This is a genomic window from Streptomyces sp. NPDC021100, from assembly GCF_044333095.1.
Lineage (GTDB): Bacteria > Actinomycetota > Actinomycetes > Streptomycetales > Streptomycetaceae > Streptomyces.
The window spans coordinates 1-56,284 of the sequence record NZ_JBIRQH010000023.1 but is presented as its reverse complement, the minus strand read 5'-3'; the positions used below and the strand labels follow the sequence as shown (position 1 = coordinate 56,284).

The 56,284-nt window shown below is 71.2% G+C and carries 56 protein-coding genes (1 of these 56 cut by a window edge); 39 read left to right on the top strand and 17 right to left on the bottom strand.

What is annotated here, in order from left to right; translation table 11 throughout:
* The 6 genes in view from ACH4PU_RS30495 to ACH4PU_RS30470 are tightly spaced (at most 15 nt apart) and all read left to right on the top strand, a layout consistent with a single transcriptional unit that may run on beyond the window.
* Positions 1-461: the 3' end of a conjugal transfer protein gene (locus ACH4PU_RS30495; RefSeq protein WP_398279148.1), read on the top strand. 628 nt of this gene lie to the left of the window's left edge; 461 of the gene's 1,089 nt are visible here — the last part of the coding sequence; its start codon lies off the left edge, out of view; it ends in the stop codon at positions 459-461.
* Positions 462-476: 15 nt separating this feature from the next.
* Entirely contained in the window at positions 477-764 is a 288-nt protein-coding gene (locus tag ACH4PU_RS30490) for a hypothetical protein (protein WP_398279145.1), read from the top strand.
* Positions 761-1,390 (top strand): hypothetical protein, encoded by a 630-nt coding sequence (locus ACH4PU_RS30485; protein WP_398279142.1) that lies wholly within the window; start codon positions 761-763, stop codon positions 1,388-1,390. The genes ACH4PU_RS30490 and ACH4PU_RS30485 overlap by 4 nt, the downstream gene beginning before the upstream one ends.
* Positions 1,390-3,939 (top strand): ATP-binding protein, encoded by a 2,550-nt coding sequence (locus tag ACH4PU_RS30480; protein ID WP_398279139.1) that lies wholly within the window; start codon positions 1,390-1,392, stop codon positions 3,937-3,939. Before ACH4PU_RS30485 ends, ACH4PU_RS30480 begins: the two co-directional genes overlap by 1 nt.
* On the top strand, positions 3,936-6,182 hold the full coding sequence (locus ACH4PU_RS30475; RefSeq protein WP_398279136.1) for a hypothetical protein: 2,247 nt from the start codon (positions 3,936-3,938) through the stop codon (positions 6,180-6,182). Before ACH4PU_RS30480 ends, ACH4PU_RS30475 begins: the two co-directional genes overlap by 4 nt.
* Entirely contained in the window at positions 6,179-7,318 is a 1,140-nt protein-coding gene (locus ACH4PU_RS30470) for a C40 family peptidase (RefSeq protein WP_398279133.1), read from the top strand. The genes ACH4PU_RS30475 and ACH4PU_RS30470 overlap by 4 nt, the downstream gene beginning before the upstream one ends.
* Before the next feature lie 63 nt (positions 7,319-7,381).
* On the opposite strand, the gene ACH4PU_RS30465 is transcribed toward ACH4PU_RS30470, so the two are convergent.
* Positions 7,382-7,687 carry a hypothetical protein gene (locus ACH4PU_RS30465; protein ID WP_398279130.1) on the bottom strand — a complete coding sequence of 102 codons (306 nt, stop codon included), beginning with the start codon at positions 7,685-7,687 and terminating at the stop codon, positions 7,382-7,384.
* Positions 7,688-7,924: 237 nt separating this feature from the next.
* On the opposite strand from ACH4PU_RS30465, the gene ACH4PU_RS30460 reads away from it, so the two are divergent.
* Positions 7,925-8,707, top strand: coding sequence for a hypothetical protein (locus ACH4PU_RS30460; protein ID WP_398279127.1), 783 nt, complete (start codon positions 7,925-7,927; stop codon positions 8,705-8,707).
* A gap of 60 nt (positions 8,708-8,767) precedes the next feature.
* Entirely contained in the window at positions 8,768-9,499 is a 732-nt protein-coding gene (locus ACH4PU_RS30455; protein ID WP_398279124.1) for a hypothetical protein, read from the top strand.
* A gap of 188 nt (positions 9,500-9,687) precedes the next feature.
* Here the strand turns inward: ACH4PU_RS30455 and ACH4PU_RS30450 are convergent, their stop codons facing one another.
* Complete coding sequence (locus tag ACH4PU_RS30450; RefSeq protein WP_398279121.1) at positions 9,688-10,953, bottom strand: competence protein CoiA family protein; 1,266 nt, start codon at positions 10,951-10,953, stop codon at positions 9,688-9,690.
* A 264-nt stretch (positions 10,954-11,217) separates the two neighbouring features.
* Here ACH4PU_RS30450 and ACH4PU_RS30445 point away from each other — a divergent pair, with 264 nt between their 5' ends.
* The 17 genes from ACH4PU_RS30445 to ACH4PU_RS30365 all read left to right on the top strand — a co-directional run bounded on the left by ACH4PU_RS30445 (position 11,218) and on the right by ACH4PU_RS30365 (position 29,250).
* Positions 11,218-11,676: a hypothetical protein gene (locus ACH4PU_RS30445; RefSeq protein WP_398279118.1), complete on the top strand. Its 459-nt coding sequence runs from the start codon at positions 11,218-11,220 to the stop codon at positions 11,674-11,676.
* On the top strand, positions 11,673-13,868 hold the full coding sequence (locus ACH4PU_RS30440) for an ATP/GTP-binding protein (RefSeq protein WP_398279115.1): 2,196 nt from the start codon (positions 11,673-11,675) through the stop codon (positions 13,866-13,868). The genes ACH4PU_RS30445 and ACH4PU_RS30440 overlap by 4 nt, the downstream gene beginning before the upstream one ends.
* Positions 13,869-13,885: 17 nt before the next feature.
* Positions 13,886-14,830 (top strand): replication-relaxation family protein, encoded by a 945-nt coding sequence (locus ACH4PU_RS30435; protein WP_398279112.1) that lies wholly within the window; start codon positions 13,886-13,888, stop codon positions 14,828-14,830.
* A 27-nt stretch (positions 14,831-14,857) separates the two neighbouring features.
* Positions 14,858-15,229, top strand: coding sequence for a hypothetical protein (locus tag ACH4PU_RS30430; protein ID WP_398279109.1), 372 nt, complete (start codon positions 14,858-14,860; stop codon positions 15,227-15,229).
* Between the two features lie 705 nt (positions 15,230-15,934).
* Positions 15,935-17,425, top strand: a complete 1,491-nt coding sequence (locus ACH4PU_RS30425) for a hypothetical protein (protein WP_398279106.1) — start codon at positions 15,935-15,937, stop codon at positions 17,423-17,425.
* Positions 17,426-17,676: 251 nt separating this feature from the next.
* Positions 17,677-18,273, top strand: coding sequence for a hypothetical protein (locus ACH4PU_RS30420; RefSeq protein WP_398279103.1), 597 nt, complete (start codon positions 17,677-17,679; stop codon positions 18,271-18,273).
* A complete protein-coding gene (locus ACH4PU_RS30415; protein WP_398279100.1) occupies positions 18,267-19,220 on the top strand; it encodes an ATP/GTP-binding protein in 954 nt (317 codons plus the stop codon). The genes ACH4PU_RS30420 and ACH4PU_RS30415 overlap by 7 nt, the downstream gene beginning before the upstream one ends.
* Positions 19,221-19,277: 57 nt before the next feature.
* The gene (locus tag ACH4PU_RS30410) at positions 19,278-19,976 is read left to right on the top strand and encodes an SAF domain-containing protein (protein WP_398279097.1); all 699 of its coding nucleotides are present in this window, start codon (positions 19,278-19,280) and stop codon (positions 19,974-19,976) included.
* 2 nt (positions 19,977-19,978) lie between these two features.
* Complete coding sequence (locus ACH4PU_RS30405) at positions 19,979-20,845, top strand: MinD/ParA family protein (protein ID WP_398279094.1); 867 nt, start codon at positions 19,979-19,981, stop codon at positions 20,843-20,845.
* Positions 20,838-22,394 carry a CpaF family protein gene (locus ACH4PU_RS30400; protein ID WP_398279091.1) on the top strand — a complete coding sequence of 519 codons (1,557 nt, stop codon included), beginning with the start codon at positions 20,838-20,840 and terminating at the stop codon, positions 22,392-22,394. The genes ACH4PU_RS30405 and ACH4PU_RS30400 overlap by 8 nt, the downstream gene beginning before the upstream one ends.
* 52 nt (positions 22,395-22,446) lie before the next feature.
* Positions 22,447-23,358 carry a type II secretion system F family protein gene (locus tag ACH4PU_RS30395; protein ID WP_398279088.1) on the top strand — a complete coding sequence of 304 codons (912 nt, stop codon included), beginning with the start codon at positions 22,447-22,449 and terminating at the stop codon, positions 23,356-23,358.
* On the top strand, positions 23,355-24,248 hold the full coding sequence (locus tag ACH4PU_RS30390; RefSeq protein WP_398279085.1) for a type II secretion system F family protein: 894 nt from the start codon (positions 23,355-23,357) through the stop codon (positions 24,246-24,248). The genes ACH4PU_RS30395 and ACH4PU_RS30390 overlap by 4 nt, the downstream gene beginning before the upstream one ends.
* A 25-nt stretch (positions 24,249-24,273) precedes the next feature.
* Positions 24,274-24,462 (top strand): hypothetical protein, encoded by a 189-nt coding sequence (locus ACH4PU_RS30385; protein ID WP_398279082.1) that lies wholly within the window; start codon positions 24,274-24,276, stop codon positions 24,460-24,462.
* 43 nt (positions 24,463-24,505) lie between these two features.
* Positions 24,506-24,916, top strand: a complete 411-nt coding sequence (locus ACH4PU_RS30380) for a TadE/TadG family type IV pilus assembly protein (RefSeq protein ID WP_398279079.1) — start codon at positions 24,506-24,508, stop codon at positions 24,914-24,916.
* Positions 24,913-25,365 (top strand): TadE/TadG family type IV pilus assembly protein, encoded by a 453-nt coding sequence (locus tag ACH4PU_RS30375; protein WP_398279076.1) that lies wholly within the window; start codon positions 24,913-24,915, stop codon positions 25,363-25,365. Before ACH4PU_RS30380 ends, ACH4PU_RS30375 begins: the two co-directional genes overlap by 4 nt.
* Positions 25,362-25,817: a TadE/TadG family type IV pilus assembly protein gene (locus tag ACH4PU_RS30370; RefSeq protein ID WP_398279073.1), complete on the top strand. Its 456-nt coding sequence runs from the start codon at positions 25,362-25,364 to the stop codon at positions 25,815-25,817. Before ACH4PU_RS30375 ends, ACH4PU_RS30370 begins: the two co-directional genes overlap by 4 nt.
* Positions 25,818-25,824: 7 nt before the next feature.
* Complete coding sequence (locus ACH4PU_RS30365; protein WP_398279070.1) at positions 25,825-29,250, top strand: LysM peptidoglycan-binding domain-containing protein; 3,426 nt, start codon at positions 25,825-25,827, stop codon at positions 29,248-29,250.
* A 170-nt stretch (positions 29,251-29,420) separates the two neighbouring features.
* Here the strand turns inward: ACH4PU_RS30365 and ACH4PU_RS30360 are convergent, their stop codons facing one another.
* The 4 genes from ACH4PU_RS30360 to ACH4PU_RS30345 are packed head-to-tail and all read right to left on the bottom strand — an operon-like array spanning position 29,421 to position 33,395.
* A complete protein-coding gene (locus tag ACH4PU_RS30360; RefSeq protein ID WP_398279068.1) occupies positions 29,421-29,852 on the bottom strand; it encodes a hypothetical protein in 432 nt (143 codons plus the stop codon).
* A complete protein-coding gene (locus ACH4PU_RS30355) occupies positions 29,849-31,750 on the bottom strand; it encodes an ATP-binding protein (RefSeq protein ID WP_398279065.1) in 1,902 nt (633 codons plus the stop codon). Before ACH4PU_RS30355 ends, ACH4PU_RS30360 begins: the two co-directional genes overlap by 4 nt.
* A 9-nt stretch (positions 31,751-31,759) precedes the next feature.
* Positions 31,760-32,209 (bottom strand): GNAT family N-acetyltransferase, encoded by a 450-nt coding sequence (locus ACH4PU_RS30350; RefSeq protein WP_398279062.1) that lies wholly within the window; start codon positions 32,207-32,209, stop codon positions 31,760-31,762.
* Positions 32,181-33,395: a helix-turn-helix domain-containing protein gene (locus tag ACH4PU_RS30345; protein ID WP_398279059.1), complete on the bottom strand. Its 1,215-nt coding sequence runs from the start codon at positions 33,393-33,395 to the stop codon at positions 32,181-32,183. The genes ACH4PU_RS30350 and ACH4PU_RS30345 overlap by 29 nt, the downstream gene beginning before the upstream one ends.
* A 134-nt stretch (positions 33,396-33,529) precedes the next feature.
* On the opposite strand from ACH4PU_RS30345, the gene ACH4PU_RS30340 reads away from it, so the two are divergent.
* The 4 genes from ACH4PU_RS30340 to ACH4PU_RS30325 all read left to right on the top strand — a co-directional run bounded on the left by ACH4PU_RS30340 (position 33,530) and on the right by ACH4PU_RS30325 (position 35,159).
* The gene (locus tag ACH4PU_RS30340; RefSeq protein WP_398279056.1) at positions 33,530-33,970 is read left to right on the top strand and encodes a DUF6415 family natural product biosynthesis protein; all 441 of its coding nucleotides are present in this window, start codon (positions 33,530-33,532) and stop codon (positions 33,968-33,970) included.
* Between the two features lie 14 nt (positions 33,971-33,984).
* Positions 33,985-34,173: a hypothetical protein gene (locus ACH4PU_RS30335; RefSeq protein ID WP_398279053.1), complete on the top strand. Its 189-nt coding sequence runs from the start codon at positions 33,985-33,987 to the stop codon at positions 34,171-34,173.
* 80 nt (positions 34,174-34,253) lie between these two features.
* The gene (locus tag ACH4PU_RS30330; protein WP_398279050.1) at positions 34,254-34,511 is read left to right on the top strand and encodes a hypothetical protein; all 258 of its coding nucleotides are present in this window, start codon (positions 34,254-34,256) and stop codon (positions 34,509-34,511) included.
* Between the two features lie 120 nt (positions 34,512-34,631).
* Positions 34,632-35,159 carry an NUDIX hydrolase gene (locus ACH4PU_RS30325; RefSeq protein WP_398279047.1) on the top strand — a complete coding sequence of 176 codons (528 nt, stop codon included), beginning with the start codon at positions 34,632-34,634 and terminating at the stop codon, positions 35,157-35,159.
* Here ACH4PU_RS30325 and ACH4PU_RS30320 read toward each other — a convergent pair.
* Positions 35,147-35,830: a PIG-L deacetylase family protein gene (locus ACH4PU_RS30320; protein ID WP_398279044.1), complete on the bottom strand. Its 684-nt coding sequence runs from the start codon at positions 35,828-35,830 to the stop codon at positions 35,147-35,149. The two genes, ACH4PU_RS30325 and ACH4PU_RS30320, sit on opposite strands and share 13 nt — an antisense overlap.
* A gap of 124 nt (positions 35,831-35,954) precedes the next feature.
* On the opposite strand from ACH4PU_RS30320, the gene ACH4PU_RS30315 reads away from it, so the two are divergent.
* Together ACH4PU_RS30315 and ACH4PU_RS30310 are read left to right on the top strand one after the other, a co-directional pair.
* On the top strand, positions 35,955-36,803 hold the full coding sequence (locus ACH4PU_RS30315) for a class I SAM-dependent methyltransferase (RefSeq protein WP_398279041.1): 849 nt from the start codon (positions 35,955-35,957) through the stop codon (positions 36,801-36,803).
* Complete coding sequence (locus ACH4PU_RS30310) at positions 36,800-37,873, top strand: acyltransferase (protein WP_398279038.1); 1,074 nt, start codon at positions 36,800-36,802, stop codon at positions 37,871-37,873. The genes ACH4PU_RS30315 and ACH4PU_RS30310 overlap by 4 nt, the downstream gene beginning before the upstream one ends.
* 122 nt (positions 37,874-37,995) lie before the next feature.
* On the opposite strand, the gene ACH4PU_RS30305 is transcribed toward ACH4PU_RS30310, so the two are convergent.
* From ACH4PU_RS30305 to ACH4PU_RS30275, 7 genes are all read right to left on the bottom strand, one after another.
* On the bottom strand, positions 37,996-38,430 hold the full coding sequence (locus tag ACH4PU_RS30305; RefSeq protein WP_398279035.1) for a hypothetical protein: 435 nt from the start codon (positions 38,428-38,430) through the stop codon (positions 37,996-37,998).
* A gap of 164 nt (positions 38,431-38,594) precedes the next feature.
* Positions 38,595-39,551, bottom strand: coding sequence for an aldo/keto reductase (locus ACH4PU_RS30300; RefSeq protein WP_398279033.1), 957 nt, complete (start codon positions 39,549-39,551; stop codon positions 38,595-38,597).
* The gene (locus ACH4PU_RS30295; RefSeq protein ID WP_398279030.1) at positions 39,548-40,471 is read right to left on the bottom strand and encodes an NAD-dependent epimerase/dehydratase family protein; all 924 of its coding nucleotides are present in this window, start codon (positions 40,469-40,471) and stop codon (positions 39,548-39,550) included. The genes ACH4PU_RS30300 and ACH4PU_RS30295 overlap by 4 nt, the downstream gene beginning before the upstream one ends.
* A gap of 19 nt (positions 40,472-40,490) precedes the next feature.
* Positions 40,491-41,099 carry an HAD family hydrolase gene (locus ACH4PU_RS30290; protein WP_398279027.1) on the bottom strand — a complete coding sequence of 203 codons (609 nt, stop codon included), beginning with the start codon at positions 41,097-41,099 and terminating at the stop codon, positions 40,491-40,493.
* On the bottom strand, positions 41,096-42,619 hold the full coding sequence (locus ACH4PU_RS30285; RefSeq protein WP_398279024.1) for an AMP-binding protein: 1,524 nt from the start codon (positions 42,617-42,619) through the stop codon (positions 41,096-41,098). Before ACH4PU_RS30285 ends, ACH4PU_RS30290 begins: the two co-directional genes overlap by 4 nt.
* On the bottom strand, positions 42,619-43,749 hold the full coding sequence (locus ACH4PU_RS30280) for an acyl-CoA dehydrogenase family protein (protein WP_398279021.1): 1,131 nt from the start codon (positions 43,747-43,749) through the stop codon (positions 42,619-42,621). The genes ACH4PU_RS30285 and ACH4PU_RS30280 overlap by 1 nt, the downstream gene beginning before the upstream one ends.
* Positions 43,746-44,579, bottom strand: coding sequence for an NAD(P)H-hydrate dehydratase (locus ACH4PU_RS30275; protein ID WP_398279018.1), 834 nt, complete (start codon positions 44,577-44,579; stop codon positions 43,746-43,748). Before ACH4PU_RS30275 ends, ACH4PU_RS30280 begins: the two co-directional genes overlap by 4 nt.
* A gap of 222 nt (positions 44,580-44,801) precedes the next feature.
* Between ACH4PU_RS30275 and trpD the strand changes: the two genes are divergently transcribed.
* Positions 44,802-45,851: an anthranilate phosphoribosyltransferase gene (gene trpD / locus ACH4PU_RS30270; protein WP_398279015.1), complete on the top strand. Its 1,050-nt coding sequence runs from the start codon at positions 44,802-44,804 to the stop codon at positions 45,849-45,851.
* Between the two features lie 14 nt (positions 45,852-45,865).
* On the opposite strand, the gene ACH4PU_RS30265 is transcribed toward trpD, so the two are convergent.
* A complete protein-coding gene (locus ACH4PU_RS30265; RefSeq protein WP_398279012.1) occupies positions 45,866-46,729 on the bottom strand; it encodes a hypothetical protein in 864 nt (287 codons plus the stop codon).
* A 337-nt stretch (positions 46,730-47,066) separates the two neighbouring features.
* Here ACH4PU_RS30265 and ACH4PU_RS30260 point away from each other — a divergent pair, with 337 nt between their 5' ends.
* Genes ACH4PU_RS30260 through ACH4PU_RS30250 form a run of 3 tightly spaced genes read left to right on the top strand, consistent with a single transcriptional unit; the run spans position 47,067 to position 49,544 of the window.
* Positions 47,067-48,461: a hypothetical protein gene (locus ACH4PU_RS30260; RefSeq protein WP_398279009.1), complete on the top strand. Its 1,395-nt coding sequence runs from the start codon at positions 47,067-47,069 to the stop codon at positions 48,459-48,461.
* Entirely contained in the window at positions 48,458-48,964 is a 507-nt protein-coding gene (locus ACH4PU_RS30255; protein ID WP_398279006.1) for a GNAT family N-acetyltransferase, read from the top strand. Before ACH4PU_RS30260 ends, ACH4PU_RS30255 begins: the two co-directional genes overlap by 4 nt.
* Before the next feature lie 31 nt (positions 48,965-48,995).
* Positions 48,996-49,544 carry an AAA family ATPase gene (locus ACH4PU_RS30250; protein WP_398279003.1) on the top strand — a complete coding sequence of 183 codons (549 nt, stop codon included), beginning with the start codon at positions 48,996-48,998 and terminating at the stop codon, positions 49,542-49,544.
* A gap of 38 nt (positions 49,545-49,582) precedes the next feature.
* On the opposite strand, the gene ACH4PU_RS30245 is transcribed toward ACH4PU_RS30250, so the two are convergent.
* On the bottom strand, positions 49,583-50,575 hold the full coding sequence (locus ACH4PU_RS30245) for a phosphotransferase family protein (protein ID WP_398279000.1): 993 nt from the start codon (positions 50,573-50,575) through the stop codon (positions 49,583-49,585).
* A gap of 264 nt (positions 50,576-50,839) precedes the next feature.
* Here ACH4PU_RS30245 and ACH4PU_RS30240 point away from each other — a divergent pair, with 264 nt between their 5' ends.
* Positions 50,840-51,247 carry a hypothetical protein gene (locus ACH4PU_RS30240; protein ID WP_398278997.1) on the top strand — a complete coding sequence of 136 codons (408 nt, stop codon included), beginning with the start codon at positions 50,840-50,842 and terminating at the stop codon, positions 51,245-51,247.
* A 512-nt stretch (positions 51,248-51,759) separates the two neighbouring features.
* Here ACH4PU_RS30240 and ACH4PU_RS30235 read toward each other — a convergent pair.
* On the bottom strand, positions 51,760-52,206 hold the full coding sequence (locus tag ACH4PU_RS30235; RefSeq protein ID WP_398278994.1) for a hypothetical protein: 447 nt from the start codon (positions 52,204-52,206) through the stop codon (positions 51,760-51,762).
* Between ACH4PU_RS30235 and ACH4PU_RS30230 the strand changes: the two genes are divergently transcribed.
* From ACH4PU_RS30230 to ACH4PU_RS30220, 3 genes are all read left to right on the top strand, one after another.
* Positions 52,193-52,606 (top strand): hypothetical protein, encoded by a 414-nt coding sequence (locus tag ACH4PU_RS30230; RefSeq protein WP_398278991.1) that lies wholly within the window; start codon positions 52,193-52,195, stop codon positions 52,604-52,606. The two genes, ACH4PU_RS30235 and ACH4PU_RS30230, sit on opposite strands and share 14 nt — an antisense overlap.
* Before the next feature lie 82 nt (positions 52,607-52,688).
* Positions 52,689-53,471 carry an HNH endonuclease family protein gene (locus ACH4PU_RS30225; RefSeq protein ID WP_398278988.1) on the top strand — a complete coding sequence of 261 codons (783 nt, stop codon included), beginning with the start codon at positions 52,689-52,691 and terminating at the stop codon, positions 53,469-53,471.
* A gap of 201 nt (positions 53,472-53,672) precedes the next feature.
* Positions 53,673-54,950, top strand: a complete 1,278-nt coding sequence (locus tag ACH4PU_RS30220; protein WP_398278985.1) for a hypothetical protein — start codon at positions 53,673-53,675, stop codon at positions 54,948-54,950.
* Positions 54,951-56,284: the final 1,334 nt, after the last annotated feature.

Genomic DNA, 56,284 nt, shown 5'->3' with positions numbered 1-56,284 from the left:
CGCTGGCCCTGCCCGCCGAAGTCGCCCCGGTCGACCGGATTCAGGCGCCCAAGCTGGTCTATGGACCGATGCGGCCCGCGCTTCCCGCGGACCCCCGCACCAAGGCCGTCGCCGAGTTCCTGAACGCCTACCTGACCGGCTCCGGCGAACTGGACCGCTATCTCGCCCCCGGCACCAGGCTCAGCCCCGTCATGCCCGCGCCCTACAGCGCCATCACGGTGGACCAGCTGGCCGTCGAAGGCGAGATGAGCGTGAGCGCCGAGCAGGCCACCACCGTTCCCGAGGACGGCACCCGGCTCCGGCTGCTCGCCACCGTCCGTGCCGCCGGAGCGGACGGAGTGCGCACTCCTCTCACCTACGCCCTGACCCTCTCGGCCCGCGCCGGCCGCTGGGAGATCGCCTCCCTCGACGGCGCCCCCACCCCGGCCGCAGCCTCCCCCAGCCCCGTCTCCACGCACTGACCCCCGGGAGCACTCATGCACACCGCCTCCGTCACCCTGGCCGCCGGCTGGATCGGCACCCTCAGCGGCTTCGGCACCGACCTGAAGGGCCTGATCTTCAACATCGGCATCCCTGTCCTGTGCGGCTTCTTCGTCCTGGTCGTCGGCGTGCGCACCAAGGCGCCCGGTCCCACGATCATGGCGGTCATCTTCGCCGCTGTGGTGTGGGGCCTGTCCGCCAACATGGCGGCGCTGAAAGACAAGACGTCTGAGGACATCACTCACTACGACGGCGGCACCACCGTCCGGCGCGGTGACCAATGACTGCCGTCCTCGACGACGCCGACGGTGACCTCATCGGCCGCTGCTACACCAAGGCCCGCCGCACCCCCGTCGTCGTCGGCACCGTGCCGGGCGGCATGGGCCGGAGCTTTCGCCTGCCGTTCGGCCCCTACACCCTCACCCAACTCGGCGCCCTGGTCGCCGGAGTTGTCGCCCTCGTCCTGACCAGGCCGCTCTGGGGCGGGCACGGCCTGGTCGACCTCGTGGTCCTGGTGACCGTCCCGTTCGGCCTCGCCTTCGCCCTGCGACGCCTGCACGTCGACGGCCGCAACCCGGCCGCGGCCGCGGCCAGCGTGGTGATGATGCTGGCCGGCCCGCGCTGGGGACGCCTGCACGGCAGGCCCTGGCGCCCGGTCAGCCCCCGCAGCACCGGCGTCGTCGTCACCCTCGGCGAGCCCACCGCGCGAACCCCCGCCCCACAGGCCGCCGTTCCTCCGCCCGCGGACGACGCCGCCCCAGCTGCGCAGCCGCGCCGAGCCCCCGCCCGGCCCGCCCCGGCCGTCCCGCAGCCGACGCGCCCGGAGCCGCGGTCCGGCGTGCCGGTGGCCTCGGGGGTGCAGGCCCTGCTCGCCCGCCGCGCTCCGTCCCGTTCAGCACAGGAGTCCTAATGCGCCTGCCGATCCGCCACGTCTCCAACAACATCGTCTTCACCACCCACGGCACCTGCTGGGCCGTGTGGCGGGTCGCGGCAACCAACTACTCGCACGCACCCAGTGCCGCCAAGCGCCGCCGGCTCAAGGCGCTCGAGGCGCTGGTGAAGTCCCTGACCGGCGAGCCGATGCTGTTGAGCCTGTGCCCGCAGGTCGACCCGGTCGCCGTGGTGCGGGCCATGGTGGCCGACGTCGATCTGCAGCGCTCCCCGCGGTACGAGCAGCTCGGCCACGCCGTGCTCGACCAGCTGGAGGAGATGGAGCTCACCGGGCGCACCGACTGGCTCGCCGTGCCGTTGCCGGCGCTCTCCCACAAGGACGCTCTGCTTGGCGCGTTCCGCTCGGCCAAGGCGGAAGTGGCCCTGCAGCTGGGCCTGATGCCCGCCCCCGTCACCGCGGCCGAAGTCGCGCAGCGCACCGAGCAGGCCGCGCGCATGCAGGCGCAGTGGCCCTCCGGGGTGTCCATGCGGCCCGCCACCGAGGCCGAGATCCTGTGGATCTACGGGCACAGCGCCCGCCGGGGACTGGCCGAGCCGTTCCTGCCGGACGGCACCGAAGCGCCGGTGCGCGGCCGCGGCCGCACCGTCGCGGCCCTGGGCGAGGTGCTTCTCGCCGAAGGCGGAACGGACTTCGGGCAGCGGCGCACCGCGCCCGGCAACCCGTTCGCACGCCGCTACGTGCAGGTCTCCAGCGAGTGGGGCGACTCCTACCAGGCTCTGCTCGCTCTGTCCGAGATGCCGGAAGCCTTCGCGCTGCCGGGGGCCGCGTACCTGCAGCAGCTCGATGACCTCGCCTACCCGGTCGACTGGTCCGCCCGCCTGGTGATCACGCCCGGCGCCAAGGCGGAGGCGAAGTCCCGCAAGCGGGCACGGCACTTGAAGGCCCAGGCCGCTGAGTACGAAGGCGACCCGGCTGGGCCGCCGGCCTCCACCGTCCAGCACCAGGAGGACAACGACGAGTACCGGCAGAGGCTTACGGCCTCCGCGCGCGAGGTGGAAGTCCGCGCCATGGTCACCCTCGCGGTGTGGGGCACCAGCGCCGACGAGGCAGGCGACCGTGCAGCCGCGCTCGTCTCCGACTTCGGCAGCACCGACTACACCTTCGCCCGCCCAGTCGGGGAGCAGACCAACCTGTGGCACGCGATGCTTCCCGGCTCCCGCACCCCCCGCGTGCTGACCGGCTATGCGCAGTACCTGCTCGCCCGCGACTTCGCGATGGCCATGCCCTGGTGCGGCTCGCAGCTGGGCGACGAGCGTGGCGCCCTGTTCGGCTTCCAACTCGCTAGCGGGGGAGTGCGCCCCGTCCTCATCGACCCGACGCGGGGCCCGCGGGAGAACGCCAACGGGTCCATGGCGTTCGTCGGCGAGCTGGGCGCGGGAAAGTCGGTGGCCCTCAAGGCAGCCGTGTACAACGTGCTGGCCCGCGGTCATCTGCTGGGCAAGGTCCGCTCCCGTGGCCGCGCGGTGATCGTCGACCGGACGAAGCAAGAAGAGTGGGTGCGGTTCGCCCGGGCCTGCCCGGGCACGACGCAGGTCATCCGCATCGACCAGGCCGCCGAGGTCTCCCTGGACCCGCTGCGGCTGTACGTGGACCGCAGCCCGAAGGTGGCCGCGCGCTTCTGCGAGTCCTTCCTGACCCTGCTCCTGGGCGTTAGGCCGATGGACCTGGAGGGCGTTGCCCTGTCCGAGGCAGTCCAGGCGGTCCTCGAAGCGCCCGCTCCCTCCATGCGCGCCCTGATCGACGAGCTCACCAGGCGCGGGGGAGGGGACCCGGCGTCGCGGACCTTGGCCCGCAAGCTGCAGGCCGTTGCCCGCAAGGACCTGGCCGCCGTCGTCTTCGACGAGACGCTGCCCGTCGTCGACACCCACCGCGCGGACAGCGTCGTCTTCGCTGTGAACGCCCTGGCCTTGCCGAAGAAGACCGAGTTGGCCAGTGACCACCGCATCGAGCGGATGGAATTCGAAAAGGTCCTGGGCAGGGCGCTGATGTACCTCATCGCCGCCGTTGCCCGCGAGACCGTCATGGCCTCCAGGGAAGAGTTCGGCGTCGCGGTCTTCGACGAGTGCTGGTGGCTTACGAGTTCCGACGAGGGCCTGGAGCTGCTCCTGGAGCTGCTGCGCGACGGCCGCAAGCACAACGCCGCGGCGTACGTGGCCTCCCACGATCCTGACGACATCGGCCCGGCGGAGACCGAGAAGGGCGTCATCGTCCGCGGTCTGATCCCGCACCGCATGGCCTTCCGCCAGACCACGCGCTCGCTGGCCGAACGCGCCCTGGACTTCCTCGGCGTGGATGCGAGTGATGCGGACCTGCTGGAGCTGGTCACCACCGGTCTGTCCCCGATCGATGCGGACATGCCGGAGGAAGAGAAGGCGGCCCGGGCGGGGGAGTGCCTGTACCGGGATCTGGCCGGCCGGATCGGCCTGATGCGGGTTCTCATCCCGGCCGACGCTGCGGTGATGGCCGCGATCCACACCACTCCAGACGACTACCGGACCGCGGCATGAGCGCCCTCAGACGGTGGTGGGGACGGCTGCGGCTGCTGGGATGGTCCCGGCTGCGCCTGGCTATGGTGTTCGCTGCCCTCGCGGCGACCGTCCTGACGGTGCTGACCTCTCTGCCGGCCCAGGCCGACCCCACCCCGTCGCCCGCGCCGTCGCATTCCCCGTCCGCGAGCCCCTCCCCGTCGGCATCGCCGTCGCCGAACGCCCCGCTGCCCGTGCCGAAGCCCGGGCAGCGACCGCCCTCTGCGGAGGAGACCAAGCAGCTCGAGGAGTTCCTGCGCCAGCAGAATGAGCAGCTGTCGAAGTCCGCGCGGGAGGTGATGCTCCAGCAGGAGACGGAGCGGCTGCGCAAGCTGCTGCCCAACGAAGGCGGGGTCCTCGGCGTCTTCAACGTGACCGACGCCAACAACCTGCCCATCTCGGCCTACACCGTGAAATCCGATACTGGCGGCTGGCTCGACTGGGACCTGGGCCTTGAGAACCTGATCACCGAGCTCCTCTTCATGATCACCAAATGGCTGATCGCGTTCTGCTGCTGGCTCATCCTCTGGGCACTGTCCTTCGGCCTCGCCAAGCTCCTGCTCACTCCGGCCCTCGCCGTCGCGAACTCTCTGCACAACCGCGTCATCCTCGAACTCGGCCTGCCCGCCCTCGCTCTCGCGGTGTGCGCACTGATCTGCACCGCCCGGATCTTCTTCGGCGACCGGGCCAAGGGCTGGGGCGACGCCGCCCTCTCCCTGCTCCTGGCCGCCCTCACCACGACACTCCTGGCGTCCCCGCCGCAGGCCCTGATGGGGGAGCACGACGGCGCCATCGCGGCGGCCCGTGGCCTGTCCCTGGAGGTCGCCGCCGTCATCCTGGGCGCCGACCCCGTCAACCCTCAGAGCCACTCGACCGAGGCCAGCCCGGCCGAGCTGGCCCGGCCGCTGACCAACGCCATCGTCAATTCTTTCGTGGTCCAGCCGGCGATGCTCCTGCAGTACGGCCGCGTCTTCAAAGGCAAGTGCGCCCAGGAATACTCCGACACCAAACTCCGGCAGCTCGCCTACGACCGCGCGCTCTCCTCCCGCGTGTCCAAGCTCAAGAAGCTCGGGCATCTTGCCTACGACTACCTCGACTTGTCCGGGGCCACCGGGACCGTCAACGACTGGATGATCGACTTCGGCAGCCGCTGGGCAGTTGACCACTTCGGCGACCCGCCGATGGACGCCTTTGAGGACAAGTGCGTCCCCGGCAACGTGGACGCCGCCAAGAAGGCCTCCCTCGACAAGGTGGGCGGCGCCTTCTTCCTCCTGGTCGCCGCCGTCATCGTCAGCGTGCTCATCGCCGCCCTCGCCGGCAGCTTCCTCGTCGCGCAGGTGCGCATCGCCTGGGATGCCATCCGCGGCGAGGCCGCCCTGGTCGCCGGCACCATCCCGGGTGCCGGGCGCGGATTCCTGTGGGACTGGGCGGCCTCGGTCCTGCGGTCCCTCGGCCAGATGCTGTGGTCCGTCATCGCCCTGGCCGTCTTCATCGTCGTCATCCAGGCCGTCCTCGACCCCGTACAGACCGACTGGGGACGCGAGTTGACCCTGCGGTTCCTGGCGGTGGACATCGTGTGCATCGCGGCGGTGAAGAAGCGCAAGCAGATCACGGCCAGGTCCAAGCAGATCGCCGGCAACTTCCGCGGCAAGATGTCGGCCGGCCGCATCGGCGGCACCAACGGCTCGCCTTTCACCCCGAGCTCCGACCCCGTCACCCAACGCCCCCGGGTCGGTCGCGCCGCCGCCCGCGGTCTGGTCCGCGGGGCGCTGGCCACCACCGCCATCGCCGCGGGCAACCCGCTGGCCGCCCTCGGCTACGCGATGCCCCAGACCGTCGGCGCCACCGCGCTGATGTCCCGCCTCAGCACCGGCCGCCGGGGCGGCCGCACCCGCCCGCCGGCCCGACCCGCCGGCAGGCCCCGGCCCGCCCCGCAAAACCGGCGCCCCGCCAGCGCCGCACCCGGCCGCCCCGGCCCACGGCCCGGCGCCGTGCCGCCCCGGCCCACGGTTCCACCGAGGCCCGCCTATCCCCCCAGGCCCGCACACCCACCACAGCCTGCACACCCGCCCCGCCCCGTGGCAGCCCCGCGCCGTGCCGCCGGCCAACGGCCCTCCCCGCGCCACCACATGCCGATCCAGCCCGCGGCCTCACCACGCCAGCAGCAACTGCGTCAGCGTCTGGCGCGCCACCCCCGCCGCACCCCGCCCAGGACCGGCCCATGAAGAAGGTTCTGATCGGCTTCGCCGCCCTGACCCTGCTGAGCATCCTGTTCATGGCCGCCGTCGCCGTGCACGTCGCAGGCCTGGGGCAGAACCAGGCCGAAGCGGCGACCCGCCTCAAGAACCGCTGCGCCGCCCCTGCGGGCGGCACGGACGTCGACACCAGCGCCGTGGCCCAGCAGGTCCACGCGATCCTGGCGGGAGCGAAGAGCGAGGTGAACGTCGAAGGGCTGCCGGATCCCAAGGAGCAGATCCCCAACGCACGGGTGATCATCGCCACCGGCATCCAGCTGAAGATTCCCGCTCGCGGCCAGGTCATCGCGCTCGCCACCGCCCTGCAGGAGTCCGGCCTGCGCAACCTCACCTACGGCGACCGCGACAGCATCGGCTTGTTCCAGCAGCGCCCGTCCCAGGGCTGGGGGAGCCGCGAGCAGATACTCGACCCCGTCTACAGCTCCACGAAGTTCTACAAGGCCCTGCAGGCCGTGGACGGTTGGGAGAAGATGCCGCTCACCGTGGCCGCGCAGACGGTCCAGGCCTCCGCGACGCCGGATGCGTACGCCCAGCACGAGCGGCTGGCCACCGCTCTCCAGCAGGCCATCGCCCCCACCCTCGGCGCAGCCCCCGCCGTTCCCGGGATGGCCGGTGCCACCGGAGGCCGGGTGTGCCCTGGCCAGCCGGATGGGGCCGGCTACGGGACCATTCCTGCGGGGTCGCTCCCGGCGGGCTACCAGATCCCCATCACCGCGCCCCCGGCCGCACGTGCCGCGATCCGGTGGGCACTTGGCCAGCTCGGCACCCCGTACCAGTGGGGCGGCAGCTGCACCAACCCCCACGGTCCCAGCCCCGCCGACCACTGCGACTGCTCATCCCTGATGCAGCGCGCCTACGGCGTCGCGGGCATCCAGCTCTCCCGCACGACCTACGACCAGGTCAACGAGGGCCGCCCTGCACCCCTGGATGCACTGCAGGCCGGCGACCTGGTCTTCACCGAAGGCAGCGCCGCGCGGCCCGAACACGTCGCTCTCTATCTGGGCGACGGATTGCTGGTCCACGCGCCGCGCCCAGGCCGGGTGGTGGAGGTGGCCAAGATTGCTGGACACGGAGTTTTGTTGGCGGCCCGGCGGGTTGCGCCGTAGACAGACAGATGATCTGTGACAGCGAAGGTGGACGGCGTGCCACCGAAGTTGGACCGCGCAGACTCAGGCCAGCCCGGTGGCGGCCTTTAGACGCTTGAGCATCTCGCGCTTGGCGTCGAGAGCAGCAGATTTCGCGTTGATCTCGGCAGCCCAGGCCGCAAGTTCGTGGGCCAGGTCGGATACCGGTTTGCCGGTGTTGAGGTTGTTCTCCCGGTACTGGGAGTGAACCCCGTAACCCCGGCCTGCGCCGTAAGCGAGTTCCATGTACGAGTCAGCGATCCCCATCATCGCGCCGCCGAGGCCGCTCGTGGCCAAGGCGATTTCCTCGGTCAGCTCTTTGATCATGGTCCTGGCGTCGCTGTCGCTCATAGCCCAATGCTTGCACCAGCCCCTGCACCTCAGCACGGGTATGCCGATGGTGCTCTGGCCTGGTCGTCGCGGTCGAGTTCGCAGCGGTAGTTGTCACCATCTGCTCGGACTTTTTGTCACCAGGGTCGAGTTCGCAGTCGTGTTGTCACCCAGACTCCGGCCACCCGGAGGGCGGAATCCGGCCGATCAGTGTCAAGTGACTTGCCATGTAAAGCAGTTTTACAGCACTCTCGGGGTGTGAGCACGACACGAGCCGAAGCGATGGCCGCACTGCGCCATTGGTCCGCCCCCGGCCGCCGGGCCGAACTGATCGCCACTGCCTGGGACGCCGGAGAGACCAACATCTCCGCACTCGCCGAGGCCGCACGCGTCAGTCGGCCCACGGTCTACGCCGACCTGCGGTCCCGGGGTATCGACCCCGACCGCCGTCCCGCGAAGGAGAGCACCATGCAGATCAGCCCCGTGACTCTGGAAGGCTTCACCGGCCTGAACCTGGACGGCAACGAGCCCCGACAGTTCATGGACGCCGTGCACCGCTTCATCGACGAGCACCCGGACGCGAGCCCGGGCGTCGAGCACAGCCGCCTGCTGGCCCTGATGGACACCCTGCGCGACTACAACACCCTTCGCCCCCGGCTGATGGAGGAGCAGGTCGCCCGCGAGGAGCGGGACCGCGCCCTCCACCTGGTCGAGACGCGCTGGGAGGCACTGAGCAATGCGGCCAACTGGCTGGCCGCGCACCACGCCTACGTCGTGGCCGTCGATGACGCCGGGATCGCCATCGACATGTGGAAGGACCGCGCAGCCGACGCCGTGAAGGTGCCCTTCAATCAGGACACCGAGACCCGGCGGGCCGCGTACGAGCAGATCCTGACCAGCGGTCACCCGCCGGTCGAGCCGCTGACCATCAGCCCCGACGACGTCGCCGAGCAGCTGCACACCGCCCTCGACCAGGCCCACGCGCGCCGCCGTCGGATCGCCGCCGAGACCCTTGGCCTGGGCCAGTCCGCCAGCCGGTAGCAGAAGAAGCCCGGAGCCATCCCCGCCGAACCACCCATGAAGCGAAGGAGTTGCAGCACCATGGCCGTGCACACCGTCAGCGAGAACAACCCCACCTACGTCACCGGCGCCGACCGGTACCGGATTCCCTTCACCGGCTTCCTCACCCCCGAGCACCCGCAGTTCGAGACGATGCAGGAGTTCATCCGGGAGGAGCACCGCCGCCCCGAGGGGTACGGGCTGGCGTTCCTGGAGTCCGAGGAGCACTCGGTCATCTACATCGGCTCTGTCCGCCAGATCGAGGAGTACCGCGCCGCCAACACCGACGGCACCGCCGTGCTCGACCCCGACCAGGGTGTGATGTACGCGTTCTGGCCGCACGGGACGGGCTGGGACGACTACATCCCCGCCAACACCTGGAACCCGGGTGGGGAAGGGATCGTCACCGAGTTCGACCACCCCCTGGGCGGCAAGGTCACCGTGTACGAGTACCTCAAGGACGACACCGACGGTGAGAAGACGCCGATGGTGGGCTTCCACTGCGAGCGCTGCCACCCCACCCCGGACATTGACCACGAGGCCGGCATGCCCAACCGCGGCCCGCAAGACCGCCGCTGGAGCGCCCGCAACGCCCGGCTGCACGTCCGCAGCCACGTCGACCGGTGCCGTCCCGTCGACCCCCGCTTCGCCGAGGTCGCGCAGCAGGTCGCCAACAAGGAGTACGGCGTGAACAACCCGGTCATCACCTGGGAATCGCGCTGCGCCACCACCGGGCCGTGCGCCCAGATCCGCCACCTGCGAGCGCGCGCCTGACCCTCGCCCGTGCGGGAAGCCGCCGACCGCTGACGCACGGGCGTGAAACGAGGGGTGTCCGCAGCCATTGGAGCTGGCTGCGGACACCCCTTAACTGTATCTGCCTCCACCGACCCGGTGTCCGCCCCGGGGCTGCGGCACGCAGCCCGGCTGGCTGCGGGGCGCACGTCCCTGGCGCCGCGACCGGGCTACGGGGTGACGGGCGCCGGCAGTATGCGCTCGTGGTCCATCTCGCCGGTGTACGGGTCGAGGACGTAGACCTGGAACGGTGCCCACGCCCGGCCTGCGAGGTCGTCGAGGTCGGCGTGGGAGGGGACCAGCAGGGCCAGTTCCTCCGCCCAGGCCCGCAGCCGGCGCGGGTCCGGGCAGGCCACGCCGACCAGCGTCCAGTCCTCGCCGTCGGGTCCGCCGCGCTCGTACACCGGCCTGCCGTCGCCGTACCGCGCGTCCGGGGCGCCGAAGACCAGGTCGAGGTCGAAGTACATCTCGGCCATGGCCCGGAAGTACCGCCACGCCTGCCGATCCAGGCCCGTGCGGCCCCAGAACACCTTGTACGCGCGGTCCTTGGCAGCCTTCTTCTGGGCTTTTTCCCGCGCCGTGGCCGCCTGCTGCTGCGCCGCGGCCTTCTCCTCCGCCTCCCGCCGGCGCCGGGCCTCCGCCTGCTCCCGGGCGCACTCGGCGTCGCGGGCTGCGTAGGCGGGGGCCGTCCACCACAGGCGCCACGCGTCGTTCCAGAACCGGGTCCAGCCGTCCGCCCACTCGCCCCACTCGCCCTCATTGGTGACGCGCCGGCTGCTGGCGACGGGTGCGTGCGGCACTATTCGGCCCGTCAGCATCCACGCCACCGCCTCGCGCAGCGTCGCCCCAGCTGACGACCAGCTCACCGGCCAGTCACGGAAGCGCGCCAGGCCGGCCGTCACCGTCCACACCTGCTCTTGCTCTTCCGGGGCCTGGACCAGGAGCGTCGGCACGGTGCCCACCCACGGGCGCGGCCGGAGACCGAACCAGCACACGGTCGCACCGTCTCGCTCGTACAGACCGGTGCGCGCCGCGATCTCCTCCACGGTGATGGGCGACAGCTGGGCCTCCAGTGCCATCAGCCAGGTGCCGTCCGAGCGGAAGACCATCACGTCCGCCCGCCATTCCCCGGTGGGCGCGGCGACCTCCAGCTCGGCGCGGAAGCCCGCATCGCGGGCGCAGGTCACCAGCTCCAGCTTGAGCAGGTGGTGTTCCAGCGATTCATTCGCCAGCGCGCACGATGGCGGTTTCGTGCGGTGGTAGAGGTGCCGGGTGCCCAGCTTGGACACCCGGGCGCGGACTTGGCCTCTGCACTCCGGGCAGGCCAGTTCCACGCTGCGTACCCGGTGGATCTCCTCCCACGACCGGCCGCAGCCCAGATCGTCCAGGGTGATGTCCACCCGCCCCCACTCGGCGTGCTCCGCAGTGAACTGCACCGGTCCCCTTCCCCGCCGTCTCCGGCTCCCGGGACATGATGCGCCCGGACACTGACACGGTGTCGCGGAAGCCGGACTCCCGTAGAGCCGGGCCCCGGGGCGCTCTTCAGCGTTGCGAACAAAGCGCTTGAAGAGGGAGGAATCTCCTGAGGAGCCTGGCAAGTTCGCAAAGAAGAGGCAAAGCGTGATGGGTGGGTGTCTGGACGGGCTGGGCCGCCGGACTTGGTCGGGGTGAAAGCGGCTCCCTCACTGGAGGTTCCTTCCATGACCGACCCGTCCCACATCCTCGAGACCGCCCACTGGATCGCCCACGCCGCCCCGTACCTCGCCGGTGTCGTCCTGGTGGTCGGCGGAACCGCGCTCGTGATGGCCTTGCAGCGCGGCCGCCGCGTCCAGCACGCCCTCGGTCGCCGGACACGCGTGGAGCTCGTACCCACGAGCACGTTCGACCCCGGCCTGGGGGAGATCAGCCGCTCTGCCCAGCATCTGGGCCGGGTGCGCTACGCCGCCCCGCACGTCCCCGCGCGGGGAGCGGCCGCCCGCCTGCGGTACTCCGCCGAGAACGGGCAGATGCGCTGCTACCTGGAAGGGCCGGACACCGCGGCCGCGGTGCTGCGCATGCCCAGCCACGCGGAGGTCGAGGTCCGCTCGGCGTCGTCCAGCGCCTCGCAGCTCCAGCCGGTCCGCTTCGTCATCCCGGACCAGCGCGGGGAGCAGCGGTGACGGCGCCGGTCATCCTCGCCAAGTCCCCGGGCAGCGGGGGGAGTCGGAGCGGCGGGGCGTACGTGGAACGGGTGGAGCTGGTGCTGGGGCTGCCCGACTACAAGCCGCTGGAGAAGCTGAGCCTGAACCCGGACCCGCTCCAGCAGCTGGCCACCGCCTTCTCCAGCGTGCGCGCCGAAGCCGGGGAACGCGCGGACGTGTGCATCGACCTGGTGCCGGTCAGCGAACGCCGCCTCGCGCGGCGGCGACGCCGACTGCTGGCCACAGCCCGCCGCCGCGGTCCCTCCGCCTACGGCGAGCGGCTCACCGGTGTCATGGGGAGCGGCTCCGGGGGGAGCGGCGTGTGGGAGTCGATGGCCTCTGCGTGGAGCGGCGGCTCGAAGGGCGGCTCCGGGGCGTGGCGCGGCGACCGCCTGCCGCGCATGACCGATCTCCGTGACCAGGTAGGGAAGTTCGAACCCGGCTCCGGTGTGGTCTTCGGCGTCCAGATCCTGCTGCGGACCGTGGCCTCGCACCCGCAGGCCGCGCTGGCGCGCATGCACCAGCTGCTGGCGGTGATGGCCATGACGAGCGGTGAGAACTACCTCCAGCCTCGCCGGCCGCGCTCGCGCCGCGCTGTTGAGTCCTTCGACCGGCGCTTCGCCACGGGGGAGTTCAATCCGCGCAAGCGGCAGTGGCTGACCGTGCCCGAGCTCGCCTGGCTGCTCAAGCCGCCCACCGCGCGGTGCTCCTCGCCGTCCATCGTCCGGTGCGGCGGCCTGGTGCCGCCCGCGCCGGCGAACCTGCCCGTTTACACGGGGCAGGCGGACCTCGTGCCGCTCGGCGCCGTGGTCTACCCCGACGGCCGGGAGCGGATCGGCGCCGCCAGGGTCAAGGACTTCTTGTTCGGCCTGCAGCTGGGCAAGGCCGGGCACGGCAAAACCGAGGAAGCCCTCGTACAGGCCATCGCGCTCGCCCACGCGGGATACGGCTGCTGGTTCCTGGACCCGCACGGCGAAGCGTGGGTCCGCGCCAAGCCGTACCTGGCCCACGCCGGGGTCATGGACCGGGTCTGGGAGATCAACCTCGCCACCCCCACGCTGGAGCAGCGCGTCGCCTCCTGGAACCCGCTGTCGATGGAGGGCCGGGACGCCACCCAGATCCAGGACATCGTCCGGTCGGTGGTCGACGGCATCGCCGCCGCCCAGGACTGGGGCGACCACGCCCCCCGGGCCCGCACGATCCTGGCCCGCGCCGCGCAGGCCCTCGCCTTCCTGGCCCTGCGCGCGGTGAAGGCCGGCCGTCCCGATCTCCAGCCGACCCTCTTCCAGGTGCGGACCTGGCTGACCGACGACACCTGGCGCGAAGCGCTGCTGCCGCTGCTGCCGCGGAAGATGCGGGACTACTGGGTCACCACCTTCCCCGCACTCCCCAAGGACGCCGTGCCCACGGTCACTTACGTGATCGACCGCCTGGAGACGTCGCTGAGCCTGAGCGCATACTTCGGCAGCCCGCGCTCCAGCTACGACGTCCGCACGGCCATGGACACCGGACGCATCGTCTTCATCTGCCCGTCCGGCTCGGAGGCCGACGCGCTGGTCGCCTGCCTGCTCATCCACGACCTGCACCGTGCCGGGCTGTCCCGCCAGGACACCCCCCGCGAGAAGCGCAAGACGTTCTGGGCCTGGGGAGATGAGCTGACGGCGGTGGACTCCTCCTCCCGGGGGTTCGTGGCGGCCATCTCGGAACAGCTGCGCAAGTACGAAGTCCGCTTCGTCGGCATGACGCAGATGGCGCTGCGGCTCAGCGCCGTCACCAGGCAGGCGCTGCTGCAAAACCAGTCGATGTTGTCGACGTGTGCTGCCGACTACGACGAGGCCGCGTTCGTCGCCCGCCGCTGGAACGACCACGTCACCCCCGAGGTCATCACCGAACTGCCCAAGTACCACTACGTGATGTCCATCGCGCTCGACGGCCAGCGCACCAAGCCCTTCCGTGTCCGCGGCCTGCCGGTCGAGGAGATCTTCGCCCACTACAACAACCCCGACGGCATCCCCGACCTCGACGCGGCGATCGACGCCAACCTCCAGCGGCGCACCGTCGGCGAGATCGTCGCCAACCTCGAGGTCCTGGACGACGACATCCGCGCCTTCTTCACCGGCCGGCCCGGTCCCGGACCGGCCGACGCCGACCCGACCACCGTCATCGACTGACGCCCGCGGAGCCCGCCATGCCCTACGCCCCGTCCCCCTCCCTGGGGGTCGGCCTGCTCGGACAGCAGGCCATGGATGTCCTCTACCAGCACCGACTGGTCTCCACCCGGCAGCTGCACCGTCTGCTCACCCCGCACCACACCACCTCGGAGTACCTGCGCCGACAGCTCCACCAGGTCCGCCGGGCCGGGCTCGCCGGCGTCGTCGGCCGCCGCGCCCACGGACAGAGCGACCTGCTGTGGTGGCTCACCCCGGCCGGCGCCGAAGCCGTCGAAGCCACCGGACTGCTGCCCGCGCGCCCGTACCGCATGAGCCCCCAGGCAGCAGCGGGCCCCCTCCAGGAGCACACGCTGGCCACCGTGGAGACCGGCCTGGCCTTCGTCGAATGGGCCCGCCGGGCCGGCCACGAATGCGGCCCACTCGACTGGTCACCGGAGATCGCGCACTACTACCGCGACGACGACCGCCCCGGCGAGGACCTGACCCTGATCCCCGACGCCGTCATCAGCTACGTACACACCGACGAACGCCAGCGTCAGCGAACCCTGCTGACCTTCTTCGCCGAGGTCGACCGCTGCCAGATGACCGTCGCCCGCCTCGCGCAGAAACTCCACGCCTACGCTGCGTTCCACGACTACACGCCCAGCACGGCACCCCGCAGCGGCAACCGCACCCCCCGCCGCACCACCGGCACCCCGGCATGGCGCAGCCGCTACCCCGCCTTCCCCCGCCTGCTGCTCGTCCTCACCGGCGCCGGCCGCGCCCGCCTGGAACGCCGGATCGCCGACCTGCGCAGCCTCGCGGCAGCCAACCCCGCCCTCGCCACCACCGCCGTCCGCGCCGGCGTCACCACCCTGGAAGACCTCCGCGCGGACGGCCCCTTCGCCCCCATCTTCACGCCCGTCCTCGGCCCGGCCACCCCCACCGACGCCTGGCTGCGCACATCTGTCGCCGCCGCCTGACCCGCTGTCACCCGAAGGAGATCGCCCGTGTTCCTGCGCCGCTTCACCCAGCGCACCAGGCCCGCACCCGCCGCAAGGGAAGCCCCGCACGCCTGCGCGGCACTCGACGACATCCCGCTGCACCGGATGTTCTCGCCCCTGATCACGGAACTACTGGCCACGCGCGTCCATACCGGCCGCCTCGACCGGCTGGCCAGCCGGGAGTCATGCCCCGAGGAATTCCGCCTCGTCGCGCGCCCCATCATCACGGAGCTGCTGCGGGCGTGGGCCCATCAGACCGGCGGCCGCGGCTCCATAGAGGAGCTACTCGAAAGCCCCTCAACCAGCCAATCCACACGGACATTCCTCAACCACGCAGCCGGCAACGAAAGCCAGCAGGAGCACGGATATGCCACCTAACCAAACGTCAACCGGAGATGGACCGGACCTCCGATCCGGTGAACCGACGCACCATCAAGGCCGGTTGGCCGACACGGGGGAGGGCCCCGTGAAGGGGTGTGCCGCGATCCGCACCCAGGGGTCTAGTGTGTGTCCCGCACCGATCTCCGCCTCCGAAAGGCAGAAGACGGGGCTCTCGGACATGGCAATGGCCCCGAGCAACTCAGGTTCCCCACCTGTGGAGCTGCCGGGGCCGGCCAGTGCGAGAAGACGCTCAGGAAAAGGTCCCGCACACTGCGAGACCGAGCAAAAGAGGAAAACGAGGCCTCGCTGCGGTGCAGCGTACCCGCCCCAGGCTTTGGGGCTCTACAAGCGCCGCCAGGAAGACGCCGTGTCAGACTCCGGCCACCTGGTGGACTTTCGCATGCCAGAACGCATGCGGGCGCGCCTCCGGCCCCCGTGAGGGGGACCTCATGACGTAACCCACGAAGAGGCAGCGCCTCCGCGGTCCTTCCCCAAGGCCCGCACTCGCTGCCCCGGCCACCGCGCCCGGTCCCCACCGGGCCAGCTGGCCACCTGCCACCGCCGTCTCCAGGGGTCCTAAGCCCTGGTCAGGCGAAGTGTCCGACCGAATCATCGGACATTCATTCGGATCGCTACCGAACTGAAGCACCCGAAGTGGGGCTTCGTGCTTTCCCGTATCCACACCGGAAGGCAGGTCCAATCATGCATGACGTTTTGGCGTGCCGCCATATCGACCCGGCCGCACGCCCCGACGTGTCCGGAACCGAACCGGACCCGACAGCACTTGGTCGCACGTTCACGCTCATCCGTGACCGCGACGACCACGAGCTGGCCACCACCGCCTCCCGGCAGCTGCGCCGCTCCGACCAGTTCCTCGCCGCCGTCCACTTCATGGTCGGAGCGGGCTTCCACCCGAAAGCGGGGCGCACGACGCTGCGCCTGGCCGAGGTGTTCGCCGCCCGGATGAAGCGCAGCAGCGCCGGCCACTTCCCGCTCCGCACCAAGGCCACGGCCACCGAGCTCGGCCTCAAGGAGCGCGCCGTGCTCAACCACGCCCGGTACCTTCGCGAGCTCGGACTGCTCGCGTACGTCGAGCACGGATCGAAGGCCAACGCGCTCCGCACCCGGCTCAGCACCTCATGGAAGCCCGGGGACGGCTACCAGCCGACGGCCACGCTCTTCGCCGCAGTCGCCCCGCCCGTCTGGGACGAAGCCCTGGGCCGCCGACGCACCGGACACGGATACACAGCCCGCATCATCGGGGTCACCCCAGCCGGCCGCCGGGCCGCCATCGAGGAGACCCGCCGCAAGGCCAAGACGAAGATCCCGCGGCAGCGCACTGCGTGCACCCCTTCTGTTGTGGTCCCGCAGGACCACCGTGACGTACAGGTAGAGGGGGGGAAGAAAAACACCCCGCGCCAGCGCGCGGCGTGCCCGAAGACCTCCCCCCGCACATCCACCAACGGCCCCCGCATCTCCCCAGCCGAGTGCGCCCGCGCCATCACCATCGCCCAACAGCTGCAGCGCGAGGTCTGGTGGCTCCACCGCAGCTGTGCCCGCCGCCTCGCCTACGCCCTGCGCCCCCTCATCACCGCCAGCTGGACGACGCACGGCCTCGCCGCCGAACTCCTCACCTGGGGCGTACCCGGCTTCCTCCGGGACCCGGCCGCCTACGTCCGCCACGAACTCGCCCGCCGCCAGCGCCAGGGCGACCTCGAGCCCAACAGCAACCAGCACCTGATCGACGACCAGGTCGACGACACCGGTGCCCGCCATGCCACGATGCTCCGCGAGCGCGAAGAGCGTCAGACACCCATCTGGCAGCGCTACGCACAGAGCCTTCGCCCTGAACTGCGGCGTCGCATCACCGATATCCGCAAGGCCCGCCGGAAGCAACGGCAGCAAGAGCAGCCGCGACCGGACTACCGGCCCCAACTCCGTGAACCGGAAGAGCTCCACCTCCGGTCCCTGTCGGTGGAGGCCGCCTGGGGAGAGGACTTCTCGCCCCTCGAGGTCTACCGGGCCCAGGCACGGGGGTTCACACCGCAGCCCCGACGCCGCTCCTCGCCGTCCGCGGCAGAGGTCGGCTGGCTGCAGCACCTGCGCGAAGAACACGAAGCCATCGAGGCATGTGCCGAGCTGCGTGCCCGGCTGGAGGAGTGGGAATGGGAAACGTCCACGGCCCGAACCTGAATCGGACGGCTTTTCGATCCGATCCGGCCTCACGACGTCCGGGGTACGTGATCCAGTCGTGCCGAATTGTGACAGTTTGCGGACCGAGTTGTGTATCTGATCAGCCACAACAGTCTGTGTCTGTGACAGATATCTGCGTAACGTATGGGGCCTCACCTGCCGTTTGTGGCAGTGCACGCACCAACAGCTCCACAGAGAGTCAGCATGCCGCAGCCTGCGGCGGGTTGGCGCATGGCGTACGGGAGGGCGTAGTGGCACAACCATCGCGATCGGCAAGGACATCGGCGCACCTACGCCGCCGAAATCTCTTTCGCCTCACGGCGCTGCTGCTTTCGGCTGGCGCGGTGGTCACGGTCTCCGGCTGCGGCTCGAGCGCTGGCCATACCACCGAACAGAAGGCACCGTCAGCTGCCCCCACCCCGAGCACTGATCCGCAGGCCCAGGAGAAGGCCAAAGTGCTGGAGGTGTACCGGGCGATGACGGACGCGGAAGCCCGTACGTATGCCACGGCCAAGCTCGATCCGGAGTTGGACAAGTACGCGGCGCACAAGGCCCTCTCCGACATCAAAGTGACGCTCTTCTACCAGCAGCAACAGGGGACGGAGATGAAGGGCCAGGTCTCGCGGTCACCGAAGGTCACGGCGATCGACACCGCCTCCGATCCGCTGAAAGCGGTGGTAACGGATTGCGCTGACTCCAGCAGGTACGACGAGGTGCGGGTGAAGACGGGCGAGGTGATCCCGTACAAGGGGTCACGCCGGCACGTCGTCACCTCAACGGCAGAGCGCTCCAAGACCGGTGACTGGAAGTTCTACACGTACGTGATCGACCGGGAGCGGACTTGCTGACTGCGCGCCGTGGCGCAGCGGTCGTCACGCTCGCGCTGGCGCTTGCCGGGCTGCTGGCTGAATCAGCAGCCGCCGACGATTCACCGGGAGGCGGAGTGGTCTGCCCGCCAACCAAGCTGAACTGCGATGTTCATGCCGAATCACCGGGCAGACCATCCTCTGACAAACCTGGTCATGCAAGCACGCCGTCCGGAAATACGGAGGGCAAGCAGGAATGCGTGATCGACGACAAGCCCGTCCCGTGCTCGAGCCCCACAATGGGCACTTTCAATGGCGCTGATCACTGCTACTGGCAGGCCCTGGATCCGCCACCGGCACCGGACGGGCCGGAATGGAAACTGGCGACGGGCCTTCCGGCCAACTGGAAGCCCGGGGACAAGGGGGCGTTGTACAACGTCACTTGCCCGGGCATCGGCCGTGAGTTGATGGGCGGCCTTCATTTCGCGCAGAACCCGCCAGGCGGCCCGGCTGTGGATCCGGCCCAGCTCGCGCAGCAGGCCGTGGACAAGATGACGCTGCGCGGCGCGGACATCGGCATCACCCCGAAGCCCGGCGGCAAAGGCGTGGTGGGGATGCCGGTGTGGATGTGGGACGAGAAGTCTGCCGAGACCTACGGACCGAACACCGCGAGCGCATCCGCCGGCGGCATCACTGTCACGGCCACCGCCCGGGTTTCGAAGATCGTGTGGGATCTCGGCGACGGAGGAACCGTCACCTGCACCAGCGCCGGCACCCCCTACAGGGCGGAGTACGGCAAGCGGGAGTCCCCTGACTGCGGATACCGCTACCGGCAGCCCTCCACGAGCAAGTCGTCCGGCACCTATCACGTGACCGCGACGTCGACCTGGACGATCGACTGGGCGGGCGGCGGCCAGAACGGCCAGATCATCCAGACCCGCGACAGCGCCGTGGACATCACGGTCGCCGAGGTCCAGGTCCTCAACTGACCTGCTCCGCAAAGGACGTCGCCCCACAGCACCAACTCGAGAGGCTCCTTCACCGCTATGGAAACCCCCGCCGCTCCGACGGTGCCGCACCCGCAGACCCCGGCCCGTCCCGAAGTTCCCATCACCACCGCGGTACCCGCCAAGCGCGAGCGGCGCTGGTCGGTCGCCGCCCTGTGCATCGTCCTCGCCGTCCTGTGCGCCCTGGGCGCAGCGGCCGCCGTCACCTCGGCCAGCAACCGCAGCAGGGTCCTGGCCGTCGCCCGGGACGTCCCCGCAGGGCAGCCCCTGACCGACGCCGACCTGACGGTGGCCGAGGTGTCCACCGACGCCGCCCTCACCCCGGTGTCCGCGAGCGAGAAGCAGTCCGTGCTCGGCAAGCGGCCGTCCGTCGACCTGCGCAAGGGCGGCCTGCTGACCTCCTCACAGCTGGCCGCCGGGTCCGGCCTGGGCGACAACCTCCAGCAGGTCGGCGTCCAGGTCAAGCGCGGCCAGGCCCCGGCCGGCAGCCTCGCCCCCGGCGATAAGGTCCTCGCCGTCACCACCCCGGCGCAGGGCGACGACCAGGGCGCGAAGAAGGGCGGCGCGGACGACGCGCAGCCGTCCACGATCAGCGGCACCGTCGTCGACGTCTCCCGCCCGGACGCCTCCGGAACGGTCGTGGTCAACCTCGCGGTCGCCACCACCGACGGGCCCCTCCTGGCCACCCGTGCCGCCATGGGACGCATCGCCCTGGTCCGCGAGCCCCGGAGCCACTGACCATGCCCGTCACCGCGCTCGTCTCCGCCAAGTCCTGCGGCACCACCGCTTCCGCACTCGCTCTGACCCTCGCCTCCCGGCGGCCCTCACTCCTGGCAGAGTGCGACCCCGCCGGCGGCACCATCCGGGCCGGCTTCCTCCAAGGCGCCGTCACCGCCGGGTACGGCCTCTATCACCTCGCCGCCGCTGAACGGATCGGCCGGTCGGAGCTGGCCAATGCCTTCGCCCACCACTTGTGGGGCATCGACGATGCGGGGCACCGCAAGCTCTTGCCGGGCCTGACCGACCCCGCCCAGGCCCCCGCCCTGACCCGCACCTGGCCCGCCCTGGCCGAAGTCCTCAAGGTCCTGGCGGCCGACGCCGGGCACGATGTTTTCGTCGACGTAGGCCGCCTGGCCCTGGAAGCCGGCCGGCTTCACCCCACCCTCACCCCCGCCCCCCTCCTGCACGCCGCCGACTTCGTCCTGCTCACCGTGCGCGCCAACGACCAGTCCCTGACCCTGGCCCGCCACCTGATCGAGCCCCTGCGCACCGAACTCGACGAGCACGGCACCGGATCCGACGCCCTCGGACTGCTGCTCATCGAAGACGGCCCGTACCGCCCCACCCAGGTCGCCACCGCTCTCCACACCCCCGTCCTGGCAGCCCTGCCCTGGGACGCCGAGACCGCTGGCTACCTCACCACCGGAGGACGCCCGCCCCGCGGCTACGCCCGCAGCCCCCTGCTGCGCCACGCCCGCTCGGCCACCGACCAGCTCGACGCCCTCGCCCAGCGCCGCAGCATCTACCTCAACCGCTCCGCGCCGGACGCCAACCTGGCCGGCGTGCTCCAGCGCCTGACGAACGCGAGAGGAGGCAGCCGTGGCTGACACCCACCAGCGCCCCACCACCCCAGGAGCTCCGACTGCCCTGGGCCGCGACGACATCGCCAACCTGCTCACTGGCCGCCTCACCCAGCAACAGCCCGCCGTCCCGGCCCCGGCCCCTGCACCGCCTTCGGCACAGTCGGGGCAGACGAGCCCCACCGCCGTGCCGAAGCTGGCCGGCCTGCCCGGCGAACTCCCGGTCGGCTGGGAGGTGATCGAGGCCCTGCAGGCCGAGGTCTCCACCCTGCTCAGCCGGCACGACCCCAACCGCATGCTCGAAGAGAGCGACCGGCGCGCCCTGGCTCGCTCCCTGACCACCCAGACCGTCGCCGAGTGGTCGGCCAAGTACGCCCAGGGGAATGCCCCGTTGAGCGCCGATCAGGAAGCCGCGATCGGCACCGCGGTGTTCAACGCCATGTACCGGGGCGGGCGCCTTCAGGCCCTGCTTGATGAAGACGGCGTCGAGGACCTGAGCGTCGACGGACTCCGCGCCCACGTCGAGTACTACGACCGGCCCCGCCGCACGATCGAGCGCGTCGCCGACTCCCACGAGGAACTGATCACCTGGGTCAACCGCATGGCGCAGCTCTCCGGCCACGGCGAACGTGCCCTCACCCAGGCTTCCCCGATGGTGGGCTTCCGGATGCCCGACGGCTCCCGCGTCACGGCCAGTCTGCTGACCAGCCGCCCCTCGGTCGTCATCCGTAAGCACCGGATCCGCGATGACGGCATCAAGGAGCTGGTCGACTGGGGCGCGCTGAACCCCGTGATCGCCCACTTCCTCATCGCCTGCGTCAGGGCCCGCATGAACGTGCTTGTCGTCGGCGACATGGGATCGGGTAAGACCACCCTTCTGCGTGGGCTCGGACGGGAGATCCCTCCGGAGGAGCGCGTGGTCACCCTCGAGTCCGACCGTGAGCTCTACCTCGACGAGCCCGCTCGCAACGGCCGTCCTGGCCCGCTCACCTTCGCCTTCGAGGCCCGTCAGTCCAATGGCGAACGCGGCCGCGACGGTTCCCTTGAGGGCGAGATCAGCATCGCCGACATGTTCGTCACCGCCCTGCGCTACAACGCAACCCGGGTGATCGTGGGCGAGGTCCGCTCCAAAGAGGTCGTGCCCATGCTGCACGCGATGTCCGCGGGCGGCTCCGGATCGATGTGCACCCTCCACGTCCGTCGCCCGCACGCGATCATCTCCCGTCTGGTGCAGCTGTGCACGGAAGCCGGTATGGCGGTCGACAGCGCCAACCACCTGATCGCCTCCAGCATCGACGTCGTCGTCTACCTCACCTACCTCGACGAGACGGGCCAAGGAGGCCGCAAGCACCGCTTCGTCTCCCACATCTACGAGGTCCATGACGTCGTCGGCGAAGGCGGCATGCCCACCACCAGCACCCTGTTCGCGCCCACCGCGACCGAGCGCCGGGCCGTCTGGCAGCAGATGCCGAGCTTCATCGAGGACCTCGAGACCAAGGCCGGCTTCCAGCGGGCCTGGCTCACCCACCAGCCGCATGCCCACTGGGGGCCGCCCCTGACGACAGCGAGGCCCTGACCATGACCACGCGCCCCCCGTTCCCGGCCCGGTCCCGCACCAGGAGGCTGCGGTGACCACCGCCCAACTCGCTCTGGCCGCCGCCGTCTGCGCCGCCCTGGCCGTGCTCGCCACCGTCGCTGCCGTACGCGAAGGCCGCGGCCGCGTCCCCGACCCCCTCAAGCCGCCCTCGCGCGCCCTGGCCCGGTTCCGCCAAGCCAAGGCCGACCTCCCCGGGGAGTGGCAGCGCCGCTGGCGCCACCTCCTCGCCGGCGCCGGAATCGTCACCCTGCTGGTGTGGGCCTACACCGGATGGCCCGTCCACGGGCTGCTCGCCGGCGCCGCCGTGATCGGCCTGCCCTTCATCCTCAACCCGGGCGCCGCCGCCAAGGTCCGCATCGAGCGCCTCGAGGCGCTGGCCCAGTGGCTCAACCACCTCTCCGGCGTCCACACGGCCGGCATCAGCCTCGTCCAGACCATCCGCGCCTCTGCCAAGGCCGCCCCCGCGCCCATCGCCCCGTCCGTCCAGGCCCTCGCCCAGCGCCTGAAAGCCGGCATGGACGCGAGCTTTGCCTTCGCGCTGTTCGCCGACGAACTCGCCGATGGCGTCAGCGACCACGTCGTGCTGCTCCTGCAGAGCCACGCCGTCTACAAGGGCCCCGGCCTCGCCGACGCGCTCGAGGCCCTCGCCACCACGATCCACCAGCAGGCCGCCGACGCCCGCGACGTCGAAGCCGACCGCGCCAAGGTCCGCAAGTCCGCCCGCATCGTCTCGATCGTCATCTGCGTGGTCGTCGTCGGCTGCATGCTCAACGACGCCTGGTCCGGCTGGTACGCCAGCCCCTTCGGCCAGATCGTCCTCGCCGTCCTCGGCGGCGCTTTCGGCTGGACGCTGTCGTGGCTGCGCCGTATCGCCCGCACCAAGCCGGACCCGCGCCTGCTCGACCCGCTGCCCACCCATCTCACCGCCGGAGGCACCCGGTGATCCCCCTGCAGGCCGTCCTGCCCGCGGCCGCCGCCGGCACCCTCATCGGACTCGCCGTCCGCGCCGCCCGCCCGGCACCCCCCGACCTCCACCAGGCCCTGTTCCGCCTGGACGCCGCCAACTACCCGAACAACCCCCTCGCGCCCGGCCCGGCCACCACCGGCTCGCTGCCCGAACGCCTCGGCGCCCGCGTCCTCGCCCACACCGGCACCCGCATCCGCCTCCCCTACAAAGACCTCGCCCTGCTGCGCCGCTCACCCGCCGAACACCTCGGCCAGCGCCTGCTATTCGCCCTCTACGGACTGCTCGCCCCGCAACTGCTGCAAGCCGTCCTCGTCCTCGCCGGAACCCCCCTGCCGATCACCTTCCCGGCCGGCGGCTCCCTGGCGATGGGCGCCTTGTTCTGGATGTGGCCTGGGCAGGAGGTCCGCAAGGAGGCCGCCGCGGCGCGCCTGATCGTGCGGCACGCGGCCGCGTCCTACCTCGAGCGCGTCGCCCTCGCCCGCATCGCCAACTCCGGGGCGGCCCAGGCCTTGACGAAGACCGCCGACGTCGGCGACGGCTGGATCTTCGTGCGCATGCGGCAGGTCTTCGACCAGGCCGAACTTTCCGGCATCACGCCGTGGGACGCGCTCAAGCAGCTGGGGGAGGAGCTCGACATCCCCGAGCTGACCCGGCCCGCCGACACCCTGGCCCTGGCCGGTGAGGGCGCCGCCGTCTACGCGACCCTGCAAGCCCAGGCCCGGCAGCTGCGCATCGCGATCCTCTCCGATGCGAAGGCCGAGGCGAACGCGGCGTCAGCGGCGATGGTCCTGCCGGTGACCTTCGGCGTCATCCTCATGCTGACCTTCGTGATCATCCCCGTCGTCAACTCCATCCTCGCCAGCTAACCCCCCAGACCAGGAGCACCCCGGCATGGACATCCAGACCCTGACCACCCTGCTGCGCGCCCGCTGGGAGCAGCTGAAGGCCGCCCGCGACGCCGGCCAGTCCTCCACCGAACTCGCCGTCATCACCGGGGCCCTGCTCATCGTGGCCGGCCTGGTGGTCGTCGCGATCAAGACCAAGGCGCTGGAGAAGATCGGAATCATCAACGGCGGCTGACGACACCCACGGACGAGGACCACGCATGAGAGGAGGACGCCGGATGCGCGCACGATGGCACCGCATACGAGCAGCCCTGGCCCGCCGCGGCGACCGGGGGTCGGGCAGTATCGAACTCGCCGTGCTCGCCGTCGTCGCGTTGCTGCTGACGTTCACCGCGGTTCAGGCTGGCTTGTACTTCCACGCGCGCCGTGTCGCCCAGTCCGCCGCCCGCCACGGCGTGGACGCCGGCCGCCAGACCGGCGCCACCCCCGCCGACGGCGTCACCCAGGCCGAGCAGTTCCTCAACCGCTTCGGCAACTCCGTCCGCGGGCACCTCGTCTCCTCCGACGGCAGCAGCGCCGAGCAGATCCGCATCACGGTCACCGGCCATGTCGCCACCCTCGTCCCCGGCCTGGAACTCACGGTCCGCCAGCACGCTGACGCGCCCGTCGAACGGTGGTCCAACCCGTGACCGCCGCCCGCCTGACCCGCCGGCTCGGCCGGGAGCGGGACCGCGGCAGCTACGCGATCGAGACCGCCGTGCTCGCCCCCGTCCTCATCCTGCTCATCGGACTGCTCATCGCCTTCGGCCGCGTCATCGACGCCGACGGTGCGGTCGACAGCGCAGCCCACGCCGCCGCCCGCGCCGCCTCGCTCGAACGCGACGCCTCCAGCGCCCAGGAGCAGGCACAAAGCGCGGCCGCGCGCAGCCTCGACGGAGACGGCATTTCCTGCCGCAGCTCCAGCGTCACCGTGAACACCGCCGACTACGGGCTCGAGGTCGGCCAGGCCGGCACCGTCACGGTCACCATCGCCTGCACCGCACTCCTGTCCGATATCGCGGTGCCCGGCGTGCCTGGCAGCAAGACCCTCAAGTCAACGTGGACCAGCCCAATCGACACCTTCAGGGCCCGCCCGTGAACATCCTCCGCGCCCTCACCCGCTCTCGCTGGAGCGCCGCGTCAGACCTTCGGGACCGCGGCTCGATGTCGCTCTTCTTCGCCCTCGCCGCCGTGGCCATCCTCATCATCATGGGCCTCCTCGTCGACGGCGGCGGGGCCCTGAACAAGGCCAACCGGGCCACGAGCCTGGCGCAGGAGGCCGCCCGTACGGCTGGCCAGCAGCTCGACGCCGGCCAGGCCATCCAGGGCACGGCCATCACCGTGGACCCGGACGCCGCCGTGACCGCTGCCCAGGACTACCTCGCCGCCCAGGGCGTTTCTGGGAACGTGAGCGTCACCGACGGCGGGAAGACCCTCTCGGTGACCGTCCACGACACCTACCGCACCTACTTCGCCTCGCTGGTCGGCAAGAGCACGATCGACGTGACCGGCACCGCAACCGCCCATCTCCAGACCGCGGCAGGAGGCTGAGCCCACGATGGCCCACCGCACCCCCGGCCCCGTGCGCACCCTCGGAGCCCTGCTCCGAGCACTACTCGGCCTCACCGTTCTCGCCGCCCTCGTCGGCGCTACCCCCTACCTGCTGCTGCGCTTCGGCCACCAGCCCACCTCCCTCACCGGCGGCCTCGACGTACTGCTGCAGCCGGACGACGGAAGCCTCTTCCTGACCGTCGTGACCTGCATCGGATGGGCCGGATGGGCATCGTTCGCCCTGTCCGCAGGGCTGGAGATCATCGCCGTGCTGCGGCGCCGCTCCGCTCCCCGGATCAAGGGACTCGGCGGCATGCAGTCCCTCGCCGGATTCCTGGTCAGCGGCATCGTGCTCCTGGCCCCGACCGCCGCCTCGGCCGCCACCGCCTCCAGCACGGCCATCGCCGCCACCGCCACGTACACCACGGGGGAGAGCAGCCCGGCCGTGACACCCTCCCCGTCGTCCAGCACGACGGCGCCGGAGACCGCATGGCCCCAGCACACCGTCACTTCGCCGACCGAATCCCCGTGGGGCCTGGCCGAGCAGTACCTCGGCTCCGGACAGCGCTGGAAGGACATCGCCGCTCTCAACCCCGGCATTCCCGAACTCGCCAACGGCGACGGGTACCTGCCCCAGGGCAAGGCCATCAACCTGCCCGCGGACGCCCGCATCCCCTCGGCCGCCCCCAGCACCCCGCACACCGCCACCCCCGTCAGCGCCACTGCTTCCACGCACGCGCCGGAGCCGGAGCACCGCACCACCGAGTCGCAGCGTCCGGAGCGCCCGCAGGACAAGGACGCCCAGCGGCCGGCCGGGCAGCCCGAGACGGTCACCGTGCACGAGGGCGACAGCCTCTGGTCCATCGCCGACCAGCACGGCGGTGATCCGACGCAATGGCCAGCCATCTACGAGGCCAACAAGGGCAAGGCCCAGCCGGACGGCAGCCACCTCACCGACCCCGACCTCATCCTCCCGGGGCTCGAACTCAACCTGCCGCACACCACCACACCCCCCGCCGACACCACCGGCACCGCCCCGGGCCAGGGCACCAACAGCACCCCGCCCAGCCACCCGCCCACAGCCAACGACAAACCCGCCGCCCCCGCACCGACACCGACGCCAGCTCCGAGCCATTCCAGCGGCCAGACGGCCCCGGCCCCGGGCACCGGTACCGCGAACGGGCCTTCCAGCCACACCTCCGCGGCCAGGGCGACCCTGGCGCCGGCCGCCGTCTGGGCGGGAGCCGGAGTCCTCGCCGCCGCCCTCGTCGGCACCCTGACCACCCGTCGCATCCTCCAGCAACGCCGCCGCCGGCCCGGCCGCCGCATCCCCATGCCCCAGGGCACATCCGCCGCCACCGAGCAGAGCCTGCGCAGCGTCCAGCACGTCACCGGCTTCGACCTGCTCGACTCGGCCCTGCGCACCCTCGCCCTCAACCTCGCCGCCGCCGGCAGCGACCTCCCCGTCCTCGAAGCCGCAGTCCTGCACGACAGCCGGCTCGAGCTCCACCTCGCCCAGGACACCGAACCCATCAAGCCCTTCACCGCGACTGCGGGACGGCGCGACCTGTGGACCTGCTCGGCCAGCAGCCCCCACCTGGCCGACACCGAAACCCTCAAGGCCGCCGACGCCCCCTACCCAGCACTGGTATCGATCGGCTGGGATCCCCAGGGCCACCTGGTCCTGGTCGACCTCGAGGCCATCGGCGTCCTCCACCTGGCCGGCGACCCGGAAGCAGCCCGGCACGTCCTGCAGGCCATCGCCGTCGAGCTCGCCACGACCAGCCTGCCGGGACACCTGGAGATCACGGCGCTCGGCGACACCGCCCCGGGCCTGGAGACCGCCGTCCCCGAACGCGTCGCGCGCAACGACCTGGCCGCCGCCACAGCGGAACTCACCGCCCACGCCACCGACCAGCGCCGCACCCTCCAGGCCATCAGCGCCGACACCCTGCGGGCCGCACGCCTGCGCGACGACGCGGGCGGCGCCTGGACCCCGCACATCGTGCTCGCCGACGAACTGCCGGACGACGCTGCCCACGAAGACACCGTCAACCAGCTCTTCGCCGCCCTCGCCGAGCGGCCGCGCACCTCCAGCGCCGTCATCACCGCCGCCCCCGCAACCGCACCCCTGCCGGCCGACGCCTGGACCCTCACCTGCTCCGGCCCCGACACCACCATCGCCCTGCCCGGCTCCGCCCTCCCGGTCCGGCTGCAAGGCCTCAGCGACGAGCACTACGCCGACGCCATCGACCTGCTCAACCTCGCCGCATCCGACACCGACGCCCCCGCCCCTAGCTGGCTCGACCCCGAAGCCGAGGAAGAAGAGCCAGAGCCCGAACTACACGCACCCTCCACTGAGCACACCGGCCTCCGGGCACCGGATCCGGCCGGGACCGAGGAGCCGGAACCGGGGAGCGGACCCTCGCTCGCCGACGTCCTCGCCGACAACGACGACCCCGTACAAGAGCTGCAACCGCCTGCCGCCGGCCCCGCCGACGTCGCCCTCCCGCTCGCCACCCAAGCCCTGGCCACCACCCCACCAGCAACTGTCCACGCCCGAATTCCCACACCGGCCCCCGAGCCCGACCAGGCCCCGGTCACTCTCGACAAGACCGCCGCGCCGGACGAGACCACCCCACCCGCACCGGTCGGCCCGCGCATCCTGCTGCTCGGCCCTGTCACCGTCGAAGGAGCCGCCGGCCGCGTCGACTCCAACCGCAAGCGCCCCTCCACCGAAGTCGCGGCCTACCTCGCCCTCCACCCCGGCGGCGACCACCACGCCCTCGACGACGCCCTCTGGCCCGGCCAGCGAGGGGACAAAAGACGGCGCAACTCCGCCATCAGCCGCCTGCGCTCCTGGCTCGGCACCGACCCCGACGGCACGCCGTACCTCCCGCTCGTTCAGGACGAAGCTGACCACCGTTACCGCCTCGGCCCCCACATCACCTGCGACTGGGCCGACTTCCAGCGCCACGCCCGCACCGGACTCGCCGACACCACCGAGGACGGCGACCTCGCCCTGCGCCGCGCCCTGGCCCTCGTCCGCGGACGCCCCGTCTCAGCCGTCGACCCCCAGCGCTACGCCTGGGCCGAGCCGGACGTCCAGGAGATGACCTCCGCGATCGTGGACGTCGCCTGCGAGCTGTCCACCCGCCGCCGTGAGGCCGCCGACCACACCGGGGCCCTGTGGGCCGCTCACCAGGGGCTGCTCGCGGCCGAGGAGGCGGAGATGCTGCACCGCGCCGTCTTCCTCGCCCACCACGCCGCCGGAGACATCGCCGCGCTGCGCAAGGCCGCCGCGCGCCTCACGAGGATCAACGACGAGCTGGGCGGAGGCGTGGACATGGAGGCGGAGACCGCGGCGCTCCTCCAGCGGCTATTGCCTCGCGCCGTCCGTCGGCCTGCGGCAACCGGATCAAACCGGATCTGATCAGGCTGGGGGCGGCCCCGTGCGACGTGCGAAGTGGACAAGGGGCCGCCCAGCCGCCGTCCTGTCAGTGCGGCACATCGACCGTACGACGGCCCCCGACTCGGGCCCACCGGTGAAGGGCCGATACAGCGATGACGAGGCTGATCAGCTGGACTCGGGGGAGCCGAGGTTCAGGCACGAGGGTTCCGTTTTGAGTTGCCGAGGAACGCTGCTGCGAGCGCAGCGACACCGCCGCCGAGCATGCCCGCTGCAGGTATTGCGGCGCCGTGATCGACGAAGTACTTGGCGACCCAGAGGTAACCGGCTACACCCCCGCTGCCGACGACCATGCCGGTCGCGCGCAGCGCCAGGTTGGCCAGGTCCATGCGACGCTCGTGAGCACGGTCGAGACACCACTGCCGGTGCTTCTCAGTTTCGCGCTCGAAGTCCTTTTCCACGAGCTGCAGCACGCGGTCGCCAGCGCCTGGGACCACGCGTTCCCACACCGCCGCCTGGTCGGCTCCCGGCAGAGCCGAGCGCAGAGACGGCGGCTGAGCGGGCCCACCATGGTCGCTGGCGTCGGCTGTGGTGCCGGGCTCCTCGGGCGGTGTCGTGGCGGTCACCGCTCGCCCCCCTCGCTGTCTCCGGACTGGCCGCCGCGGGCAGAATCGGACCGTGCGGACACCACTTGGGGTGGCGCGCCGAGCAGGCCGTACTTCTTGCTCAGCGCCTCCTCGACATTACGTCGGCTCTGCTCGATGGAGGGGGCGCTGGCGGCCTGGCGGATCGAGGCTCGAGAGCTGGGTGGAGCCGCTCCAGAGGAGAATTGGTAGGTCCACGGAGCCAGTAGTCCATCAAGAAAAGCGTTCGATCGGGAGACGGGGATGCGACTTTGGGCCTTCGGGGGCGGATCAATTCCGGCGCGGTAGCTGCGTGTGATGAGAAGCCATCCCACTGCCAGAACAGCCCACAGCACAAAGAAGATGCCCAGTGACCACCACCCGTGTGCGGCGGGAAGTGCCCGCATCAGCAGGAGCAGGCTGGCAGTGAGCAGGGCGCCCGTGATCAGGGCTAGGGCGGGGAACATCAAGAGCTTGGTGGTGTGGTGCTTGCGTCGGGCCGATGCGTCGAGGAACTCGGTCGCGAGGGGACTGAGGTCGTGACGGCCGGGCCAGCTTCTGGCCGCCGCGAGTGCCGTGCCCCGGAACAGGGCATGGGGGGCGCGGTCAAGGCCCCGCCAGGTGGCGGCGGCGTCCTCAATGTGCTGGCGGAACCGGTTGCCGAGCCGGTCGTCGGAGAGCCATTCTCGAAGGCGTGGCCAGGTCCACAGCAACGCCTCGTGTGCGATCTCCACGCGCTCTTTGTCTTCGCTGAAGACGTAGGCCTGAGTGAAAGCGTCGAGGACTTTCACAGCAGAGGCAGTGTCGCAGTTCCTGCCGACAAGCGCGGTGATGTCCACGTGCCGCCGAGTGGGCTGGATGTCTCCTCCGACTCTGATCAGCTGCAGGAGGAGCCTCCTAGCGATCATCTGTTCTGGCGGGTCCAGCTGAGTGAATACACTCTCGGCCGTGGCTGCGACCGCACCTTGGATGCCGCCGCTGGCCTGGTAGGCCGCCACCGTCATTTGCTGGCCCTGCTGTTGCATCCACGTCTGCCGCAGCGCGTGCGCTAGTAGCGGTAGACGTGAAGCCTGGGACACACCCGCGAGGTCCCGGAGCAGCAGTTCGGTCAGACCGCTTTCGACCTGCAGACCCACTGCCCGGGCTGGCAGCGTGATGGCCTCTCGCAGCTGGGCGTCCGACATCGGCTCAACCCCCACGAGATGGCGCAATGGCCGCCCAAATGCGGGGTAGTCGTAGCAGCGGGCAAAGTACTTGGACGACAGCCCGCAGACGACCAGCGCGACAGGCGGATACCCGTCAGGTCCTTGCTTCGCCAAGGCACAGAGCGAACCGAGGAAGTCGTGGCGCTCCTGCTCGTCCCAGCACAGCGTGAAGAGCTCTTCGAGCTGGTCGACCACGAGGACCAGGCTGGCATGAGTGGCGTCGCCACTGGTCCGTGGTGGGACCGTCTCTCGCAGGATCTCCGCGCCACCCTCCGGGTCTCGCGCCAGTGCCTCGGCCAGACTGTCGGGCGCCACGTGCGCCAGGGACCCCAGGTGGGCGGCCAGCGCTTTCATCGGGTGTTCGGACGGGGAGAAGAGTAGATGCGGTGTGTGATCTGCGCCGGGGATGGCACCGGCGGCGAGTGCGGGAAGCAGGCCGGCGGCCAGCAACGATGACTTGCCCACACCTCGTGGGCCAACTACCGCCATGAGACCACCGGAGCGCTGTTGCTTGTCCATGTGGTTGATCAGCCGTGTGAGCAGTTCTTCCCGGCCGAAGAACCACTGCGCCTGGTCAGGGTGGAACGGGGCGAGGCCTGGATAGGGGCAGGGTATTCCTGCCTGATCTGTGTGGGGCCTTTGCCCACCATCATGGGGGCCTGCGGGTGTCTCAGCTGCGGGCCGCGCCTGATCCACTTTGTTCTCCTAGAGATCCTGCTCGAGCCGGTAGAAGGTCTTGCCGTTGTGGGGCTGGGCGCCGAGGGCTGTGTAGAACGCGGCAGCAGTGGGGTTGTCCCGGTCGGCGGTCCACTCGACGCGGGCGCATCCGGCTGCCGATGCTGCGTCCCGGACGTGTTCCATGAGGGCGGTGGCGACGCCCTGGCGCCGGGCGGGCTCTCTGACGAAGAGCTCCTTGAGGTACAGCGAGGCATCGGCGCTGGCGGCCGGCCACAGGAGACTGAAGGAGGCCATGCCCAGGACGCGGTCGCCGTCACGGGCCAGCAGCACCGTCGCAACAGGTCGTCTGCCGAACAGCCGCTCGCGGATCTCGGCGGGGTCCGCAGGGGAGTCCGGGCCCCCGTAGTACGCCTCGATCTCACCGATCAAGCGCGCGATGGCCTCCGCGTCATGTTCCGTTGCCTGGTCGATCCGCATCTTCGCCGTCCCCTCCTGCCGGCAGTGCCAGCACCTCGTGCAGCTCCCGAACCTCCGGCAGCGTCTGCCGTGTCCGGGGCACGGTAGCGGCGAGCTCCCGCGCGCGGTAGACGATCAGGGCACCGCGGTGTGCGTCGGGCAGAGCGGTGAGGGTGGCGACGGCGTGCGCGGCCGCGGCCGCGGTGTCGCCGTCCGAGGCCAGGCACACCGCCTGGTCGAGCCCGACGAACGCGCGGTCGGTGAGCTCGGACGCGGGGTACAGCTCCAGGGCCCGCGCATGCTCCTCGCGCGCCCGCCCGGTCTCGCCGAGATGTGTCCAGGCGTTGCCGCCGTGGAAGCGCAGCTGGCTCTCGGAGTACCCGAAGGCGGAGGCGGCCCGCTCGGCGGGATCGAGCCGGTCAAGGGCCGACTGGGCCTCGGCCAGGGCCGCGGCGGTCTCGTCGGCCTGGTGAAGAGCGGCGTACGCCCGGGCCTGGAGAGGAGCGGCCAGGGCCGGTCCCACGCACGGCAGACCCCCCGCCAGCATCCGAGCCCTGTTCCCGAGCTCCACCGCCCCGTACAGATCACCGCTGTAGTACTGCTGGTACGCCTCCTGCGCGTAGATCCACGACAACGTGGACCGGTCGTCCGCGGCGCCTGCGAACTGCCGGCCGGTACGCCACCACGCACGGGCCGTCGGCTCACCGGCTTTGAGCAACGTCAACGCCATCAGCCCGGACAGGCGGGCAGCCACGACCGTCAGACGCCGCCGCACCGAAGGCGAGTGACGCCGCCGCGGGGAAAGAAGGGGCTGCAGAGCAGCGAAGTCGTCGACCAGCTCGCCCAGCAGCCGGCGCTCGGATTGGTACCGGGTCGCCTGGCCATGCCGGGCCACCGTGTACTCCCAGTCCTCGACGCCCGCATCCGACATCGGGCCGGCGGCCAGATGCTCGCCCAGCCCCCGCTGCAACGCGGCGGCCCGCTCCAGCACATCGGCCGTAGCCGTAGCCATCGCCCGGTGGATCAAGTACCCGTCGGCGTCCAGGACGCGGTCCAGCAACGCGGCCATCTCCGGCGACGGATGACGGCGGCCGGTCTCCAGATCACCGATGTAGCTCTTGCCGCAGTGGGCCAGCCGGGCCAGCGCCCGCTGGGAGAGGTTGCCGCGCAAGCGGCGTAACGCCTGGCCGAAGCTCTCGTCATCCATGGGGATCCCGTGTCCGCTGCTGCCCGCACGGCTGCGGGCAGCAGCGGGCGGTGAACTCCTAGTCCAGGAGGTGGTGTTGACCCACGCTACTCGCGTGAGCCGACCGTGCTCCGCTACAGGAAGGCCTGGAATTCATGCCCACCGCGACCCACGCCCGCGCCCGGCAGTACTACAGTGCCCGCACCGACGACCCGGAAGGCAGCGCCCCCCTCGACGTCGAGGGCATCCAGCAGACCATCGCCACAGCCCTGGACCCCGTTCCGCAGGGAGCCGATCTCGTGCCCGAGGCCCTCGCGCTGACCGCCCGCATGTTGTCCGGACACGTCGCGCTGCTGTTGCCGCCGGCCGAAGCCGAGCACCGCTCACGCCGCCCGGACCCCAGAAGCCCGGGCCTCACCGGCTACGGCCTGCGGATCATCCGCCACCAGCTCGACCACGAGCCGTGCCCCGACCCGCAGACCGACGCCAGCGCCGCACACGCCTGGATCCAGCAACGGGCCCGCTGGTGCCGGATGCTCCTCGGCCTGGCCGTCGCCGACGGCCGTGAACTCCAGCACGCGGCGGTACGCCAGTGATCACACACAACCGAGTGCCACGCAGCTTCGGCGTTGACGACCCGATCGGGGCAGCATGCGGATGGTTCCTCGGCCTCGGCTCGGTCGCCGTGCTGGGCCTCCTCGGCCACCTCGCGCAGGCCCAGCTCGCTCACGGCGAGCACACGCTGCCGCAGCCGGTCGAGGCCGACGCACCTGATACCGCATCGGACGACGTCTGGTAGGACGAGCGGCCGCCGGCGGACGAGCGGGACAGGGCGGGGCCGCGGGATCACGCAGCAGGGGCGTACGGGACACTTCGGTGGTGACCACGCCTCAAACTCCCCCCGCGTCCCCCCGCCTGCTCGGCCAGGGCGGCGTCAGCACCCTGATCCCCGGCTCGCCCGGAGAACGAGCAGCAGCCTTCCTGGCCGCGGACCGCAAAGTCACCCTGTCCTGGAACTTCGCGCAAGCCCTCCTGATCCTTATAGAAGCCCACGCCACGAGCGACGATCCGGCCCTGCGCGATGCTGCGGCGAAGGCGGAGTCCAGGCTCCGCGCCGAGATGGCCAACGACGACTGACCGGCCCTGAGCCTGCACCCCATCGCGCTGGGGGCCACCTCCGGCCGGTCGCGCGAGAGCAGTGCGGGGGATCTGCTGGTTCGCGCCACAGCGACACCCTGTGTTCCTTACCGTGGAGCCATGGCCGTGCCAGAGTTCATCCAGCGCCTGCGTGCCGCGCTCGGCAGCGATCACCTTCTGTGGCTGTCCGGGGTCACCGCCGTGGTGGTGGACGAGCAGGAACGGATCCTGCTGCAACGGTGCGCCGACACCGGCGCCTGGCGGCTGCTGAGCGGCATCCTGGAAGTCGGGGAGCAGCCGGCCGACGGCGTCGTGCGCGAAGTCGCGGAAGAGACAGGCGTCCACGTCCAGGTGCACCGCCTTGCCGCCGTGACGGTGACGGAGGAGCGCACCCTCGGCAACGGGGATCGCGTCCAGTTCCTCGTGCACACCTTCCTGTGCACCCCTGTAGCCGGCGAGGCCCGGGTGAACGACGACGAGTCGCTCGAGGTCCGCTGGTTCGCGCCATCGGAGTTGCCGGACCTCAGCCCGTCGTGCCAGATCAAACTGCGCCACGCCCTCAGCGGCGGAGCCGAGGCATGGTTCCAGCCGTCCGTCGGCGCCGAGGGCATCGCCCGGGGACCGGCGGCGAGCGGTCAGGGCATGTGACGCAGGACTTCGAATGCCTCGGCGGCGTGCGCACCGCACTGAGCGCCGCGGTGGGTGAGCAGCGCGCGGATTGCGGGCTCTGACCGGGTGTGAGGCCACGGCCGCATCTCGGAGCCGTAGACGTCGGTGAGCGTGGACAGCTTCTGCTCAACCGCGACGGGACTCAGCTCCTGGAACCAGGAGGGCCGGAACGGCGTGCCGATTCCCCAGTCGGTGGCGGACCGGACCTCGTACGCCAGGACGGTACGGACTGACGCGCCGGGCTGGGGTCGGGTGGCGGCCGCGGTGGCCTGGGCGACGAGCTGGTGGTCACGGCTGAGGTCGGCGGTGGAGTGGGTGTACACGAGCGTCGGGGCGAACTCGCGGATGACCGCCTCGATGTGCTGGGTGATGGTCAGCTGCGCGACGGTGTCGAAGCCGTTGTCCGGTAGATCCGCAATGACGAGCGTGGCTCCGTAGCGTTCGGCGGCGGCCTGGGCGCACCGGCGGCGGTGGTCATTGACGGCGGCGTGCTCGCTGTCCGGGCGGCTGAGTGCGCTGGTGCTCAGGATGAGGAAGCACAAGTCGGCGCCGTGGGCGGAGTGTTCGGCCAGGGCGCCTCCGGCTCCGAGGATCTCGTCGTCGGCGTGGGCTGCTACCGCGAGCACCCTGGGGGCGGTGGTAGTGGTCACGGCTGTACGGTACGGCGGCCGCACGGGCCCGAACTCGCAGTGATCTCGTGAAGCCTGTGAAGGCCGCGGTACGCCGTCGCGCGCGCCTGGATGGTGGACGCCTCGCCGACACATGGGAGGGGCAATGGGCGCATACATGAACCAGGCCGGGCCGCCGATAGAAGAGCCGAGGAGGCTGTTTGCCGGCGCCGCGCAGGAGTACCGGCGCTACCGCTGGGGGTACCCGCCGGCGCTGGTGGACCGCGTGGTGGAGCTGCTCCAGGACGTCGAGGGCGGTAGCGGCCCGGTGATGGACTTGGGCACGGGGCCGGGCACCGTCGCGGTCGAACTGGCGCGGCGCGGGCTGGAGGTCGTGGCGGTCGACCCGAGCCCGGAGATGCTCGTGGCCGCGAAGCGGGCCGCCGCCGAGGCCGGGGTGGGGGAGCGCATCACCTGGCACACCGGGGCCGCTGAGCGTCTTCCCGACGTGCCCCCGCTGCGTGCTGTGGTGATCGCGGATGCGTTCCACTGGATGCAGCGGGAACGCGTGTGTGGGGTGCTCGGCGACCTGGTGCTGCCCGGAGGGTTCATGGCGGTGCTCTCCCGCCGGGCCCCTGGGTGCGAACGGCCGCACTGGCATGCCGCGGTCGAGGCCGTCCGCAGGAAGTACCTCGTCGGCAATCCGCGCGCCGCGGGGCGCGGCTACGGCGCCCGGCTGGCCGAGGACCATGCCTCGGTACTGCGCTGCTCGGCCTTCTGCATGCTGACGAGCACCGACGTGCCGCACACCGTCACCCTGACCTTGGACGAGGTGGTGGGGCGGCAGTTCACGAAGGCGTTCTCCTCCCCGGACGTCCTGGGGGAGGACCGGGAAGCGTTCGAGGCGGAACTGCGTCGGCAGCTGTCGGCTCTGGAACCGTCTGGTCGATTCATCGACGAGACCGTGGCCCAGCTCCTGGTTGCCCGCCGACCCGCCCCCGGAGCGGACTCGTGACGCCGGCGGACAGGTTCCCCGGCGTCGAGTGCCACGTGGGCCGGATGGAGCTGGGCGCGGGGGTGCGCATCGAGCCCGGCGCGGTCATCGTCGCGGACGACCTGGTCCTCGGCGACGGTGCGCTGATCGAAGCGGACTGTGATGTCCGGGCGGCCCGGGTGGAGATCGCGGCCCGTGCCCGGCTGGGAGCAGGGTCGCGAGTCCTGGCCTCGGACCTGCTGCGCCTGGATACGGCCTGTGTGGTGGACCGGGGTGCGGAGGTGACCTGCCGGTCGCTGGCCGTCGGTGAACAGACCTACCTGGGCTCGCATCTGCGCGTCGGGTGCGGCGCGAGTATGGAGGAGCGTTCCACCGTCGGGATCGGCTCGCAGTGCCAGATCGCCCCGGAGGTGATCATCAATGCGACCGAGCCGGTGGTCATCGGGGACCGGGTGGGGATGAGCATGCGGGTCGCGCTGTGGACGCACGGCTACCACAGCGGCCACGCGGCGCGCGACGGCCACGTCGGGCGGTTCGCGGGCATCACGGTCGAGGACGGCGTCTGGCTGGCCTACGACGTGGCGGTGATGCCGGGCGTGCGGATCGGCGCGGGAACGCAGGTGGCTGCCCGCGCGGTCGTCGTCCGCTCCCTGCCGCCCGGAGTGCTGGCTGCCGGAGTCCCGGCCGTCGCCAAGCGCACCCTGCACGCCGCCCCGCTGGAAGGTCCCGCTCTGCACCGTCATGTTGAGGAGCTGGTCGCGGTGTGGCTGGAGCGCCTGGTCTACAAGGGCGTCGAGGTCTGCGCCGATGAGGTCGGCTCGTGGCGGGTGAAGGTCGGCCACGCGCAGTGGACGGTGCGCCGGGAGGAGGAGACGCTGCGCCTGAGCCGTAGCGGTGCCGCCTCGAGCATCTTCGACTTCCGGCTTGCTGGGGTGGTGGGCGAGCTGGACGAGCTCGGGCACGACTTCCGTGACCATTGCCGGCGCCAGTCCTGGATGTTCCCCTATCCGGCCAACTCCGTCGGCCTTATCCCCCACCGGTTTTCCCGACTGCTCGGGGCTCACCCTTTGCCGGACGGGCAGCGGGCGTGACGGGAAGTGCGGGAACAGCCTTGGGCGCGGACATATGACCGCTGTCGGGGTCGCGTTCACCGTGACGCGGCCCCTCGTGCGAGGAAGGGTGGGGCCGACTGGGCAGTGGCCTGGGCCGGGTCTCAGACCAGGATGTCGCTGGCGTCAAACTTCTTCTCCACGAAGGCCCACCCTCCGCCCGGGACTGAGCGAGGGGCGCCGGGCGGGACCGTCATCCAGATGGAACCGTCGTCGTCGACCAGGAGCATTCCCTGGGCATGCAGGGAGTGAAGGGACGTCAGCGCTTCGATCTCCGGCACGCCCATCGCCTCAGCGAGCTCCCTCACGTATCCGGAAGCCCGCATCACATGGTCCAGGTGACAGGCGGCCTCCGAAGGCACCTCACCGTAGAGATGACCGAAGGAAGCAGCCGTGCGGATGATGGATACCTCTGCAGAGTCGGCCCCGTACTTCTGGGTGACTTCGGCCAGCATCTTCTCCGGGCCTTCGTCCAGCCATCGTTGGCCCGGAGCGAACCAGTCCTTGTAGTACGCCCCGGGCGGTTTCAGCTCTACCAAGGACCGCTGACGTTCACGGCGAGGCCGGATCGGCCGTGGACCGGTTCGCTTGGCTGCCGCTGCGCGACGAGCAGCCTCTCCAGCCGCACGTCGTTCCGCACTGTCCTTCGATTTCTTACGTGCCATGCCCTCATAACTGGCCCTGTGGCAAGCAGGTTGTGTGCTCACCCTCGGCTGGCGTACGGGTACTCCGCTGCGCTGGTGAGGTAGTACCGCTGCTCGACCGTCAGATGCAGGACGCAGGCGCGGGCGGCGGCATGGATCTGCTGGGGACAGGTGGCACCGATGACAGGGATGACGGGCAGGTCGAATGCCCGAAGGTAGGCCAAGGCGATGTGGTGGGCGGTGACGCCGAGCTCGGCCGCCAGGTGCTGGGCCCGCCTGCGGCGCTCGAGGTTTCCCTTGGTCGCGTAGGCGGCGCGCACGTAGTCGGCATGTCGCAGGCCGCCGACGGTGAAGGCGTCGGTGAAGAAGCCGAGGGCGCTGGTGCGGAACGGCATGACCACCAGGCGCTGCCGGCGGGCGAGTTCCAGGTGGTGGGCGTCGGCTTCGACGAGTTCGGGGTCGGTGGCGTAGCGGGTGCGGCGGGCCAGGCTCCACAGAGGGCTGGTCACGGTCAGCCGGTGCGGCCCGCGCGTTGCCAGGGCGTGGTTGAGGGCCAGGATGCGGGGCGGGGTCCAGTTGGAGACGCCCGCGGCGTGAACCGTTCCTTCGTCGAGGAGGAGGTGCAGGACGTCGGCCACCTCGCTGACGGGGATAGTCCGGTCGTCGCGGTGGAGGAGAAAGAGATCCAGGTGGTCGCGCCGGAGCCGGTCGCGGGAGACGTGGGCCTGGTCGTACAGGGTCTCGGGGCGAAGGCACGGCTGCCCGGTGGGGTCGAGGCCGGCCTTCGTGGCCACAGCCAGCGGCGCACCGGTGGCCGCGAGGTAGCTGCCGATCACGCGTTCGGCGTGGAAGGCGCCGTCCTGCTCTCCGTACGTGGGGGCGGTGTCGATGAGTCGTCCGCCGGCCGCGGTGAAGGCGTCCAGGAGCGCGGCGGCCTGGCGGGGGGTGACGTCGGCGCCGAAGTGGTGGGTGCCCAGCGCCATCACCCCCCACCGTGCCGTGAGGGTGCAGGTCATCGGGTGGCGGACAGCAGGGCCGCGCGGGCCTGGTAGACGGTGGTGATGCCGTCGGCGAGCCGGCGGGTGGGTACGGGCCCGTAGCGGGCGGTGTAGCGGCTCATGTCGGCGGTGAAGGAGCGGATCTCGTTCGGCCGGGCCGCAGCCGGGACGGTGGCGTCGGGGTCTGCAGGGTCGAGGCCGGCGGCGGTGAGCACGTGCCGGGCCACCGTGGCGATCGTGGTGGCGTGGCCGGAGCCGAGGTTGAGGACGACCGGCGGCCGCTCGGGGTCGGTCAGAACCCGTTCGAGCATGGTGACGAGGTCGTCGATGTGGCTGAAGTCGCGGGCCTGGCTGCCGTCTCCCTCCAGGGGGAGGGGCTCGCCGCGCAGGGCGGTGTCGATGAAGCGGGGGATGACGGCGTCGGCTCCCTCGTCGGCGCCGTAGGTGTTGTGCAGGCGCAGGCAGGTGATGTCCAGGGCGGGCTTCAGGCCGCGGTGGACGACCGCGTGCATCTCGGCGGCGGCCTTGGCGACGGCGTAGGGCGAGCGCGGGGCGGCGGTGTGGTGCTCGGCGCAGGGGACGGGCTGGTTGCCGTAGACCTCGCAGGAGCTGGCCATCAGTAGCCGCCTGCGCCCGGCTGTGGCGGCGAAGGTGCGCAGCATGTGGTCGTCGACGGCGGTGTTGTGCAGGGCCTGGGCGGCGTCGTCGAAGCTGCCGGGCACGGATTTCAGGGCGGCCATGTGCACCACGGCGTCGGCGTCGGCGAGGTCGCCGGGGGTCAGGTCGCGGACGTCGCGGTGGTCGATCGGTTCGGGGACGGGGCCGAACGGGGGGACGGAGAAGTTGTCGGTGCCGGTGACGGTGTGGCCGGCGGCGGTCAGGCGGCGCAGCAGGTTGCGGCCGATGAACCCGGCCGCGCCGGTGATCAGAACGTGCATGGCAGAGCCTCCAGAAGGGTCAGGCGGACAGCGAGGTGAGGAAGCCGGCGGCACCGGCGGCGGTGCGGTAGTGGTGCGAGGGCAGGCCCAGGGCGCGGGCGGCGGTGATGACGGCCGGCTGGTCGTCGAGCACCACTAGGCGGTCCAGGGGCACCTGGTGGGCCCGGGCGATGGCGGCGAAGAAGGCCGCTTCGGGTTTCGCGGTGCCCATCTCGTACGAGCAGTGCACCGCGGCGAAGACCTCCAGCTGGTCGCGGTAGAGCTCGCGCCAGCGTCCGGCGTGCACGGTGTTGGTGTTGGACATCGCGACCGGCAGCAGCCGCTCGCGGTTAAGGCCCCGGAGTACGGCGATCAGGTCGTGGTGGGCCGTGCCGTAGATGCTGTTCCAGCCCTCGGCCAGCTTCTCGTCGCTCAGTTCGACGCCGAGCAGGGCGCGCAGGTGGGCGAAGTAGCCGTCCGGGGTGATGCGACCGCGCTCGAAGAGGTCGAACGGGGCGTCGATCCGGAAGCGCTGCACCAGCGTGGCGGGATCGGCGCTCGCGGAGCGGGCCCAGTGGTTGATGGCGCGGTGGAAGTCGTAGTCGAAGGTGACGCCGCCGAGGTCGACGGCAACGACGCGATCGCTCATGCGGGACTCTCCTCGGGCTCGAGACGGGCGGTGTAGTGGTCGGCGATCGCCGAGCGGCGGACTTTGCCGGTCGGGGTGAGCAGGCCGAGCGCGGGCCAGGAGTCGCCGACGATGCGGATGGCACCGATGTCCGTCCACGGCAGTCGGCCCGTGCGGCGGGCGGTGCGAAGGATGTTGAGCAGGGCCCGTTCCGCGGCCGTGAGGCGCTCGGGAGCCCAGGTGGCCGCCTCCGGGATGCTGACCATCGCGGTGGCCGACGGCTGGCCGTGCCCGATCAGGCAGGCGGCGGCCACGCCCGGCTGCGCGGCCAGATACGCCTCGACCGGCTCGGGGACGATGAGCCGGCCCCGGCTGGTCTTGAGGGTCGCCGCGATCCGCCCCTCCAGCCGCACGCCCCCGCCGGGCAGCCGCGTGGCCCGGTCACCGGTGTGCACCCACCCATCAGGCGCGACGACGGGGCGGGTTCGGGGCCAGGCGGTGACGTAGCGGGCCACGTAGGGGCTGCGCAGCAGCAGCTCCCCGCCCGTATCGACCCGGGCCTCGACGCCCGGCACCGGTTCGCCGAGCACGCCGCTGCCGTCCTCGGGCAGGTGATGCCACGCCGGGACGGATGTCTCCGTCATCCCGTAGGCGCCCGCGACGGGCACGCCCAGGGCCTGGAAGCGCGCGGCCACTTCCGGCGGCAGGGCCGCGGCCCCGTTGACGACCAGGGCCACCTCGCGAAGGGCTCCGCGCACCGCGCCCTCGCGCTCCGCGGCGTCCACGAGCGCCGACAGCGTGTGCGGTACGCCCAGCAGGACCGACGGCCGTACTGCGGCGACGGTCTCGGCGAACCGGCCGGGCGTGGTGGTGTGGATGGTGGTGCCGTACAGGCACATCAGGTAGTGGCCCATGATGCGCTGGGCGATGTGGGAGACCGGCAGGCAGGCGATGGTCGAGACGGGGTTGCGGGCGGCGGCTGGCCACAGCGAGCACCAGGCACCGATGCCCTCGGCCAGCGCCCGGCGGCCCAGCAGGACGAGTTTCGGGGTCCCGGTGCTGCCGGAGGTGGCCACCACGCACGCGCCGCTCGGTTCGGGCAGCCTGCTGACCGTACGGGCCGTCAGGTCGTGTCCGCCGTAGCGGGCGTCGGCCGGCCAGGTGGTCTGCGGCCAGTAGGCGGCCCCGGCCCGGTCGGCGGCTGCGGCGATCCGCTCGTCCGCGGCCGCATCCAGCACGCACGCCGGCCGCATCACCGCCAGGATCGCGTCCAGCTCGGCGGCGGTGGCGTGCTCCGGCAGGCTGACGGGCACGGCCCCGGCCAGAAGCGCGGCCAGATCGGCGGCGTGGAAGAGCGGGCCCGCCCCCGGGGTGTGCAGGGCGACGCTCCGGCCCGGCACAGTGCCGCGGGCATAGAGGCGGTTGGCCAGCAGCACGGCGGCGGTCAGCAGCTCCTCGCGGCTGACGCGCTCTCCAGTGGCGGAGACGACGGCGCAGCGCGTGGGGTCGGCGGTGACATGGGCATCGAAGGCGCGCAGCATCACAGGTCCTTGGGACAGTCGCCGGTGAGCAGGTAGCGGCCGGCACGCTGCGCGGCCGCCGGGCCCAGGAGGGCGTGCTGCGCCATGACGTCGAGGTCGCGCATCGGGGCCGCGAGGCCACCGGCCTCGTATACCCCGGCTGATCCGGAGGCCTGGAACAGGCGGTGGGCGCAGACGCGGGCGGCGTCCGCGGCCTCGCAGGCAGCCAGCCGCAGCGCTGCCCGCAACCGCCCGTCCACGCGCCCGTGGTGGGCGGCCTCCCACGCCTGGGTGGCAGTGTGGGTGAGGTAGGTGTCGGCGGACTCGAGGCGGCCCTGGGCCCGGGCGGCGGCCTCGTGCACGTGACCTTGCTGGCCCAGCACCCCGGCGGCACCGCGGGGGCGGTGCCGTCCGGCGACCTGGGCGAAGCGGTCGACGGCGGCGTGGGCCGCGCCGACAGCGGCCGCGGCCAGTGCGGCGGCCATCAGCCCGTAGCGGGGGAAGGCCGACAGCGGATCGTCCCCCTCGGTGGGGGCGTTCGTGGTGAGGTCGACCAGGTGCTCGGCCGGAACGTGGAGGCGCCGGGTGTGCACGGTGACGCTGTCGGTGGCCTGCAGCCCGTGGGCCCGCCAGTCGTCCTCGACCTCCACCGCCTCGCGCGGCACGGCGCACCACCTCACCTCGCCGTCGGCGCCGAGCCGGGCGGCGAGGAAGCACAGGTGGAGGCGACGGGCGCCGGTGACCAGCGGCCACCGGCCCGACAGCTGGTACCCGCCGCCCGGCGCGGCCTCGGCGATCCCCGCCGGATGGGAGGAGCCGCCCAGGAACGGCACCTGTCCCGCTGCCGCGGCGGACAGCAGGGCACGAGCGGCGTCGTGCGGGAGCAGGGCGGCGAACAGGCCGGCGGGCCCGGTGATGGCCGCGACCCAGCCGGCGGAAGCATCCGCGGCCGCGAGCTCGGTGATGGCGGCCAGCAGACCGGGGACAGGCAGCGGCGTGCCGCCGAGCGAGGCGGGCAGGCAGGCGCCGGCCAGGCCGGAGTGCTGCAGCTCCCGCCACACCGCCGGGTGCAGTCGGCGGTGCTCCTGCCCGTACGCGCGGTGCACCCGGGCGACGTCGGCGGGCTCGAGGCTGTCAACGGTGGTCGTCATGACGGGGCGTCTCCTTCGGGGGTCATCAGCAGGCGTGAGAGGTCGTCGGCCAGCTCACCGGCGAGGAAGCCGGGGCCGTGCCGGGTGCGGGAGGCAAGGGCGGCGGCCTGCATCAGGTGGCAGCCGGCCTCCGCAGCCGCCGGGGCCGGTAGGCCACGGGCGAGCAAGGCGCCGACAGCGCCGGCCAGGACGTCGCCGGTGCCGGATTTCGTCAGCTCCGCCGTGCCCGGCCCGTCACGGATCACGACCGCACGGCCGGGGGCACCGATGTGGTCACTGGGTCCCTTGACCACGACCACCGCGCCCAGGCGGTCGGCGAGTTCGGTCGGACTGTGGAAGCCGGCCAGGGCGTGGGCCTCGCGGCAGCTGAGCAGGACCACCTCCGGGCGCAGGGCGTCCAGGCGTTCGAGGCCGGCCGCGCCGCCGCCGAGGTTGCCGTCGACGACCAGCCCGCACCCCTCCGGCAGGCGGCGGCGCGTCCTGGTGAGCGCGGCCAGGAGCGTCTCGGGCTGCGGATGTCCGCCCATGCCGGGGCTCAGCACGGTCACGACCCGGCCCGCAGCCCCGGCGCGGCACCGGCGGCCGAGCTCGGCGACGGACTGCTCCCACCCCTCGGCCGCGAGCGCCGCGTTCAGGTCCTCCTCACCAGCGCAACGGGCGTGGCAGTGCAGAAGAACCGGCCCGCCGAGCACCGCAGTGGAGCCGGGGACGACCAGGCGCACGTCGTCCACCGCGCACCGCAACGCCGCCAGCGCCGCCAGGAGCGGCGGCCCGGCGTAGCGCCGGGACCCGCCCACCACGACCACCTGACCCGCGTCACCCTTCCCCACCCGAGGAGCGGCTCCACCGGTCAGACCGGCCAGAAGGCCCGCCAGCGCCTGCGCGCTGGCACCGTGTTCATGCGCCCCCGGGCCGCCGCGCACCCATCCGTTCGCCCCCCGATCACCGTCCGTGGCCAGTAGGCTGACGCCCACGCTGAGGCCCCGCGCGGCCGGCGAACCAGCCCCCGCGCGCCCAGCGTTCTGGCCGCCCGCTGCCGCCTGGAGACCGCGATGACCTCCCCCAGCTGGAACTCCCTCACCGAACGACTGCTGTGCCGTGAAGACCTGACGGCCGAGGACACCGCGTGGGTCATGCGGCAGGTCATCACCGACCGCGCACCCGAGGCGTCCCTCGCCGGATTCCTCATCGCACTGCGCGCCAAAGGCGAGAGCGCCGAGGAGATCGCCGGACTGGCCGACGCCCTCCTCGCCGACGCCAGCCCCCTGCTCCTGGACCTGGACACCGTCGACGTGGTCGGTACCGGCGGGGACCAGGCTCACACCGTCAACATCTCCACGATGGCCGCCATCACCGTCGCCGGCGCCGGCATCCCCGTCGCCAAGCACGGCGGACGCTCCGTCAGCTCCAAGTCGGGCTCGGCCGACGTCCTCGAGGCCCTCGGCATCCCCCTGGACCTCCCGCCCGAGGCCGTCCTGCGCTGCGTCACCGAAGCCGGCATCGGCTACCTGTTCGCCCCCCGCTTCCACACCGGCCTGAAGTACGCCGCCCCCGTACGCCGCAGCCTCGGCGTACCCACGGCCTTCAACTACGTCGCCCCGCTGGTCAACCCCGCCCGCCCCCGGGCCGGATGCGTGGGCTGCGCCAACCCCCGACTCGCTCCCGTCCTGGCCCAGGTGCTCGCGCAGCGCGGCTGCTCGGCCCTCGTCGTGCGCGGCGAGGACGGGCTCGACGAGATCTCCACCGCCGCCCCCACGCGCATCTGGACCGTCTCCCGCAAGGAAGTGCGCGAACAGCTCCTCGACACCACCGACCTGGGGCTGCCCCGCTCCCAGCCCGGCGACCTGCGCGGAGGCGACGCCACGTTCAACGCGGCCGCCATCCACCGCTTCCTCGACGGCGAGCGCGGCCCCGTCCGTGACGCGGTCCTCATCAACGCCGCGGCCGCGATCGCCGCTCACCGCGGACTCGACGGTGACCTGCACCGTCTCCTGGCCCACGGGCTCACCGAGGCTGCCCAGGCCGTGGACTCCGGCGCGGCCAAGGCCACCCTCGAACGCTGGGTGACCACCGCAGCCTCCGCCCGCAACACCGGCGACTGACCGCCCGCGGCCGTTCACGACGCGCTCCACCACGGCGCAGCCGGGCGGGTGGCCAGCAGCGGCCACGTCGCCGCCGCACCCCAGACCGCCCGCCACCGCTGCTCCAGCGACCCCTCGAACAGCGGCTCCACCGTATGCACCGGCTCCACCGCCGACGGCACGCCGAGCGCCGGCAGCTCCTCCTCCACCGTCCGCCTCGCCCGGGTCAGCGCGCAGCGCCCGCTCTCCAGACGTCGCATCACGGCGGGGATCAACCGCCGGCGGGCAGCGGGGGAGCACAGGACCCCCATTTCCCGCACCACGTCGGCACCGTCATTGGCGGTGTGCACCATCGTCAGCGCCCGGTTCGGACTGCCCGTCACCTCCCGCAGCGAGCCCGCCGACCGGGCGAGCGGGTCGTTCGAGCCCTTCAACGACGTCAGGCGCCGGGCCACGCCCTTCTCGCCCGGCCGGTCGTCGGCATACAGCACCAGCAGGCTGGGCCCGAGACCGGCCACCGCGTCCAGCAGCCACAGCCGCTCCCGCGTCGCCCTCGCCAGCTCGTACGCCCACAGACTCCGCACGCCCCGCCAGTCCAGACGCACGACCTCCGTGCCCACCGCGCGGAACCCGGCCGCCCGCACCGCGGCCAGGACCGCCCGCGCCTTCCCCGCAGCGAAGCAATCCGGGCGCACCCACAGCAGCCCCACTTGCTCCGCGAAGCGGTACGCCCCCTCCGTGCCGCCGGCCATCGACAGCTCGGCCCACACCTCCCGCAGGTACGCATCCCCCCGCAGAACCTCCGCCTTGCCGGCCTTGGCGGTCAGCCGCTCCCACGCCGAAGGACCCCCCAGGTCTCCGGCCGCAGTCGGTTCCGCTCCGGGCAGAGATAACGCCATCGTCGGCCTCCCGGTACACCTGTCAGCGACGGGCCCTCCGCCGCGGACAAGCACCAGCACACCGCCGGCGAAGTCCCCATGGGGGCCGCGATGGCGTGAACTCCGAGGACCTCGGCGCCTGACTGTGAAAGCCGTGAAACGGCCGTAGAACACGGCCCTTCAGCGTGATGCTGCTCCTGCACCGTCGGCCCGGAGACGAAGGCCGCAGCGTTCCGGTGGACCCGTGTCCGCCGCGGCCGCACGGCTGCGGGCAGCAGCGGGCGGTGCACGCCTAGGCCACGACGTGGCGGTGATGCACGCTACTCGCGTGAGCCGACCGTGCTCAGCGGAGGTCGCCGTGCCTGCAACCCAGCCCAACCAGGAACTGGCCGCCGCCCTGGCGCATGCAGACTGGGAGCCGTGCGATCTGGTCCGCGAGATCAACCACCTCCTCGCCGTCGACGGCCACCGCATCGCCCTCCACCGCACCACCGCCTACTCGTGGGTCCGGCAGGGCCGCACCCCTCAGCACCTGGCCGTCCGCCGCGCCGCCGCCGCCGTCCTCACCCGCGCCACCGGCACCCTCTACACCCCCCAACGCCTGTGGCCACATGCCCTGGACACCGACCTCGCCACCCCCGACGACACGGCCTGCGATGAACTCTCCGGCCCCCTCACCCTGCCCACCGTCCTGGGAACCGCCACCCAATGGACCGAACGCGGCCCCCGGTACAGCGCCGTCCAGCCCGCTGCCGCCCACGTCGTACTGACCGCCGCACTCGACGCCGCCCGCCTCCCCCTGGCCGGACACCTCCCGCGCCCGGTCCACGGAGAACGGGTCGTGCCTCCCATGACCGACCACATCGAGGCCAACCTCGCTGCGCTGCGCCGCCTCGACGACAAATCCGGCGGCACCGCCGTCGCCCAGCGATGGGTCCGTCACCACCTGGCCGACGTCCTCGAACTCATCCGCCACGCCCGCTACACCGACACGATCGGCCACCGCCTCCTGCGCGCCGCCGCAGGCCTCGCCCAACTCCACGGCTGGATGGCCTTCGACGCCAACGCCCCCGGCCCCGCCCAACGCTTCCACCTGATCGCCCTGCGCCTGGCCCGCGCCTGCGACGCCCACGACATCGTCGCCAACAACCTGGGCATGCTCGCCTACCAGTGCGCCGCCCACGGAAGCCCCGCCCACGCCATCCGCCTGGCCACCGCCGCCACCGAAGCCGCCCAGCACTGCGGGCTCGCCGTGCGCGCCAGGGCCCACGGCCGCCTGGCCACCGCCTACGCCGCCGCCGGCGACCTCTACGCCCACCATCACGCCGCGGACACCACGCGATCCCTCCTCGACCACGCGCCTGACGGGTCCGTCCCCGCCGACATCTACTACTTCACCCCCCGTCAGTGCGACGCCGAGAACGGCCACGCCAACGTCCTCCTCGCCGCCACCCACCCCGCCCACGCGCCCAAGCTCGTGACACGGGCCGCCGAACTCCTCTCCCCTCTGGCGCTGAACGCCTCCGGGTACCAGCGCTCCGCCTTCCTGCACGGCATCCACCTCGCCCAGGCCCACCTGATCGCCCGGGACCGTGAAGCATGCGCGTCCATCCTGGACGCGCTCACCCCGCTCGTAGCCGGTGTGCCCTCGCCCCGATGCCGGGCCATGCTGCGCAAGCTGCGGGTCGCCGAAGCCCGCCGTCTGCCGCCCACTACGCGCGAAGCCATCGATGCGGCACTCTCAGCACCATGACCTCCCACACCCAACCACCGGCCCTTTCGCTGCTGCCCTGCCCCTACACCCACCCCTGCGCCCGCGCCCTGCTCGAGGACCTGCACAGCGAGCAGCTCGCCCTCTACGGATTCGCCGACCACTTCACCGATACTCCGGCCGCTGAATTCGATCCGCCGCACGGGACCTTCGTCGTCGCCTACCGGGACGGCGACGCCATAGCCTGCGGGGGCTGCCGGCGCTACGACGCCCGCACCGCGGAGATCAAGCGCATGTACGTCCTCCCCGAGGCGCGTGGGCACGGAGTCGGCCGGGCCATCCTCCGCTACCTGGAACACCACGCCCTCGACGTCGGCGCCACCGCCATGCTCCTCGAGACCGGCAGAGACAACCGCAGCGCGCTCGCGCTCTACGCCGCCGAGGGGTACACCCCGATCCCGCCGTACACCCCCGGCAGAAACCCCTCCATCAACCGCGCGTTGCACAAGCAGCTCGTCCGTCGGCAGCCATCAACGCCGACGTGACCCACCATCACCAGCCCAAGGAACATGAACCGTGATTGTGTGGATCAACGGACCCTTCGGCGGGGGCAAGACCACGACGGCCCGCCTCCTGCACCAGGCCGTGGACGGGAGCCTGATCTACGACCCTGAGGAGGTCGGCTCCATGCTCCGCCGGATCCTCCCCGGGCGGGAACGGGACTTCCAGGACCTGCCGCCGTGGCGCTCCCTGACCGCAGCCACGGCCATCCAGCTCCACGCCTACAACCAAGAACGCCCCGTCATCGCCCCCATGACCCTTCTCAACCAGGCCTACGCCCATGAAATCTTCGACCGCGTCCAGGCCGCCGGCATCCGCCTCCACCACCTGCTCCTGCACGCGGACACCGCCACCGTGTCCCGGCGCATCGAACGCAGCATGGAATTCCCCGACGACGCAGAGCGCAGCGAGCAGGTACGCGCGTTCCGGCAGCGCAAGCTCCCCGCCTACACCGAGGCGTACACCAGCTGGCTTCCCCGCAAGTCCGCGGTCGTCGACACCACCGAGCTGACACCCGAGCAGGTGGCCGAACGGGCGCTGGAGATCGTGTCCAGTTCGGGATGAGGAACTGGACGGAGGAGGCAGCCCGCCCGGGCAGTCGTTCAGGCCAGGTCGCCCAGCGCCGCGGCCGCGACGTAGGTGTCCCGGACTCCGGCAGCATCGCCGAGACGGTGCCGCTCCAGGCGGATGGCCCCCAGGTGCCACACTTCATAGATCCGCGACCGCCAAGCCGCAGCGGGGGAGCGGTCGAGGGCTCCGTACCCCTCCCAGAACGCCTGCCGCTCCTCGGACCGCCGGGCCAGATGGATCGGCCGGTCCGCCGCCGGATCTCCCCAGACGACGCGGTCCAGGCCGAGCACTCCGGTGATGGCGGGCACCGGGGCAGCGCCGAGCATGATGTTGCCGGTCCACAGGCCGCCGGAAAGTAGACGCGGTTCCGTGATGTCGTCCAGGACGTCGCGCTCGGCGACGGCCGCACCGACGGCCCTGTGCAGATCCGAGACATCCAGACCGACGCCGTCGAGGTCGGCGATGAGGTCCTCCAGGAGCGCGATCACCGTCTGGCCCCACGTGACGTAGGCAGGTCCGCCAACGGGTCCGAAGTGCGGGCCGTGCACCCCGTGCAGCTCCCTGGTGATCTCGCCCAGCTGCCGGAAGAACTCCGACCACACAGAACGGGGGTACTCCCGGAGGCGGTCCCGTGCAGGGACGCCGTCCAGCAAGCTCTGCAGCATGAAGTCCCGGCCGATCACCTCGTGCGACCAGTCCACTGCGAGCACCCGCGGCATCATCGGGGAGATCCGGCTCAGCCAGGGCAGGGCCGCGAACTCACGCCGCATCAGCTCCCGCTCGGAACGGGCCTGCCTCGCCGGACACGGCGCAACCCGCAGGATCACCGGCCGGTCCGCGCTGGCCACGGTCACGCGGAAGGTGCTGGTGGTACCGCCGTCCAGCTCTACAGCCGAAAGGACCCGAGTGCCCGGGCCCAGCGCCCGCGCGCACATCTGCTGTACCTGCTCGGCACTCACCGCCTCCTGGAACGAGCCGGCACTGCGGACAACGGGCTGGAACACCATGCCAGTCGAGGCGAACATCGCCATGACCTCGCCCTCTGGAGACCTCGAGTTCGTCGTCGCTCGCGCTGAGACGAGCTCCCCCATGCTCTCGCCAACGAGACCCGCTGGCGTGTGTAACGCCCATAAGGCCACGGCAGCCGGGCCGCGTACCCGTTCCGGCGTCCTCGACGTCTTTACGCCGTAAATTCGCCAGCCGCGGACGGACGACGCCCCACCACCGTGGCCGATGGGTGAGAATGCGGAAGACCACCGCGCTGCTGGCCGTAGACCAAGGGGGAATCCGTGCTGGAGCGGTACGCCATCGACGACGGTCACCATGTACCCGAGATCGTCATCAGCGAAGACACATCAGCCGCTGCCGGGACGGCCCGCTACGCCGCCCGCTGCTCGTGCGGGCACGTCTCGCACAGCCCCGACGGAAGCCCGGAGGCGGCACTCGCCGCCCACTGCGCCCACGTCAATACCCGGCTGGGCCCCACCCACGTCGGCCTTCGCACGGCGCTGCTGTTCGTCGGCTGCATGGCAGTGTGGGCGGCCGTGCTGACGGGGTCCGTCCAGCTCGCCCACGGTCTGGAGCTGTCGCACACCGCCATCAAGGTGGCCACAGCATGCGGCACCCTGCTCGGAGCGGCAGGAGCCTTCGGGCTAATGGTCGCCTGCCGCCGGTTCATCGCCCCGACTCGAGCCTGACCTCAGCCTTTTCGAACTCCCCGCAGCCCGTCACCTACCCGACAGTGCGGCGTTCTCCAGATGATCCGATCTCTGGAGGACCGATGCGCATCTCTGCCCGATGGGCCGCGCCCCTGGCCGCGCTGCTCCTTGTGTCCGCCACGGCGTCAGCCACCCCTGCGTCGGCTGACGGGCGGACACGGCGCGGCGTGGACGGCTGCTTCGCCTGGAGCTGGACCCCCGGGTTCGCGGTGACGAACTTCTACTACTCGAACCGCTGTAGGAAGGCGCACAGGATCAGAATCAACTGGGGCTCCAATGTGGAGGCGCCCGAGACGATCCGGGTGAAGGGGGAGACCAAGGGGTCGACCTGGAGCACCCTCAGCAACGGGGTGCGCTCTGTCGAAGACCTCGGCCCGGTGCGGTAACAGGTCGCAGCCGGAGCAACGGCCGCGAGCCCCTTGCTGACCTCCTGTGGTCCGCTGGAACGCCGGGGAGCTGTTCAGCAAGGAGCGGCTGGCGAGCGGCTAGACCTACACCTGCTTGAGCATGCGCATCTGTTGCCGTTCGAGCCTCCTTGTGCGGACGTCGGTGCGGTCGTCCGGGGCTGGTCCGCAGTCCCAGTCGATCTGCATGTCCACCAGGCGCGTGAGGCTTTGCGCGGAGCGCTGCAGATCTCTGATGAAGCGGTTGAGGATCCGGGGGTCGTGGACGTCGAAGTACCCGCCGCGATCTCCGGTGAAGCCTGCCTCGTCTTCCGAGACTCGCAGGGCACCGGTGCTTCCTGAACAGTGGTCATGAAGATGGTCTCGGCAGATTCCCGGGCCCGCTGCAGCAGACGGAACCCGTCTGGCCTCGTAGACCGTGACCTGGCGCGTCGTTCCAACCTGCCGCAACGGCCCGGCGAGAAGCAGGCCGAGCGTGGCGTCCCCCGAGCAGGAGACGAGCGTCGTCAGAATGCCGCATATGAACGACATCATCACGATGAGTGCTGATGACCTGGGCATTCACGGGAACAGCGACCGCATCTACGAAGCGCTGATCGACCGGGAAGGAGACCGCCGGACGGGTTCCTGCGTCCTGGGCGTGGACGAGATCTGGGACTACGGCGGCGTCACCGACGGATGGCTCCTCCACATCCGGGATCACCTGGCACCTCACGGAATCCGCTACGACCTTGATACCGACACGGCGGTGCTCCCCGCAGCGTTGACGGCCCATCAGGCCCGGCAGGCCTGCGCCGATGTGGTGGCCGGCTTCGAGTCGTGGATCGACCAGGTGGTAGACGAGGTGCGATCGGGCAAGGCCGACCCCGAAGAGTGGGACGCCCGCAGCGAGGACGATTCCGGCGCGCGCTGGGTCCGCTGGAACCCCTCGTAAAGGAGCTCTCGTACGGACGCCGAGGAACCCCTTACGGGTGACCTCGACCTTGTCCATGCCCAGGCAGGGGTAGAGCAGGCACGTGATCTCAGCATTTCGCCGACGGCCAGGCCGGGCCGTCCAGTCCCGCCCCCGCGCGGCTCTCGCCACCTCACTGCTCCTGGGCGCCCTGGCCGGCTGCTCCGGTGCGCACGACGGTCCGTTCGCCGGCGACGCCAAGGCGGCCGCCATCGACGCCGCTGCCAAGCCAGGGACGGCGATGTCGGCCCTGACGGGCCTGCCGGTGAAGCGGGCCGCCTCGAAGGCCGGCTACGACCGGGTCCGGGATTTCGGCCCGCCGTGGTCCGACGACACAAGCGCTCCGGGTTCCCATAATCACTGCGACACCCGCAACGACATCCTGCACCGGGATCTGAGGAACCCGGTGCTCCAGGCGGGGTCGAAGTGCGTCATCGCGTCGGGGACGTTGGACGATCCGTATACCGGCAAGGTGATCCGCTTTCAGCGCGGGAGGCAGTCGTCCGCGGTGCAGATCGACCATCTTGTCGCGCTGTCGGACGGGTGGCGGACCGGGGCGCAGCAGCTGACGCAGGACCAGCGCGAGGCGATGGCCAATGACCCGCTCAACCTCCTCGCTGTGGATGGCCCGACGAACCAGGCCAAGGGCGACCGGGACGCCTCCGAGTGGCTCCCCCCGCGGAAGGCGTTCGACTGCTCGTACGTCGCCCGGCAGATCGCCGTGAAGCGGCAGTACCGGCTGTGGGTCACTCCGGCTGAGAACGAGGCGATGAAGAGGGTCTTGGCCTCTTGCCCTGCTCAGCCCCTGCCGACCGAGGACTCGCCCGGAGTGGCACTGAGGCCGTAGACGCCGCAGCGCAACGCGCCGGGCAGGGCGGGATGCGCCTGCCCGGCGCGTCGGCGTGCCCGCCCTGAGCAGAGGAATTCCCCGTACGGGAATGGCGTTTCACCCACCCTTCGTGACTGAAGTGCGGTAGATTTGTCTTGTTGGAAGGTTCGTGGCAGACCTCCGGCACCGGAAGCACGCACACCACCGAAGGGGACACCCATGTCTCAGGTCGCAACCAAGGTCGACAACGAAAAGACCACCAAGAGCGAAAAGCCAACCGCGCATTTCACGGCGCCGCACGCGGAACTCACCGCCGCCATGAACATCGCCGAATTCGGCGTGCCGGTGGGACCGAACTCCGGCATTCAGGAAGGCGTGCTGGTGGAATCCACCCGTAACCACGTCACCCTGAGCACGTTCGACTTCTGGACTGCCACCGAAGTCACGCTGCCCGCCGACACCCCGGTCGCGAAGGGCCGGTCGCTCCTGGACTTCGCAGAACTCCGGAAAGCGATCGCAGCGGTTGCCGCCGGGGAGACCAAGACGGCCGCTGCCCGTATCCAGGTCTCCCTCGCGGGCGACCTGCTGTCGACCCCGGACATGGCCGTACCGGTCACCACGCACGACCTGCAGGCGTTCGTCCTGCCGCCGGAGCCAGTCCCCGCGATCGTGACGGTCGACGCCCGCACCCTGCTGGCCCAGCTGGAGCGCGTGCTGCCCTGCGCGGGCCGGGACGACACCCTCCCGGCGCTCACCGGCGTCCAGGTGACGCTGGACGGCACGACACTGGCCCTGTCGGCCACCGACAGGTACCGCCTCGCTGTCGCCGAAGTCCCCGCTCAGGCCACCGCACAGCCGCCGGAGAGGCCGCTCACCACGCTCATGCCCGGTGACACACTCCGACGGCTCGCCAAGCGCCTGAAGACCGTCGACGGGCCCGTGGGCATCGGCATCATCGAAGAGACCCCGTCCGCAGTCGCCCGCGCCACCCTGGCGGTGGGCAGCGCCACGGTCACCATGCGGCCGCTCGAAGGCCGGCTGCCGGGGTACGAGACCTTGATCCCCACCGAGGCCGAGACCTCCCTCAACGCCGACCGCGCCGTCCTCGTGCGGGCAGTGAAGAAGGCCGCAGCCCTCATCAAGGCCAAGGGCTTCACGGGCTGCCCCCTCGTTCTCCACTGGGGCGACGACGGCACGCTCACCCTCGCCCCGCGGATCGGCGACCCGGCCGACCAGGACCGCGTCCGCGGCATGGAGATCCCGGCAACGCACCGGCACGGCGAGCCCGGGCACCTCCGCGGCTGCCTCCTCGCCCTGAACCCTGCCCTCCTGCTCGACGCGCTCGGGACGTTCAACAGCGACACGGTCACCCTCCACCTGCAGCCTGCCCAGGACTGCCAGATCACCAAGCCGGTGCTGCTCACCGCCGGAGACGCGATCAAGGGTGACGGCTATCGCCACCTTCTGATGCCCGTACGGCTCGACCTCTCGAAGTAGGCACCCCGGGGCGAGAGAAGACCCTCTCTCGCCCCGTCCACCGTGGCGGGGGCGCCCCGCCACGCCGAGCGAGCGCCCTGGAGACTCCGTGAACACCGCACAGAGCACGCTTCGTACGGCGGGCCCGCCCCCAAACCGGACAGGTCCGGCCGTCAGCCTCGCCCATACGACGATCGACGCCCTTGCCCGTGCCCTCATCACCCTCGCCGATGCTGCGGCGCGCCACTCGCGTGTGCCCAACCCCATGGCGGCTACCCGCGTCGTACTGGCGGGCCTCGCGGATCAGGACGCGAGCGGTGCGGACTTCATTGACCACATCACGTGGTGCCTTGCGGAGATGGGCTTCACATGGCCTGCGGGCCGCTGCGAGAAGTGCGACGCACCATTGACTGACGAGCAAGCAGAAGAGACCGGCCTCTGCACTACTTGCTCACACGAGTGCGTGAGCTAACCCCAGGAAATCACCAGTTCCCTGACGGTGTGATAGCTGTTGGGGAATGTGATTTCTCGGCGATTGGATAGGGGCCAGATAGGGCCCCTATTTCTTTTCCGGGCTGTTTGTTTGGGCTCGTTGTCTGCTTTTGAATATGTGCTGACTTACCGTCAGTTTGACGGTATTTTGGTTGGGGGTTTCGTCGGGGTCTGGGTGGGGGGCCGGTGTCGGGTCCGGGTGGGTTTCGGGGTTTATTGTGGTGCCTCTGGGGTTATTCTTTGGGTGGGGTGGTATTTCCCCTTCGGGGAAATACAGGTGCGGATTGTGTGTGCACGGCTGCGACAGGGTGTCAGGTGTCCGTCAGGGCGTCCGGGAGTCCGACCGGGAATGTGTCCAGTATCCCTTCTGTGTTGTCTGTTGTGCGGGTCCCGAAGGATCCCGCGCCCCCGTCCTCCCCGTTCCGTCCTCCGGGTATCCGTGCCACCCGTCCCCGGGCCCCGGCAGGGGCCCGCCCCACACCCCGTCACTACCCGTCCCCACCAAGGCATACCGGCCCTCAGCCCAGACCCTAGCCACACCCCCGTACTGATACACCCCACCCCGTCCGGCCCCGAAGGGGCCACCCCCCGGACCCCACTCCAACCCACCCCCGAACCCGTGTCCGCCAACGGCGGACACCCCCGTCACCCACCATCCCGTGACATCCCGTCAATTCCCCGAAAGGGGAATCCCTGAAAACATTTCAGAAACCACCGCTAAAACCCACCACCTCGAATTCCCGACAGGGAATTCATACCGCCCCAAAATAACCCCCGAAGGGGGTTATCCTAAACCACCCCGAATTCCCCGAAGGGGAATTCCAGCGGAATTCCGCCGAAAGGCGGAATTCAATAGGAGGCGC

Excerpts from the sequence above, each read along its gene's own strand:
- ACH4PU_RS30490 (WP_398279145.1), top strand. The coding sequence starts at position 477 with ATGCACACCGCCTCCGTCACCCTGGCCGCCGGCTGGATCGGCACCCTC.
- ACH4PU_RS30485 (WP_398279142.1), top strand. The coding sequence starts at position 761 with ATGACTGCCGTCCTCGACGACGCCGACGGTGACCTCATCGGCCGCTGC.
- ACH4PU_RS30480 (WP_398279139.1), top strand. The coding sequence starts at position 1,390 with ATGCGCCTGCCGATCCGCCACGTCTCCAACAACATCGTCTTCACCACC.
- ACH4PU_RS30475 (WP_398279136.1), top strand. The coding sequence starts at position 3,936 with ATGAGCGCCCTCAGACGGTGGTGGGGACGGCTGCGGCTGCTGGGATGG.
- ACH4PU_RS30470 (WP_398279133.1), top strand. The coding sequence starts at position 6,179 with ATGAAGAAGGTTCTGATCGGCTTCGCCGCCCTGACCCTGCTGAGCATC.
- ACH4PU_RS30465 (WP_398279130.1), bottom strand. The coding sequence starts at position 7,687 with ATGAGCGACAGCGACGCCAGGACCATGATCAAAGAGCTGACCGAGGAA.
- ACH4PU_RS30455 (WP_398279124.1), top strand. The coding sequence starts at position 8,768 with ATGGCCGTGCACACCGTCAGCGAGAACAACCCCACCTACGTCACCGGC.
- ACH4PU_RS30445 (WP_398279118.1), top strand. The coding sequence starts at position 11,218 with ATGACCGACCCGTCCCACATCCTCGAGACCGCCCACTGGATCGCCCAC.
- ACH4PU_RS30435 (WP_398279112.1), top strand. The coding sequence starts at position 13,886 with ATGCCCTACGCCCCGTCCCCCTCCCTGGGGGTCGGCCTGCTCGGACAG.
- ACH4PU_RS30425 (WP_398279106.1), top strand. The coding sequence starts at position 15,935 with ATGCATGACGTTTTGGCGTGCCGCCATATCGACCCGGCCGCACGCCCC.
- ACH4PU_RS30410 (WP_398279097.1), top strand. The coding sequence starts at position 19,278 with ATGGAAACCCCCGCCGCTCCGACGGTGCCGCACCCGCAGACCCCGGCC.
- ACH4PU_RS30405 (WP_398279094.1), top strand. The coding sequence starts at position 19,979 with ATGCCCGTCACCGCGCTCGTCTCCGCCAAGTCCTGCGGCACCACCGCT.
- ACH4PU_RS30385 (WP_398279082.1), top strand. The coding sequence starts at position 24,274 with ATGGACATCCAGACCCTGACCACCCTGCTGCGCGCCCGCTGGGAGCAG.
- ACH4PU_RS30380 (WP_398279079.1), top strand. The coding sequence starts at position 24,506 with ATGCGCGCACGATGGCACCGCATACGAGCAGCCCTGGCCCGCCGCGGC.
- ACH4PU_RS30365 (WP_398279070.1), top strand. The coding sequence starts at position 25,825 with ATGGCCCACCGCACCCCCGGCCCCGTGCGCACCCTCGGAGCCCTGCTC.
- ACH4PU_RS30350 (WP_398279062.1), bottom strand. The coding sequence starts at position 32,209 with ATGCGGATCGACCAGGCAACGGAACATGACGCGGAGGCCATCGCGCGC.
- ACH4PU_RS30345 (WP_398279059.1), bottom strand. The coding sequence starts at position 33,395 with ATGGATGACGAGAGCTTCGGCCAGGCGTTACGCCGCTTGCGCGGCAAC.
- ACH4PU_RS30340 (WP_398279056.1), top strand. The coding sequence starts at position 33,530 with ATGCCCACCGCGACCCACGCCCGCGCCCGGCAGTACTACAGTGCCCGC.
- ACH4PU_RS30325 (WP_398279047.1), top strand. The coding sequence starts at position 34,632 with ATGGCCGTGCCAGAGTTCATCCAGCGCCTGCGTGCCGCGCTCGGCAGC.
- ACH4PU_RS30315 (WP_398279041.1), top strand. The coding sequence starts at position 35,955 with ATGGGCGCATACATGAACCAGGCCGGGCCGCCGATAGAAGAGCCGAGG.
- ACH4PU_RS30300 (WP_398279033.1), bottom strand. The coding sequence starts at position 39,551 with ATGACCTGCACCCTCACGGCACGGTGGGGGGTGATGGCGCTGGGCACC.
- ACH4PU_RS30295 (WP_398279030.1), bottom strand. The coding sequence starts at position 40,471 with ATGCACGTTCTGATCACCGGCGCGGCCGGGTTCATCGGCCGCAACCTG.
- ACH4PU_RS30290 (WP_398279027.1), bottom strand. The coding sequence starts at position 41,099 with ATGAGCGATCGCGTCGTTGCCGTCGACCTCGGCGGCGTCACCTTCGAC.
- ACH4PU_RS30285 (WP_398279024.1), bottom strand. The coding sequence starts at position 42,619 with ATGCTGCGCGCCTTCGATGCCCATGTCACCGCCGACCCCACGCGCTGC.
- ACH4PU_RS30280 (WP_398279021.1), bottom strand. The coding sequence starts at position 43,749 with ATGACGACCACCGTTGACAGCCTCGAGCCCGCCGACGTCGCCCGGGTG.
- trpD (WP_398279015.1), top strand. The coding sequence starts at position 44,802 with ATGACCTCCCCCAGCTGGAACTCCCTCACCGAACGACTGCTGTGCCGT.
- ACH4PU_RS30265 (WP_398279012.1), bottom strand. The coding sequence starts at position 46,729 with ATGGCGTTATCTCTGCCCGGAGCGGAACCGACTGCGGCCGGAGACCTG.
- ACH4PU_RS30255 (WP_398279006.1), top strand. The coding sequence starts at position 48,458 with ATGACCTCCCACACCCAACCACCGGCCCTTTCGCTGCTGCCCTGCCCC.
- ACH4PU_RS30245 (WP_398279000.1), bottom strand. The coding sequence starts at position 50,575 with ATGTTCGCCTCGACTGGCATGGTGTTCCAGCCCGTTGTCCGCAGTGCC.
- ACH4PU_RS30230 (WP_398278991.1), top strand. The coding sequence starts at position 52,193 with ATGAACGACATCATCACGATGAGTGCTGATGACCTGGGCATTCACGGG.
- ACH4PU_RS30235 (WP_398278994.1), bottom strand. The coding sequence starts at position 52,206 with ATGATGTCGTTCATATGCGGCATTCTGACGACGCTCGTCTCCTGCTCG.
- ACH4PU_RS30220 (WP_398278985.1), top strand. The coding sequence starts at position 53,673 with ATGTCTCAGGTCGCAACCAAGGTCGACAACGAAAAGACCACCAAGAGC.